The sequence below is a fragment of the Flavobacterium sp. LM5 genome (genome assembly GCF_002017945.1).
In the GTDB taxonomy this organism is placed as follows: Bacteria; Bacteroidota; Bacteroidia; order Flavobacteriales; family Flavobacteriaceae; genus Flavobacterium; species Flavobacterium succinicans.
The window spans coordinates 1,555,986-1,613,656 of sequence record NZ_MUFX01000001.1; the positions used below are offsets into that span (position 1 = coordinate 1,555,986).

Annotated in this window: 56 protein-coding genes and 4 tRNA genes (2 of these 60 cut by a window edge); 32 read left to right on the forward strand and 28 right to left on the reverse strand. The window is 35.3% G+C overall.

From position 1 onward, the window contains the following. The 13 genes from BXU11_RS06595 to BXU11_RS06650 form a co-directional block, all read left to right on the forward strand. On the forward strand, positions 1-991 hold the 3' portion of the coding sequence (locus BXU11_RS06595; RefSeq protein WP_078211446.1) for a glutamine synthetase III. Its footprint begins 1,199 nt before the window's first position; the window shows 991 of its 2,190 coding nt (coding positions 1,200-2,190); its start codon lies off the left edge, out of view; the stop codon is at positions 989-991. 345 nt (positions 992-1,336) lie between these two features. Continuing rightward, positions 1,337-2,563: a hypothetical protein gene (locus BXU11_RS06600; protein WP_189318511.1), complete on the forward strand. Its 1,227-nt coding sequence runs from the start codon at positions 1,337-1,339 to the stop codon at positions 2,561-2,563. A gap of 67 nt (positions 2,564-2,630) precedes the next feature. Next, the gene (locus BXU11_RS06605; protein WP_078211450.1) at positions 2,631-3,125 is read left to right on the forward strand and encodes a hypothetical protein; all 495 of its coding nucleotides are present in this window, start codon (positions 2,631-2,633) and stop codon (positions 3,123-3,125) included. Positions 3,126-3,129: 4 nt separating this feature from the next. Further along, positions 3,130-3,528: a hypothetical protein gene (locus BXU11_RS06610; protein ID WP_078211452.1), complete on the forward strand. Its 399-nt coding sequence runs from the start codon at positions 3,130-3,132 to the stop codon at positions 3,526-3,528. 35 nt (positions 3,529-3,563) lie between these two features. After that, the gene (locus BXU11_RS06615) at positions 3,564-3,851 is read left to right on the forward strand and encodes a curli production assembly/transport protein CsgE (RefSeq protein ID WP_223253682.1); all 288 of its coding nucleotides are present in this window, start codon (positions 3,564-3,566) and stop codon (positions 3,849-3,851) included. A gap of 15 nt (positions 3,852-3,866) precedes the next feature. Beyond that, positions 3,867-4,271, forward strand: a complete 405-nt coding sequence (locus BXU11_RS06620; RefSeq protein WP_024981141.1) for a curli production assembly/transport component CsgF — start codon at positions 3,867-3,869, stop codon at positions 4,269-4,271. A gap of 1 nt (position 4,272) precedes the next feature. Next, on the forward strand, positions 4,273-5,646 hold the full coding sequence (locus BXU11_RS06625) for a CsgG/HfaB family protein (protein WP_024981140.1): 1,374 nt from the start codon (positions 4,273-4,275) through the stop codon (positions 5,644-5,646). A gap of 41 nt (positions 5,647-5,687) precedes the next feature. Continuing rightward, entirely contained in the window at positions 5,688-6,806 is a 1,119-nt protein-coding gene (locus BXU11_RS06630; RefSeq protein ID WP_223253683.1) for a carboxypeptidase regulatory-like domain-containing protein, read from the forward strand. Positions 6,807-6,808: 2 nt separating this feature from the next. After that, positions 6,809-7,216: a hypothetical protein gene (locus BXU11_RS18040; RefSeq protein WP_223253684.1), complete on the forward strand. Its 408-nt coding sequence runs from the start codon at positions 6,809-6,811 to the stop codon at positions 7,214-7,216. Positions 7,217-7,309: 93 nt separating this feature from the next. Further along, positions 7,310-8,488 carry an AIR synthase related protein gene (locus tag BXU11_RS06635; RefSeq protein ID WP_078211454.1) on the forward strand — a complete coding sequence of 393 codons (1,179 nt, stop codon included), beginning with the start codon at positions 7,310-7,312 and terminating at the stop codon, positions 8,486-8,488. Between the two features lie 121 nt (positions 8,489-8,609). Beyond that, a complete protein-coding gene (locus tag BXU11_RS06640) occupies positions 8,610-8,966 on the forward strand; it encodes a hypothetical protein (protein ID WP_024981137.1) in 357 nt (118 codons plus the stop codon). A 467-nt stretch (positions 8,967-9,433) separates the two neighbouring features. Beyond that, a complete protein-coding gene (locus BXU11_RS06645) occupies positions 9,434-10,030 on the forward strand; it encodes a GNAT family N-acetyltransferase (protein ID WP_078211456.1) in 597 nt (198 codons plus the stop codon). Between the two features lie 429 nt (positions 10,031-10,459). Then, positions 10,460-10,900, forward strand: a complete 441-nt coding sequence (locus tag BXU11_RS06650; protein WP_024981135.1) for a hypothetical protein — start codon at positions 10,460-10,462, stop codon at positions 10,898-10,900. A gap of 202 nt (positions 10,901-11,102) precedes the next feature. On the opposite strand, the gene BXU11_RS06655 is transcribed toward BXU11_RS06650, so the two are convergent. From BXU11_RS06655 to BXU11_RS06705, 11 genes are all read right to left on the reverse strand, one after another. Next, the gene (locus tag BXU11_RS06655; RefSeq protein WP_078211458.1) at positions 11,103-12,317 is read right to left on the reverse strand and encodes a peptidylprolyl isomerase; all 1,215 of its coding nucleotides are present in this window, start codon (positions 12,315-12,317) and stop codon (positions 11,103-11,105) included. A gap of 198 nt (positions 12,318-12,515) precedes the next feature. Next, the gene (locus BXU11_RS06660) at positions 12,516-13,622 is read right to left on the reverse strand and encodes a peptidylprolyl isomerase (RefSeq protein WP_024981133.1); all 1,107 of its coding nucleotides are present in this window, start codon (positions 13,620-13,622) and stop codon (positions 12,516-12,518) included. A 16-nt stretch (positions 13,623-13,638) separates the two neighbouring features. Then, complete coding sequence (gene gldI, locus BXU11_RS06665; RefSeq protein WP_078212130.1) at positions 13,639-14,274, reverse strand: gliding motility-associated peptidyl-prolyl isomerase GldI; 636 nt, start codon at positions 14,272-14,274, stop codon at positions 13,639-13,641. A 4-nt stretch (positions 14,275-14,278) separates the two neighbouring features. Next, positions 14,279-15,283 carry a bifunctional oligoribonuclease/PAP phosphatase NrnA gene (locus tag BXU11_RS06670; protein ID WP_078211460.1) on the reverse strand — a complete coding sequence of 335 codons (1,005 nt, stop codon included), beginning with the start codon at positions 15,281-15,283 and terminating at the stop codon, positions 14,279-14,281. A 46-nt stretch (positions 15,284-15,329) separates the two neighbouring features. Continuing rightward, on the reverse strand, positions 15,330-16,595 hold the full coding sequence (locus BXU11_RS06675) for a chloride channel protein (protein WP_078211462.1): 1,266 nt from the start codon (positions 16,593-16,595) through the stop codon (positions 15,330-15,332). A 59-nt stretch (positions 16,596-16,654) separates the two neighbouring features. Beyond that, a complete protein-coding gene (locus BXU11_RS06680) occupies positions 16,655-17,041 on the reverse strand; it encodes a RidA family protein (protein ID WP_024981129.1) in 387 nt (128 codons plus the stop codon). 401 nt (positions 17,042-17,442) lie between these two features. Continuing rightward, positions 17,443-18,501 carry a nucleoid-associated protein gene (locus tag BXU11_RS06685; RefSeq protein ID WP_024981128.1) on the reverse strand — a complete coding sequence of 353 codons (1,059 nt, stop codon included), beginning with the start codon at positions 18,499-18,501 and terminating at the stop codon, positions 17,443-17,445. Positions 18,502-18,651: 150 nt separating this feature from the next. Next, a complete protein-coding gene (locus BXU11_RS06690; RefSeq protein ID WP_024981127.1) occupies positions 18,652-19,191 on the reverse strand; it encodes a hypothetical protein in 540 nt (179 codons plus the stop codon). Positions 19,192-19,346: 155 nt separating this feature from the next. Further along, on the reverse strand, positions 19,347-19,742 hold the full coding sequence (locus BXU11_RS06695; RefSeq protein WP_024981126.1) for a hypothetical protein: 396 nt from the start codon (positions 19,740-19,742) through the stop codon (positions 19,347-19,349). An 80-nt stretch (positions 19,743-19,822) separates the two neighbouring features. Beyond that, positions 19,823-20,587 carry a DUF2490 domain-containing protein gene (locus BXU11_RS06700; RefSeq protein WP_078211465.1) on the reverse strand — a complete coding sequence of 255 codons (765 nt, stop codon included), beginning with the start codon at positions 20,585-20,587 and terminating at the stop codon, positions 19,823-19,825. A 205-nt stretch (positions 20,588-20,792) separates the two neighbouring features. Next, positions 20,793-21,449, reverse strand: a complete 657-nt coding sequence (locus BXU11_RS06705) for a carbonic anhydrase (RefSeq protein ID WP_074917619.1) — start codon at positions 21,447-21,449, stop codon at positions 20,793-20,795. A 263-nt stretch (positions 21,450-21,712) separates the two neighbouring features. Here BXU11_RS06705 and BXU11_RS06710 point away from each other — a divergent pair, with 263 nt between their 5' ends. The 8 genes from BXU11_RS06710 to BXU11_RS06745 all read left to right on the forward strand — a co-directional run bounded on the left by BXU11_RS06710 (position 21,713) and on the right by BXU11_RS06745 (position 28,857). Beyond that, positions 21,713-23,902, forward strand: coding sequence for a TonB-dependent receptor (locus tag BXU11_RS06710; protein ID WP_078211467.1), 2,190 nt, complete (start codon positions 21,713-21,715; stop codon positions 23,900-23,902). 448 nt (positions 23,903-24,350) lie between these two features. Continuing rightward, positions 24,351-24,755 carry a DUF2141 domain-containing protein gene (locus BXU11_RS06715; protein WP_024981122.1) on the forward strand — a complete coding sequence of 135 codons (405 nt, stop codon included), beginning with the start codon at positions 24,351-24,353 and terminating at the stop codon, positions 24,753-24,755. 136 nt (positions 24,756-24,891) lie between these two features. Beyond that, entirely contained in the window at positions 24,892-25,515 is a 624-nt protein-coding gene (locus BXU11_RS06720) for a hypothetical protein (RefSeq protein ID WP_078211469.1), read from the forward strand. 77 nt (positions 25,516-25,592) lie between these two features. Then, on the forward strand, positions 25,593-26,948 hold the full coding sequence (locus tag BXU11_RS06725) for a histidine kinase (RefSeq protein WP_078211471.1): 1,356 nt from the start codon (positions 25,593-25,595) through the stop codon (positions 26,946-26,948). Between the two features lie 2 nt (positions 26,949-26,950). Then, the gene (locus tag BXU11_RS06730) at positions 26,951-27,277 is read left to right on the forward strand and encodes a 2TM domain-containing protein (protein ID WP_139363452.1); all 327 of its coding nucleotides are present in this window, start codon (positions 26,951-26,953) and stop codon (positions 27,275-27,277) included. 2 nt (positions 27,278-27,279) lie between these two features. Beyond that, complete coding sequence (locus tag BXU11_RS06735; protein WP_024981118.1) at positions 27,280-27,585, forward strand: 2TM domain-containing protein; 306 nt, start codon at positions 27,280-27,282, stop codon at positions 27,583-27,585. 18 nt (positions 27,586-27,603) lie between these two features. Further along, complete coding sequence (locus BXU11_RS06740; RefSeq protein WP_078211475.1) at positions 27,604-27,954, forward strand: 2TM domain-containing protein; 351 nt, start codon at positions 27,604-27,606, stop codon at positions 27,952-27,954. 135 nt (positions 27,955-28,089) lie between these two features. Then, a complete protein-coding gene (locus BXU11_RS06745; protein ID WP_078211477.1) occupies positions 28,090-28,857 on the forward strand; it encodes a LytTR family DNA-binding domain-containing protein in 768 nt (255 codons plus the stop codon). A gap of 94 nt (positions 28,858-28,951) precedes the next feature. Here BXU11_RS06745 and BXU11_RS06750 read toward each other — a convergent pair whose 3' ends face one another. Next, positions 28,952-29,725: a CDP-alcohol phosphatidyltransferase family protein gene (locus BXU11_RS06750; protein WP_078211479.1), complete on the reverse strand. Its 774-nt coding sequence runs from the start codon at positions 29,723-29,725 to the stop codon at positions 28,952-28,954. Positions 29,726-29,888: 163 nt separating this feature from the next. Between BXU11_RS06750 and BXU11_RS06755 the strand changes: the two genes are divergently transcribed. Beyond that, entirely contained in the window at positions 29,889-30,359 is a 471-nt protein-coding gene (locus tag BXU11_RS06755; protein ID WP_024981114.1) for a hypothetical protein, read from the forward strand. A 14-nt stretch (positions 30,360-30,373) separates the two neighbouring features. Here the strand turns inward: BXU11_RS06755 and BXU11_RS06760 are convergent, their stop codons facing one another. From BXU11_RS06760 to BXU11_RS06775, 4 genes are all read right to left on the reverse strand, one after another. Continuing rightward, a complete protein-coding gene (locus tag BXU11_RS06760; protein ID WP_078211481.1) occupies positions 30,374-31,393 on the reverse strand; it encodes a COX15/CtaA family protein in 1,020 nt (339 codons plus the stop codon). An 80-nt stretch (positions 31,394-31,473) separates the two neighbouring features. Beyond that, positions 31,474-32,889, reverse strand: coding sequence for a CCA tRNA nucleotidyltransferase (locus BXU11_RS06765; RefSeq protein WP_078211483.1), 1,416 nt, complete (start codon positions 32,887-32,889; stop codon positions 31,474-31,476). 67 nt (positions 32,890-32,956) lie between these two features. Next, complete coding sequence (locus BXU11_RS06770; RefSeq protein ID WP_078211485.1) at positions 32,957-33,340, reverse strand: GxxExxY protein; 384 nt, start codon at positions 33,338-33,340, stop codon at positions 32,957-32,959. A 61-nt stretch (positions 33,341-33,401) separates the two neighbouring features. Further along, positions 33,402-33,962 (reverse strand): L-threonylcarbamoyladenylate synthase, encoded by a 561-nt coding sequence (locus tag BXU11_RS06775; protein WP_078211487.1) that lies wholly within the window; start codon positions 33,960-33,962, stop codon positions 33,402-33,404. A 266-nt stretch (positions 33,963-34,228) separates the two neighbouring features. Here BXU11_RS06775 and BXU11_RS06780 point away from each other — a divergent pair, with 266 nt between their 5' ends. Next, on the forward strand, positions 34,229-34,924 hold the full coding sequence (locus BXU11_RS06780) for a hypothetical protein (protein ID WP_024981110.1): 696 nt from the start codon (positions 34,229-34,231) through the stop codon (positions 34,922-34,924). 45 nt (positions 34,925-34,969) lie between these two features. Here BXU11_RS06780 and BXU11_RS06785 read toward each other — a convergent pair whose 3' ends face one another. Then, a complete protein-coding gene (locus tag BXU11_RS06785) occupies positions 34,970-36,535 on the reverse strand; it encodes a YdiU family protein (protein WP_078211489.1) in 1,566 nt (521 codons plus the stop codon). A gap of 275 nt (positions 36,536-36,810) precedes the next feature. Here BXU11_RS06785 and BXU11_RS06790 point away from each other — a divergent pair, with 275 nt between their 5' ends. Both BXU11_RS06790 and BXU11_RS06795 read left to right on the forward strand, forming a co-directional pair. Beyond that, a complete protein-coding gene (locus tag BXU11_RS06790; RefSeq protein WP_078211491.1) occupies positions 36,811-39,339 on the forward strand; it encodes a mechanosensitive ion channel family protein in 2,529 nt (842 codons plus the stop codon). A gap of 84 nt (positions 39,340-39,423) precedes the next feature. Beyond that, positions 39,424-40,065 (forward strand): hypothetical protein, encoded by a 642-nt coding sequence (locus tag BXU11_RS06795; RefSeq protein ID WP_078211493.1) that lies wholly within the window; start codon positions 39,424-39,426, stop codon positions 40,063-40,065. A gap of 54 nt (positions 40,066-40,119) precedes the next feature. Here the strand turns inward: BXU11_RS06795 and BXU11_RS06800 are convergent, their stop codons facing one another. From BXU11_RS06800 to BXU11_RS06820, 5 genes are all read right to left on the reverse strand, one after another. Beyond that, positions 40,120-41,022 (reverse strand): N-acetylmuramoyl-L-alanine amidase, encoded by a 903-nt coding sequence (locus tag BXU11_RS06800; RefSeq protein ID WP_078212134.1) that lies wholly within the window; start codon positions 41,020-41,022, stop codon positions 40,120-40,122. Positions 41,023-41,055: 33 nt separating this feature from the next. Beyond that, a complete protein-coding gene (locus tag BXU11_RS06805) occupies positions 41,056-41,511 on the reverse strand; it encodes a hypothetical protein (RefSeq protein WP_078211495.1) in 456 nt (151 codons plus the stop codon). 29 nt (positions 41,512-41,540) lie between these two features. After that, positions 41,541-42,854, reverse strand: coding sequence for a 30S ribosomal protein S12 methylthiotransferase RimO (gene rimO / locus BXU11_RS06810; protein ID WP_078212136.1), 1,314 nt, complete (start codon positions 42,852-42,854; stop codon positions 41,541-41,543). Between the two features lie 342 nt (positions 42,855-43,196). Next, on the reverse strand, positions 43,197-44,699 hold the full coding sequence (locus tag BXU11_RS06815) for an OmpP1/FadL family transporter (RefSeq protein ID WP_078211497.1): 1,503 nt from the start codon (positions 44,697-44,699) through the stop codon (positions 43,197-43,199). Between the two features lie 50 nt (positions 44,700-44,749). Continuing rightward, a complete protein-coding gene (locus BXU11_RS06820) occupies positions 44,750-45,772 on the reverse strand; it encodes a hypothetical protein (RefSeq protein ID WP_078211499.1) in 1,023 nt (340 codons plus the stop codon). 102 nt (positions 45,773-45,874) lie between these two features. Between BXU11_RS06820 and proS the strand changes: the two genes are divergently transcribed. From proS to rpsT, 6 genes are all read left to right on the forward strand, one after another. Continuing rightward, complete coding sequence (gene proS / locus BXU11_RS06825; protein WP_078211501.1) at positions 45,875-47,353, forward strand: proline--tRNA ligase; 1,479 nt, start codon at positions 45,875-45,877, stop codon at positions 47,351-47,353. 76 nt (positions 47,354-47,429) lie between these two features. Then, positions 47,430-47,501: transfer RNA gene (locus BXU11_RS06830), tRNA-Glu, on the forward strand. Positions 47,502-47,547: 46 nt separating this feature from the next. Beyond that, positions 47,548-47,619: transfer RNA gene (locus tag BXU11_RS06835), tRNA-Glu, on the forward strand. A gap of 44 nt (positions 47,620-47,663) precedes the next feature. Further along, positions 47,664-47,735: transfer RNA gene (locus BXU11_RS06840), tRNA-Glu, on the forward strand. 42 nt (positions 47,736-47,777) lie between these two features. Further along, positions 47,778-47,849, forward strand: a tRNA-Glu gene (locus BXU11_RS06845). A 34-nt stretch (positions 47,850-47,883) separates the two neighbouring features. After that, positions 47,884-48,135 (forward strand): 30S ribosomal protein S20, encoded by a 252-nt coding sequence (rpsT, locus tag BXU11_RS06850; protein WP_024981100.1) that lies wholly within the window; start codon positions 47,884-47,886, stop codon positions 48,133-48,135. 58 nt (positions 48,136-48,193) lie between these two features. Here rpsT and BXU11_RS06855 read toward each other — a convergent pair whose 3' ends face one another. Together BXU11_RS06855 and BXU11_RS06860 are read right to left on the reverse strand one after the other, a co-directional pair. After that, positions 48,194-48,604 (reverse strand): response regulator, encoded by a 411-nt coding sequence (locus BXU11_RS06855; RefSeq protein WP_078211503.1) that lies wholly within the window; start codon positions 48,602-48,604, stop codon positions 48,194-48,196. 4 nt (positions 48,605-48,608) lie between these two features. Then, entirely contained in the window at positions 48,609-50,255 is a 1,647-nt protein-coding gene (locus BXU11_RS06860) for a PAS domain-containing protein (protein ID WP_223253685.1), read from the reverse strand. 225 nt (positions 50,256-50,480) lie between these two features. Between BXU11_RS06860 and typA the strand changes: the two genes are divergently transcribed. Next, entirely contained in the window at positions 50,481-52,277 is a 1,797-nt protein-coding gene (typA, locus tag BXU11_RS06865; RefSeq protein WP_024981098.1) for a translational GTPase TypA, read from the forward strand. 183 nt (positions 52,278-52,460) lie between these two features. Here typA and BXU11_RS06870 read toward each other — a convergent pair whose 3' ends face one another. The 4 genes from BXU11_RS06870 to BXU11_RS06885 form a co-directional block, all read right to left on the reverse strand. Further along, positions 52,461-52,874, reverse strand: coding sequence for a DUF2141 domain-containing protein (locus BXU11_RS06870; RefSeq protein ID WP_223253686.1), 414 nt, complete (start codon positions 52,872-52,874; stop codon positions 52,461-52,463). 11 nt (positions 52,875-52,885) lie between these two features. Continuing rightward, positions 52,886-53,803, reverse strand: a complete 918-nt coding sequence (locus BXU11_RS06875; protein WP_078211507.1) for an alpha/beta hydrolase — start codon at positions 53,801-53,803, stop codon at positions 52,886-52,888. A 7-nt stretch (positions 53,804-53,810) separates the two neighbouring features. Further along, positions 53,811-55,646, reverse strand: coding sequence for a glycoside hydrolase family 13 protein (locus BXU11_RS06880; RefSeq protein ID WP_078211509.1), 1,836 nt, complete (start codon positions 55,644-55,646; stop codon positions 53,811-53,813). A 204-nt stretch (positions 55,647-55,850) separates the two neighbouring features. After that, positions 55,851-57,671: the 3' portion of a T9SS type B sorting domain-containing protein gene (locus tag BXU11_RS06885; RefSeq protein ID WP_078211511.1), read on the reverse strand. Its footprint extends 3,123 nt past the window's final position; the window shows 1,821 of its 4,944 coding nt (coding positions 3,124-4,944); the start codon falls outside the window, past its right edge; it ends in the stop codon at positions 55,851-55,853.

Consider the following 57,671-nt stretch of genomic DNA (forward strand, 5'->3'; position numbering starts at 1 on the left):
AGCAAATGAGGCGCCACCAGCAATTATCTCAGTTTTTATTGGAGAGCAATTGACAAAAGTTTTGGCGGAATTAGAAGGCGTAACTGCTGGAAAATTATCTCCTGAAGAAAAAACTGACTTAAAATTGAACGTTGTTGGTAAAATTCCAGACGTACTTTTAGATAATACAGATAGAAACAGAACTTCTCCATTTGCCTTTACTGGAAATAAATTTGAGTTCAGAGCAGTTGGTTCTTCTGCTAACTGTTCTAACGCAATGACTACTTTGAATGCTATCGTAGCCAAACAGTTGAAAGACTTTAAAGTAGAAGTAGATGCTTTGATTGAAGCTAATGATATGAAAAAAGATGATGCTATCTTTAATGTATTGAGAGAATACATCAAACAATCTAAGAAAATCTTATTTGAAGGAGACGGATATAGCGAAGCATGGGCCAATGAAGCAGCAAAAAGAGGATTGAGTAACTTCAAAACTACTCCAGAAGCTTTAAAAGCTAGAGCCTCTAAAAAAGCTTTAGATTTGTTTAGCGAGTTAGCAATTATGAATCACGTGGAAGTTGAGGCTCGTTATGAAATCGAATTGGAAGAGTACACTAAGAAAATCCAAATTGAAGGACGTGTATTGGGAGATATTTCTAAAAATCACGTAATACCAACAGCTATTCGTTACCAAAATACTTTAATAGAGAATGTTAAAGGATTAAAAGATATTTTTGGTTCTGATTTTGAAAATGTAGCCAAGGAACAAATTATTTTGATCAAACAAATTTCTGGTCATATTGAAGGAATTAATTCTAAAGTGGCTTTGATGACCAACGAGAGAAAAGTAGCGAACAAGTTAGCAGATGCTCAAGAAATGGCTGAGGCTTACTGTAATAAAGTAAAACCTTATTTTGAAGAGATTCGTAACCACTGTGATAAACTAGAATTGTTAGTTGATAATGAGTTATGGACTTTAACTAAATACAGAGAATTATTGTTTACTAAGTAATATTAGAGTATTAAATACTTTTAAGGGAGCCTATTATTAGGTTCCCTTTTTTTGTTTTAAAGCATGAATAATTAACGCTATTTTTCCTATTTGTTTTATTTTGCAAAATGTAGTTTATCGGAGTAGTTTTGCACTTTGTCGAAAAGTTATGTAAATCCCTAAAATACTGTATTTTATATTTTTAAAATCCGTAAAAACCATATTATATTTGACACATCAAAATAAACAAGGTTTAAATTTTTAACAAATTAAAGCCGCTTTTTTAGAAAAGTAAAAGCCCAAATTACTTTTTTTTAAATGACCTACATAACAATTTGTATTAATAACCAATTAAATATATTTATCATGAAAAAAGTAATTTTAAGCGTCTCTGCGATGCTTGTTTCAGTTCTCGGATTTGCACAAGCAAACACTAGTGGAGTTAGTTCAGTAGGTACAGGTAATAATGTAGCAGTAACACAAACTGGAAGCGCAAATGATTCAAAAGTTAATCAATTAGGGTCTAATTTCGTTGATGGTGGACATGAAAATGATGCTCAGGTAGCGCAAACAGGTAAGAAAAACAAATCAGATGTTAAACAAGCAGGCGATCGTAATTTAGGGTCTGTTATGCAATTGGGTGACAAGAATAAGGCAAAAATCGATCAAGGAGTAGGTAATGCTGAGGATAATATTGCATCGACATCTCAAACAGGCGATATGAATACTTCTAGTCAAAAGCAACGATTTGATAATAATATGGCTACAGTGACACAAACTGGTGATGGAAATACAGCAACGCAAGATCAAAGCTCTGGACCTAATCAATCAGCTGGAAATACTGCAAAGGCCACTCAAACTGGTGATGACAATACTTCATGGCAAAAGCAAGTAGGCAATAGTAATACTGCCACTGTACAGCAGTTTGGTACAAATCATGATGCAGTTCAAGATCAAATGGGCTTGAGTAATGTTGCTTTATCTGTTCAAAGTGGTGATAGTAATACATCTAGTCAAATTCAACTTGGCGAAAATAATGATGCCTTTATCTCACAATCTAACCTTAATAATTTTGCAGCTCAATTGCAAGTAGGAGATGGGAACAAAGCAATAATTTGGCAAGACCAAGCTGGATCTTTAGGAAGTGATCAAGCTTTACAAGCACAAGATGGAAATAACAACTATGCAGCTGTAGACCAAGGTACTTTTGGGAATGATTTGCCTGCAGCCGCTGATTTTGGATCAATTAATATATCTGCAGTAGGTTCAGTTGCTGTACCTTTTGCACCACACGGATCAAATTTGGCAGCACAAATGCAAATTGGTGATGATAACAAAGCCTACACTAGTCAAGGTGGACAATTTAATGAATCTTTGAGTTGGCAAGAAGGTAATGGAAACGACACTAAAACGTATCAATATGGTAAAAGTAACTTAGCTGCTACAAGTCAATTTGGAGACGGTAATTTCTCAAGATCTTTGCAAATTGGAAACGGCAATATGTCTGGTACAGGCCAAACAGGTACAGGTCATATTAGCGCGACTTTCCAAAATGGAACAGGAAATATGGCTTTAGTGCTTCAATCTAATTAAGAATTATTTTAACTGGATGAATTGTGCATACTGCAATTCATCCAGTTTTTTTTAAAAATTTTCCAACATGAAAAATTTAATTTTATGTATCGCATTATTTTTTCTTTTTCAGTTTAAGTTTTATGCTCAAAACCAGTTTGGTTTAGAAGATAATTTTAGTAAAGCTGAGAAACAATTGATTTTGTCCAATCAATCAGAAAAAATCAAAGGGACTGTTGGCAATACTAATGGAATTTTTATACAACAAATTGGAAATTTTAATAGTTCAAATGTTGATGTTATAGCAAGGAGTACAGAAATAAGTTTAGATCAACAAGGGAATAACAATAGTATTATAGTTTCAAAGGAAGCCTTTACGGTACAACAGAAAATAATGCAAAAAGGAGATAATAACAACGTTTTTGATATCGGTGGTTATTCTCGACATTCAGTTTCTATGGAGTTTATGCAAACAGGAAACAATCAAAATATTCACTCTTTTGGGACCAATTCACTTTCCAAAGACATGAAAATATCACAAAGTGGAAATGGATCAACAGTTATAGTAGTCAATTTAAAATAGCGTCATGTTTAAAATTAAGTGTTTTTTACTTTTTTTATTCTTTATCAATCTAAGTTACGCACAAGTAACTCAAGATGAGGTTAAGGCTAAAATTGAAATTAAGAACATGGAAGGAAATACTATTCTTACAGGAACAGCAGAGAACAGTTCAGATATTTTAAAAAGTGCTAGCTATAAATTAACTGTTATTAAAAAAAATAGTAAAAGTAATAATCAAACTAATAATGCTCAAGAAGGTATGTTTACTTTGAACGCTGGGGAATTTAAAAAATTATCCAGTACTCAAATAAATATTGAAGATGGTGATGAAGTAATTGTAATGTTAGTTTTTTTTGATGAAAGCAAACAGATCATTAGCAAAGATAGAGTCGTCCTTGGTGAGCAAAAAAAAAAGTTGATATAAAAATACCGATCGATGGTTTTGAGTTGCGTGGGGTAGTGCTTAATGAAACAAAAACACGAATTGGACAAGATTTTTATGATCGTTATTATTACAAGTATAATGAGATAGGAATAAATGCTAAGAAAATTGTAAGCATAGGTGAAGAATTCACTTTTGCAAGAAATACAAAAATAATAATAAGTATAGATAATTCAATAGTTTATGAATTTATTGCTCGTCCAGATGACGAGTATTTAGAATCGGTAGCTCAAGAAGCCGTTGAGGGTACTTTTTATTTTTTTAAAGAACTAGAAAAACAAAGCAAATATTTCATTCAATACTAATTTATTATTTTAACCATGAAACCAATTTTAACCCTACTTTTTATTGGCTTAGTTAGTCCCGCTTTTTTTGCACAAAGCTTGGTGTATAAACCTCGAAATCCTGCTTTTGGTGGAGATACCTTCAACTATCAGTGGTTGATGAGTTCTGCAGAAAATCAAAACAAATTCAAAGATAAATCACTTGAAAGAGTTGAGAAAACTGAACTAGAAAAGTTTACAGAGAGTTTGAATTCTCAATTATTAAATCAAATTACTAGATCTCTGTTTACCCAACAATTTGGTACTTCGGGTCTTACAGAAGGATCGTATACGTTTGGAAGTTTATCTGTAGATATTTATCCTTCAGATGGAGGACTAAGTGTGACTATTTTGGATACCAATACAGGAGAACAAACTACTGTAATAATACCAAAAAAATAGTATGAAAAGCCAAAAGTATATACTAATGACTTTGGTCATTTTACTAACTAGTTGTGGGGCTTATTTTAATCAACCTACAGGAGTGCAAAAAGCCGTTATTGGCGAAAATACCCCAGCAACTTCATTATTAAAAAACCTACCTAAACCTCAAGAACCTGTGGTTGTTGGGATCTACAAGTTTAGAGATCAAACTGGACAATATAAAGAAGCAGAAACGGGAAGTACTTTTAGCACTGCAGTAACCCAAGGTGCGACTTCAATTTTAATCAAGGCGCTAGAGGATTCCAAATGGTTTGTTCCAATTGAAAGAGAGAATATTGGAAATTTATTGCAAGAACGTAATCTTATACGTTCCACACGTCAGGAATATTCCAAAAGTTCTAATCCAAATGAAGTTCAAATCACCCCTTTATTATATGCTGGCGTATTATTAGAAGGTGGAATAATTTCATATGATTCAAATATTTTAACAGGCGGTTTTGGTGCACGTTATTTTGGTGCAGGAGGGTCGGTTAAGTACAGACAAGATCGAGTAAGTATTTATTTGAGGATGATTTCTACCGCTAATGGTAAAATTTTAAAGTCTGTGTACGTTTCTAAGACTATTCTTTCTCAAGCCATTGATCAAAGCTTGTTTCGCTATGTGAATTTCAAGAGATTGTTGGAGGTTGAAACAGGTTTTACTACAAATGAGCCTGTTCATATGGCCGTTACGGAGGCCATTGAAAAAGGTGTTCAATCCTTGGTTTTGGAAGGTTTAAAAGCTGGAATTTGGAAATCTTCCGCACCAAAAAAGGAAGTGGATGATTACATAGCAAAGTATTCTGATGAAAAAGAAGAGGCTGAGGTGGCTTTACTTCATGGAAGAGATAGAGTAGAAAAAAGAGGGCGTTTCGGTATAGAAGCAACGGGAGGTGTAACGTATATGGATGGTGATTATACAAATCCAATTGCTAAGCCAATGGGAAGAGGCGCGTTTAAATTTTATTTCACGCCCAACTTTTGTTTTAGCGCTTCCACCAATGTATTTAAGCTAGGTAACAAAAACAAACTAGATGTTGGTTATGCGACTTTAGATGCTAATTTAGAATTTTTGCTATTGCCATATGATGCTTTAAGTCCTTATGTTTTCATTGGAACAGGCTCCGGATTTAACAAAAAATATGAAAATTTTCATTCAAAAGTTCAATATGGGGCTGGACTAGAATATTTAGTTTCAAACAATTTAGGGATAAAATTGTATGGAGAGTATAATATGACTTTTTCTGACAATATAGATTATATCAGTAATGGGATTCGTGACGATTATTATTGGCGATTTGGCTTAGGCATGACCTATTATTTCCCTAAAAAATTAAAAAATAAAAAAAACTAATGTATTCTAAACATCATTCAAACATTATATACTTATTCTACATGAAAAAATTATATCTATTACTTTTTGTGTGTTTTGGTTTATTTGTAGCTTGTAGCGAAGAACAAATAGATGAAGTAGGCAAGGGAATTGTAAAAGGAAGAGTGGTTGATAAAATTAGTTTCGAGCCGATTGCTAATGCCAAAATATCTTCTAGTCCAGTAACGAGTACTGTGTTTACCGATGCTGAAGGTTATTTCACCATAAATGATGTGCCTACAGGGGAATATTCTTTTCAGGCTCAAAAGGAAGGTTTCTTAGCTAAATTCGAACCAGCAAATGTTACTTTGAATGCTACTAGCCAAATTGTATTTGAATTATCAGTATCTTCTGCTAATAATAAAGCTCCAGAAGTACCTGTTTTGTCTGCTCCAATTGACAATGCAACCAATCAGCCCTTAAATGTAAAGCTAACTTGGACAGCTTCAGATATTGACAAAGATCCTTTGGTGTACACTGTTACATTAAAAAATGGAACTAATAACGATGTGATTACCTTTGCTGACCTAAAAACGGCTAGTCTTGATTTGTCAAATTTGAGTTATAACACTAAATATTTTTGGCAAGTATCAGTTTCAGACGGGATTAATAAGCCTGTAAATAGTATTACTTTTTCCTTCACAACACTTCCATTTCCTGATGGTAGGTATTTATCAGTTAAAAAAGTGAATGCGAACAATGTTATTTTTGCAGCGAATGATCAAGGGAACCAATTGCAACTTACCTCTTCGAATAGCAATTGTTACCGACCTAGGCGCAATGTAAACTCAAACAAAATTGCATACATAAGTTCCGATGGTTCGCAAAACCATATTTATACCATGAATGCTGATGGATCTTCCGTTAGAAAAGTAACCAATGCTATTCCTATTGCAGGTTTTAATATGGAGCATGTTGGATTTAGTTGGGATCATTCAGGGAATCAAATTATTTATCCCAATTTTGACAAGTTGTATCGAATTAATAGTGATGGTACAGGTCTTGTGTCCATTTTTCAAACACCGAATGGTAAATTTATTTCGGAGTGTGTTTGGAGTGCTGATGGCAGTTCTATCGTGTTAAAAGTAAATAATAATGTGGGCTATGATGTAGAGATTTATGTCATTTCTCCTTCGGGGTAGTCTTGTATACTGTAGCTTCTGGTTTAAGTGGTGCTTTTAGTGGGTTGGATATTAATGTAGATAATAGCCGTATCGTTTTTTCTAGAGATGTAAGCGGTTTTCAAAATATTGAATACAGAAGCTTAGATGCAAGGTTGTTTATTTTTAACACGCTTTCGAAAACCACACAAGAAATTTCATCTAAAAAAGTTGCTGGATTTAATGATTTTGATGTTCGATTTTCGCCAAATCAAGCTGAGGTTATTTTTGTAAATTCATCCAATGATGGAGTTTCCACACGTGAAATTCAAAAAGTTAATCTATCCGATGTGAATTCAAGAGCCACATTATTTTCAGGGCTTCTATGCCTGATTGGAGATAAATATTTTTTCATTTTTAGTTTTGTTTTTAAAACCGATATGATTTTCTAATCTGTCGGTTTTTTTTGTAATGCAACTTCTGGTTTAAACCGAGAATTTAAAAAAACTGGTTATCTTTGCACCACATCAACACAAACTAATTTCATGAGTTCAGATACTTCTAAAAGATATGCACAACGTGGTGTTTCGGCATCCAAAGAAGATGTGCATAATGCTATTAAAAACATCGATAAAGGTTTATTCCCACAAGCTTTTTGTAAAATTGTCCCTGATTACCTTACCCAAGATAAAGACTATTGCTTGATTATGCATGCCGATGGCGCAGGAACCAAATCCTCTCTAGCTTATATGTATTGGAAAGAAACTGGGGATATTTCTGTTTGGAAAGGCATTGCACAAGATGCATTAATCATGAATATTGATGATTTATTGTGCGTTGGTGCTACTGACAATATTTTGCTTTCATCCACTATCGGAAGAAACAAAAATCTAATTCCTGCTGAGGTGATTTCGGCTATTATTAATGGTACTGAAGAATTAATTCAGGAACTGGCTACTTTTGGGGTGACTATTCATTCTACAGGTGGTGAGACAGCTGATGTTGGAGATATTGTTCGCACCATCATTGTAGATTCTACGGTTACCGCACGTATGAAACGTTCCAAAGTGATTGACAATGCCAATATAAAAGCAGGCGATGTCATTGTAGGTTTGGAATCTTTTGGACAAGCTAGCTACGAAAAAGGATACAACGGAGGAATGGGAAGTAACGGATTAACTTCTGCCCGCCATGACGTTTTCGAGAAATACTTAGCGGCCAAATATCCCGAGAGTTTCGATGCCGCAGTGCCTTCAGAATTGATTTATTCTGGACAAGTAAAACTAACTGATGCTGTAGAAAATTCACCTATAGATGCAGGTAAATTGGTCTTATCGCCAACTAGAACTTATGCGCCGATTATAAAAGCTATTTTAGATAAATATTCTGCTAACGAAGTACACGGAATGGTACACTGTAGCGGAGGAGCACAAACTAAAATCTTGCATTTTGTCAATAATTTGCACATCATAAAAGACAATTTGTTCCCAGTACCGCCTTTGTTTCAACTGATTCAAGAACAGTCCAAAACCGATTGGAAAGAAATGTATCAAGTGTTCAATTGCGGACACCGAATGGAGTTATACGTGCCAGAAGCTATTGCACAAGATATTATTGCGATTTCAAAATCGTTTAATGTCGATGCGAAAATTGTAGGTAGAGTAGAAGCCTCAGATGCCAAGAAACTAACCATTAACAGCGAATACGGTACTTTCGAATACTAAATTGTTTAAAAGTTTAAAATGGTTTAAGCAACTGACGATTACATCTTTTAAACAACCTTAAACCTTAAACCTTAAACTTTAAACCATTTTAAATAATCTTCAACCCTAACCCCTTTTCCCTATGTACGAACTACTTTTTTGGCGTTATCAAGAAGGCATTTACCTCAATCATCATTTGGTTTACGAAGCCTTGGTCGAGCAAGAAATCGTTGAGGGTTTAGAAGATTTACCTGTCGAGGTTATTCTCAATCGGTTGAATAGTGTTTTTGCTACTTGGGAAAAAGTAGACGACAGCAGTTGGAAAAACACCAAAGGCAAAGGCGCTTTTCAAGTCAAAACCACACCACAAAGCATCCAAATTGACTGCTATGGCACCGATGGAAAAACGATGAATTTATTGGCCGACACGCTCGAAGAGTTCAAATGTCCAGTTTATGACCCTCAAGTTCCTGTTCGCTACGACGAGTTCAATGAATAATTTATAGGAGCTATTTCCAGCGCTCCGTTACAAGTCCTCACAAAAAAAATGATTTTTCTACATTCTAAAAGGAGCTTCTGTTAGTCGCTCTTTTAGAACAAGAAAAATCAATTTTTTTTGCTCCGGGCTTTCCACTACGGTCTGGGCTAAGTAGGTCGCTACATAGTTTTGATTATTTTTGATGGTTTTTAAGGTTGATACAACGCTTAAAGTTTTATCTTTAAACCTGATTCGATTAATATCCCTTAAACAAAATAATGATTGTTGATTGATTACACTAAACTCAATTGCATCTCGATTTAGCGGGATGACATAATGAATACTATTTATAGGCTTTAGCCGAAATTAGTGTAGATTTTGGCTAAAGCCCAATAAGAAATTCATTTTTAAGAATGGGCTAAAGCCCATTCCTATTGATTTTTCGCAAAAAAATAATCAACTAAGGATGTAAGACTTATTTAAATACTATGAACTTTAATTTATTTTCCAACGCTATTTTAGAAAATGACCGTGTGCAGTTACGCTCGCTAGAAATGGATGATGTTACTCATTTATTGCCCATTTCTCTAAACGAACCCGAAACTTGGGAATTCTCATTAGTAAAAGCCGATGGTCAAGCCAATCTCGAAAACTATATTCAATTAGCGTTGAAGGCGAAGGAAACGCAGAAAGAATTTCCTTATATCGTTTTTGATAAACAATTGGGGAAATATGCTGGAAGTACTCGTTTTTATGACATCAATTTTGATTTCAAAACGCTGCAATTGGGCTACACTTGGTATGGTAAAGATTTTAGAGGAACCGGACTCAACAAGCATTGCAAATATTTGTTGCTTCGTTTTGCTTTCGAGACTTTAGGAATGGAACGCGTAGAATTTAGAGCCGATGCCAATAACCAACGCAGTATTGCGGCGATGAAGCGCATTGGTTGTACGGTGGAAGGTATTTTGAGAAGTCATATGCCTACACATACTTCCGAAACACGAAGAGATAGTATTATTTTGAGTATTTTGAAGGATGAGTGGTTTGATAATGTGAAAATGAATTTGGAGCAACAATTGTAATCTCTTTCCAAAAAGGTACAATGTTTCTCTTTAGCCCCGATTGCAGTGAAAATCCTTATGGCCCGGGGTTCGGGACATAAGATTGTAACGGAAAGCGGGACGATGTAGCCAGATAAAGCCTTTTGTATCTGCTCCTGATAAAAAAAACAATCTAGATATCAGTTACTTGTGCCATTTTACAGAATAAATTTAATGTCGATTTATTCAAAAACTTTATCTTTTCTTTTTTCTGCGCCTCTGCGTCTTTGCGAGGTCAATTTCACGCAAAGGCGCAGAGGCGCAAAGTTTATAGTAAACGCTTTGATTTTTAGTGCGAGTCACGAACAGTCATTAAAATAATGTTTCGATATTATTTTTTGGAATTGGGTGGTTATCCCAAAAAATGGAAATACCTTTGCGCTTTAGTTATACAATTTAACACACTTTCATATGAAAATAAATTTAAAAAGCGGGATTGAGCAGCTTTTGTTCGGGATGAAACAAAATGATGTGACCGCCATTTATGGTAAGCCAGACCGCAATTACAAAGACGAAGATGATAACGTGATTTTGGTGTACAACAAATTGAAAATGCGTTTGACTTTTTATCAAGAAGAAGAGTTGAGATTGGGCTATATCGTGGCTTCGAGTCCAAAATTGGAATTGTTTGGTAATTTGATTATTGATAAACCCATTGCATCGGTTAAAAAAGACTTGGCTGCAAAAGGAATAACCAAATTTACACAAGAAGAATTTGATACGTTTGAAAATTACTTCAACGAAGAGAATTGGTTTATTCTTCAAACCGAATTTGAAGAAGTAGTAAAGTTTGAGATTGGTGCGATTATCAATCAAAAAGACGAATTTGACTGGAAATTTGGAAAGAAATAAGCCTTTCTAAGGCATAAAAAAAACCGATAACATTTGACTTGTTATCGGTTTTTTTTGTTTTGTCCCAAAAAGAATTTTACATCAAAAACAATTTCTATAAAGTCCAATCGTGTTTTGTCATATCGAGCGCAGTCGAGATGTAACGAGTGTTCTCGACTGCGCTCGAACTGACAAAATGGACTGTTTATAGAAATTATTAGAATTACTTCGTTTCTGGTTTTTTATCCATTATTTCTAATTCGAATACAAGATTAGCATTAGGAGGAATTACTCCACCAGCACCTCTTTCTCCATAGCACAAATTAGATGGCATAACGGCAATCATTTTTTCTCCTAAATTCAAAATACCTAAAGCTTCAATAAATCCAGGAATCATGCCTGTTTTTTTGCCAGCTTCGAAAGGGAAAGGTTGGTAGCCATTTTGAGCCGCACGGTTCGCGTCGAATTTTCCGTAAGCTTTGTTGACGTCCTCGTAGCTGCTGTCAAACAGGTTTCCATCTTCAAAATAACCTGCGTAGTGAAAATAAATCGGAGTTCCATCAGCTGGTTTTACATCGGTTCCTTTTTGGATGATTTGATAGATTAATCCGGAAGGCGTTTTTGTTCCTGATGCTCTAACTGAGGCAATGTAATCAGCTTTAGCTTTTATTACGGGACCGAATTTTGCTTCATAGGCTTTTTTGGCTTCGGCTTCTAAAGCGGCTTTTTTAGCTTTGTTTTCAGCATCAATAGCGGCTTGTTTTTTGGCATCCTCTGCTTTATTGGCATAATAGTCTGTGAAAACTTTGGCTGCATTGAATTTTTTAGCCAAAGCGCCTTTGCGTGTAATGGTAACCTTAGTAATTACATCGTTTTGTTCAATGGCATTTACTACATTCATTCCTTCGGTTACGTGACCAAACACGGTGTGCTTTCCATTTAACCAAGGCGTTTCTTTGTGTGTGATAAAGAATTGGCTTCCATTAGTAGCGGGACCAGAATTCGCCATAGATAAAATACCGCCTTTGTCGTGTTTCAAATCGGTGAATTCGTCTTTGAATTTGTAGCCAGGATCTCCTGAACCATTACCTTCTGGATCACCACCCTGAATCATAAAATCTTTAATTACACGGTGGAATTTTAATCCGTCATAAAATGGCTTTCCTTTTAGTTTTTCTTTGTTTACATAAGGATTAGTTCCTTCTGCTAAACTTACAAAATTAGCTACAGTAACCGGAGTTTTTTGAAACTCAAGCGCCAAAACAATGGTTCCTTTATTGGTTTCGATGGTAGCAAATAATCCTTCTCCAGGTGCAACTTTTGTTGGATTAACAGCGGTTTTCGCTGCTGGTTTTTTAGCAGGAGTGGCTACTTTTTTTACTTGTGCATTGATGCTTACTATTCCGAAGAATAACAAAAAAAGCAATTTTGATTTCATATTTAGATACTATTTGTTTTTTTAAAGGAATATGGTATCGCCATTCTTCATTAGTGTTTGTGATTTTGAATCATGGCGATTTCATTTGTATTGATGGTTTTTTAATTAGTCCTTAGTTTTTAGTCCTTAGTTGTTGTGAATAGTGCTTAGTAATAGCTAATAACTAATCACTATGGACTAATGACTATTCACTAAATACTACATTTTTTCTAATAACTCAATTTCGAAAATAATATTAGCATTTGGTGGAATTGGTCCTACACCTTGCGCACCATAACCTAAATTAGATGGAATGAAAATAGTAGCTTTTTCACCAAATTTTAATTTTTCAATTCCTTCGATAAATCCGGGAATCAAACCGTCTTTTTTACCATATTCAAAAGGTATTGGTAAGTATTGTTTGGCTGCGGCACGAGCGGCATCAAATTTTCCGAAAGTTTTTGAAACACTCTCGATGCTACTATCAAATAAAGTTCCGTTTTCTAAAAATCCTGCATAGTGAATGTACACATTGGCTCCAACAGCAGGTGTTTTACCATTGCTTTTTTGAGTGATAACGTATTCTAAACCTGTATTGGTTTTGGTAGCTTTTGCTTTCAAGGCTTTGAAATCGGCTACTTTTTGGTCTTGTACGGCTTTGAATTTTGCATTATAAGCGTCTAATTCGGCTTGTAATTTTTTCTGATTTTCAGCTTCAACAATATAATAATCGTGGAATGTTTTTACAGCGTTGAATTTTTTGGCTGCTTCTCCATTTCTGATAATGGTCACATTTTTCATGTGATCCCCTTGTTTGATTTGGTTGACTACTTCCATTCCGTTGCCTACAACTTGACCAAAAATAGTGTGTTTTCCGTCTAACCAAGGCGTTTCTAAATGCGTGATAAAAAATTGACTGCTATTGGTTGTTGGTCCATTATTGGCCATAGCCAAAACACCTGCTTTATCAAATCTAAATTCACAAAATTCATCTTTGAATTTGTAACCCGCATCACCAGAACCTGTTCCTAGAGGGTCTCCAGTTTGAATCATAAAATCTTCGATCACGCGGTGAAATTTTAACCCATCATAATACGGACGGTCTTTTAAATTAGGATTGGTAATGAATTCATTGGTTCCTTCAGCTAATGTTACAAAATTAGCTACCGTTACAGGAGCTTTATCATACGCTAGTTGTAAAATGATATCCCCTTTATTGGTTTCAATTTTGGCATATAATCCATCTGGCAAATCGTTTTTTTCTTCATTCTTACAAGAGAAGAATGCTGTTAAGGTCAGTAATCCAAGAATAATTCTTTTTTTCATTTCTAGTGTATTAATTTTATTGTTGTAGTGTGTCTTTTACAATAGTTTTTTGTGGCAAAAGGGCTTTGGTTTTTTGTGCTTCTTGTTTTTTGAATTCAAGTTCAGACATGAAATTATTTAAAGTAACCGTGCAAAGCAAGGGTACATTTGTGCCAATTTTTTTATTATCTCCGTGATAGCCATAACTCATGTGCGAAGGAAACATGAAAACAAACGTTTCTTTTTTATGCATCAATTTGATACCATCTCGAAGCCCCATCATGATGTTTTGCTTGTCTACATAATAGGTTTGCGGTTGGGTTTCTTCCTTAGTGTAAATGATGTTACCTTTTAAATCTTTCACTTCATAGTCGAAGAAAGCAATATCTCCTTTTTTGGGAGTAAGAGTATCTGTGATGTTTTTATTTGAAACATGATACCAATACCCTTTTTTGGAAGCTAAAAATTCGATCGCGGCATTTTTTTTGATGACCGCTTGTATTTGATCTTCTTCAGAAGCAACCAATTTTTTGTTTCGATCGATCGATTTTTTCATAAAACTACCCGAGGCTTGCGAAATGGGTCGTCTTGCTTCTTGTTGTTGTTGTTGTTGGCAGCTATAGATGCTAAGAGCAAGAAGAACTACTATTATATTGTTTTTTGTACGATTCATGGGGTTATACATTAAGTTGATGCACTAATTCTTCAAATTTTGCTACTGTATCACTAAGCGATTCCTCAGATTTTCCTCCTGCGGCATTGATGTGGCCTCCGCCATTAAAATGGTTTCTAGCAAATTCATTGACATCAAAGCTACCTTGAGAACGGAACGAGATTTTGATGATTTTTTCTTCTTGATTTTCAATAAAAATAGCCGAGAATACAATGCCTTTGATGCTTAATCCGTAATTGACAATGCCTTCGGTGTCGCCTTTTACAAAATGAAATTCATTCAATTCGGCTTGGGTAAGGGTAATGTAAGAAGTTTGTTTTTCAGCAATCACTTTCATGTTTTGCAAAGCTCTTCCTAGCAATTGCAATCGGTCGTAAGAACTGTTGTCGAAAAGTTGGGTTGGAATAACGGTATTTTCAACACCCAAATCAATCAATTCGGCTACAATGCGATGCGTGTTTCCTGTAGTTTTTGGAAAGCGAAACGAACCGGAATCGGTTAAAATACCTGTATAGATGCAAGTTGCAATAGTTTTATCAATACTTGATTTTTGACCTAAATAGGTAATGAAGTTGTAAATCATTTCGCAAGTAGAACCAAATTGCGTATCCGAATACATAATAGTGGCATAATCATCGGGTTTTTGATGATGATCAATCATGATAAAAGGAACGGTAAGTTGTTCTAAAACCGTTTCCATCTCACCGGTACGATGAAAAGCATTAAAGTCTAGGGTAAAAACAAGTTCGGCATCCTTTAAAATTGCGGTACAATTGTCCTTGTCCTTTTCGTATATTTTTACGGTTTCAGAACCTGGTAACCACGCCAGAAAATCCGGAAATTCATTGGGTGCAACCACAATAGGTTGATGATTCTGTTTTAGTAAAAAATGATATAAGGCCAAAGTAGAGCCCATGGCATCACCATCTGGTCCGCGATGTGGAATTATGGCAATCTTTTTAGGTGTAGCTAAAAGCGTTTGAACGGCTTGAATGTCTTGTAATTTCATAGATTGCGAAATTACATTTTTTTATCTAATGAAAAAAAAGTGTGTGTTAATTTGGGAATTTAAAAGGATGAAATTGATTTTTAATTTTTTGATATACGTGATATTTTGGTCCTTTTACAATTTGCGATTTATAAATTCCTACCGAACCAGAGCAGAAGTAGGCAACAGTGCAAGCCAAAGCAATGTATAGAGCACTTTCCCAACCAAAAAGCTCTAATCCCATGATCGTACAAGCAATAGGTGTGTGCGTGGCTCCAGAAAATACGGCTACAAAACCTAATCCAGCCAAAAGAGCAATAGGCATCGGAACAACAAGCGACAAAGCACTTCCTAAAGTAGCGCCCACAAAAAACAAAGGCGTAACTTCTCCTCCTTTAAAGCCAGCACCTAAGGTGAAACCAGTGAATAGAATTTTCAATAAAAAAGCATACCAAGGATTTGCAGTACTAAAAGCTTCAACAATCACTGGTACTCCTAATCCAATATAAGGTTGAACGGAAAAATTGAAAATTACCCAAGCCAAAATACAACCGCCTACGAAAGGTCGAAAAGGCGCATAAGCAATTGTTTTGCTAAATAAATTTCCCCAAAGGTGTGTGGAACGCGAAAACAGTAATGCTGCGAGTCCGAACAAGATACTGGCCAGAATTGTCCAAAAAAACAAGGAGATAGTCATTGCTGGTACTTCAGGAATACTGTAATGTGTATGAGTTACCGGCCACAATTCAACCGTGAAATAAGCGGTAAATGCCACGGCAAAGGAAAGGACGCAATTTTTGAAGTTGATTTTGCTAAAGTAAACCACTTCGATTGCAAAAATTGCTCCCGCAAATGGAGTACCAAATACAGAGGCAAAACCCGCACTAATTCCCATTATCAGTAAAGACTTTCGATCAATAGTTGCGGTTCCAAAAAAACGCTTCATACTGTCGGCAATCGCAGCACCCATTTGTACAGCCGTACCTTCTCGTCCCGCAGATCCACCAAATAAATGTGTTAGCAAAGTGGTTATCAAAACCAACGGAGCCATTCTAAAGGCTATAGGCTGTTGTGGCGCATCGTACTCTTCTAAAATTAAATTATTGCCCTTGACTACTGCTTGTCCGTAGTAATGGTATAGTAATCCGATGGCCAATCCGCCCAAAGGCAATAAACCAATGATCCAAAAATTATCCGTTCTAATTTGTGTTACTTTTTCTAAAGCTAGTAAAAATAGGGCAGAGGCTGACCCAGAAAAAAAGCCTACCAATAATACAACAGTAAGCCATTGTAGTAAGGTAAGCGTTTTGTTTTTAATAGTGTGAAAAGTCATAAATAATAGCAATCATTAGTTTTGTTACAAAACTAAACATTCCATAGTATATTGGGAGGTTATTCTGGTGCAATTGCTGTAAATTCAATTTCGACCAAATATTCTGGCGCTACCAATTGATTAATACCATAAAATCCAGTCGTAGGTTTGATGTCTTTAAAATAAGTCGAATGTGCTCTTGCTACTTCTTCAAAAGTGCTTACATCGGTAGTGAAAATGCGTGTTCGAATCACATCTTTCATCCCTACATTCAAATCTTCTAAAACTTTTTCTACTCTTTCGAGTATGTTCAGCGTTTGCGCATACGCATCATTTGCCTTCACTTTTTCTCCATCCACAATCGCTACAGTTCCCGACACCTCTATGATGTTTCCAATGCGAACCGCTCGGCAGTATCCCATTTTGTCTTCCCATGGCGAGCCTGTTAAAATGTTTTTTCTTGTCATAATTTTGGTTGTATTGTTGCCTTATTAAGGGCATTTTGATTAGTTTTTGATTAAAACAAAACTATGAAAACGAAGGGTAATAAAAAACTCATTTTCAAGAGTAAAAGTGATACTTTTATTTTAGTAGTGGTCGTATGAACGAAATTTAAGAATAGTAAAAAAAAGTTTCATAAAAAAATCCTCAACTGCAGGTTGCAATTGAGGATTGTGATTTGGTTTGGTAAAAGAGAAGCACTTAATTCTATAGTAAACCGTATTTTTTTAAGGTCACTATTTGGGCGTTACCACAAGGGTCGGGCTTTACGTTACAATCTTTTTGAGGCAGAAAAAGCCTCAAAAAGGATTTTCACTGCAATCCCTAACACAAAATGCTGAAATTAACAGCATTAAGCTCAGGAAATCTAGTTTTTCTCTTCTTTGTTGAAATACACTAGGTAGTAATACATTTGTTTTTCTTCGTCCCAGCCTTTTTCTACAAATTTTTCGGCACTTTCTGGATTGATAAAATCCATTTTGATTTGGATATGCGTATCGAGATTAATCACGTTTTTGATGGATTTTCTCGCGTCCGAAACGGCTGCATTGGCAATAGGGAAGGAGGTCACATCTTCGATGCTGTATTTCTCCCCTTTGTCTACTTTATAGTTTTTGAATTCAGGAATCAAATCGGGATTATCAATAACCTCGTTCAAGAAATTCGATTCTTCAAATTGGTCATTTTTAGCAAAATAATTCACCGAGCGGTTCATGAACATCACTTCTTCTTTTTTGTCTTCGGCAGGAAAAACAACGTCTTTGGCAAAGTTTTGACAAAATTTCAAGTACTTTTTGGTGATGAAGTTTTCGTCCTCAAAAGCATCTACAGACAAGAAATGCTCCAACCAGTAGCGCGCATCATAACGATTGCTGTCAACGGTCAATATTTTGTAACCTTCTTCTTTTTTGTGGTTAAAGATTAAACAACCTTTGTCGAGTTTGTTCAAGCTCACGCCGTGTTGCAGAATCATCTCCAAATGCGTTTCTTTTTCCTCAAATTGCAAAAAGTCGGATTGGATTTCGCTTTTAAAAACACCAATAGCATCTACTATATTATTGTCTATCGACACATTCGTTAAGTGCGCAACATACACCTCACCATTCTTGATGTGCGGATGATTGGATTGCTCGAACAAGTGTTGTGTAATTTGTTTTGAAACTTCGTGTAAACTGCCTGGATTATCAAAAATTTGAGTGGCAAATTTGAACATGTCGTTGTAATCCAAATCTACTTCGTGTGCAAATTGAAAGTAATTTTCTTCTTTTTCTCTAAAAGGTTTCAAGAAGAATTCTTTAATCAACGGAACAATTTCATCGTTGAGGTTAAAAGGTTGTTCTGATAAGAAGATCGCTTCATTACGACTCTTGTTTCCAACACGATGTATGGAAAGCGTTTCGATGTGGGTGTTGAATAAGTTGATCATTAAGGTAAGCCCCTCCCTTCCTCCCCAAAAGGGAGGAGTCAAGCACTGGACAGTTTATTTGATTAAATACATTTTTGAAATCTCGTTGTAGTTCCCCTATTGTAAAGCCCCTCCTTTGGAGGGGTTGGGGAGGATGGGGCTAGGGGGCTTCTAGTTCCAATTCTCCTCAAACCCGTAGTCTTCGAAGCTATCGTCACCACTAAACATATCTAGGTCGTCTTCGTCAAGATCGTCTTCGAATTCGCCGTAGATGTCGTCGTTCATATCGGCTTCAAAGTTTTTTTCACCGGCTTCTGCAGGCATGATGCCGTGAGAGAATAAGGTTTCTGGATAGGTACCACCCGCCACTGGTTCTTCGATAGCAGCCAATTCTACTAAGAACGTCCACATGTTGATGAAATCATACACATAGATAATTTTAGTATTGGCTTCGTTTAAAATATCTGACAAAGGGTAATCGCTCATGGTGCGTTGTTCGCCGGGTACATCTCCGGTGTCAAACAAAGGGATTTCATCCTCTTGGTTCCAAGTTTGGTCACAGGTATAAAAGGAAGCTACCTCCATACCATCGAAGCCAAATGCGTTAAAAATAGCATTGTGCAAATCTTCTAAAGTATCGTCAGCAAGTATTGCTATGTCTCTAAAAATGTCTTCTTCGGTATCAAGAATAACTCTGAATTTATAAACCATAATGTTTGTTTTTGTTGAAAGGTCAAAGGTAAAATTTAATTTTAGAAAACTGTTTTGCAATCTTATTTTGTTGAAAAAATTTTATTTTCAAAAGTTACGAAAACAAAAAAAGCTGTCCGTAACAGACAGCTTTTACTATGATTAATAGTGAAGTTTTAGTGTTTTTCTTCAGAACATAAACCTACGATTTCATGGAATACATCATGTAATGCAGTCAATGATTTTAGGGTAGCTTCATCTGAACCTTTTGCTTTTACTAGTTTGTCCAAACCTTTAGCACCTTCTTGCAATTTTTTGATAGAAGCTAAGATGGCTGGCGTTTTGAATTCGGCTGGAATTGCTTCTTTTGATAAGGCGTTCGCTTTTTGAATTATTTCTTCAGAACGCGTTTTAATAGGATTCAAATCGCCTTCTTCAGCAGGATGAAAAGTTTGTGACATTACCCCGTGAAAGGTTTTGATAGCAGGCCATTTTTCAAAAGTAGTTTGTGCAGACAAATTGGAAACCACCAAAAAGAAGAATAAAACAGGTAAGAATTTTAAGAATTTCATGGTTATTGTTTAAAAGTTATTGGTTCAAAGATATTAACTTTTTAGTTGTTGAAAAAAAGAACGAATTTAAATAACAACCATTATAAGTTAAAATTGGTAATGTAAGATACTCTCAAGGTAGGATTTTCTTCTTGAATGGTGTTTTTTAAATTCCAAATGTGTTGATGGATATAAGATAATTGAATTTGATGGTGCGTATTGATATTGTAGCCAAAACCACCGATGATACGGTTTTGATTTAAAAAGGTACTTCCTGCATTGCTGCCAATATTCATAAACACTTCATCGCCTACAAAGGTAAAAAGCTTTGTTTTGCCGTCTTTTTTAGTTAAGTTATAATTGACAAGTAGCATATAACGAAGGCGGTTGCGGTAATCATGGTGATCGATTTTGTAATCTGTTTGACCAGAAACAGGGTCTTTTTGCCCCACGGCTACCCCAACAAAACGATTTTCATCTCGTAATCTATTTACAAATTTAAAATCACCTGAAGCAATGGTATAAGTACCCTGAATCCATACATGATCTTCAGGAATATTGATTTTATTCATAGCAGGATCACCATAAGAATAGGTGTTGTAATGCGAGTAACCAAGGCTTCCTACGAAGTTTTTGGTAAACTGATAATCAACAGAAGGACGCACAAACCATTGTTGTTTTTCACTAAACCCATTGGCATAGCGCATAACGGCTTCAAAGGAAACAGAGGTTTTTGTACCAATCATGTTTTTGCCAAAATAATGAAACCAAATGTTATTGTTGTCTGATTGCACTTGAGCAAAAGCAGGGTTTATGGCTAGTATTATAAACAGTAGCAGCCCTGAAATAAGTGATGTTTTTTTCATTTTATTTTAAAATACAAATGCACTTTTTTTATATTTCTAGTTGTCGTTTTAAAAAAAAAAAATCAATACCATTTACAACTAATTACAATTAGTTGGATGAATTTAATGGGTTGTAATTTTTGCTATTTGCAGCCATTTTTTTTAAATAATATCTCTTTTAATCAGATTTCAAATCAATGAATTTTAAAAAAAAAGATTCTGTGAATTATTTAATCAAACTAACGCGTCCTGTATGAATGTCATATAGCATCGGAACCACTTGAATTTCTTTTTGATCGATGAAAGCATTGGCTAGGATTTGATGTGTCGAATGTTTGATATTGGCAATTACACATTCATTAAGATGTTCTTTGTGAGGTCTTGGAACGTTTTTTTCTTCATCCTCTTTTTTGATGGTTTCAATAATAGTTGAAATATGACCATGAGCTGGATGTTTTTCTGTGCTTTCTTCATCTTCTACGAAAGCCTTAATAGCACCACATTCGGTATGACCCAAAACTACCACCAACTTTGTGTTTAAATGTTCAACAGCATATTCTACGCTTCCCATCGCAAAATCAGACATCAAATTTCCGGCATTTCTAATCACGAATAAATCTCCGATTCCTTGGTCAAAAACAATTTCTGGACTTACTCTACTGTCAGCACAAGTGATGATTACGGCAAAAGGATGTTGTGCTTTTTCGTTAGCGATAACAGCAGCTTTGTCTTGGTGTAAATGAACCGATCGATTGTTTAAAAATCGCTCATTTCCTGAGGTAAGTTTGTCAATATTTGAAAGTGTAGGGGTTTGTTGTAGTGCATCGTTGCAGCTGGTTACTACCATAGAAAGTAGTAATAAGCCAATTGAATATATTTTCATTTTTAAAGTGTTAAATTGTACTGTAAATTTAATGATTTCAAGGGTTAGACATTTTTTTAGTCCCTTGTTTTTTTCCTTTTTTCCGATATTTAAAACGGGTCTCAATTGAATAAAATGCAGTGAATTTTGGTCGAAAACGATTAAGAAAACGGCTATTTTTTACGTTTTTACAATTCAGCCTTACTTTTCTACAATTCAGTCAAAACTTTTTAGAGAATCGATAATCTCGTAACATCTTTGTTGTGTTAAAAAAAACTATCAAAATGAAAACTTTTACTACACTAACCAGACGATTTCTTCAACTTTTTCTTGCTTTATTTTTTTTAATGAGCATGACTTCATGGGCTCAAAACACCATTTCAGGAAAAGTTATTGACCCAAAAGGTAAGCCCGTCGTTAGCGCCAATATTTATATCGAAGGCACTTATGATGGCGCCACAAGTGATGAGAAAGGACTTTTCTCATTCGAAACCACAGTCAAAGGAAATGCGACCTTAATCATAAGCTCTTTGATACACGAAACAGCTACCATTTCAATAGATGTTGCGAATTACAAAGACAAAACAATAACCCTCAAAGAGAATGTCAACACCTTAGATGCGGTGGTGATTACAGCTGGAACTTTAGAATCAGGAGACAAAGCTCGTGTTTCGGTGTTGAAACCTTTAGATATTGTAACCACAGCGGGTTCTGCTGGAAATATAATTGCAGCGCTACAAACTTTGCCGGGCACACAAAACGTGGGTGAGGACGGTCGTTTGTTCGTTCGTGGGGGCGAAGCCAATGAAACGCAAACTTTTGTCGATGGTATCCGAGTAGCACAGCCTTATGGCGCTAGCACGAATAATTTGCCTACTCGCGGACGCTTTTCTCCGTTTTTGTTTAGCGGCATCTCTTTTTCTACTGGAGGTTATTCTGCCGAGTATGGCGAGGCTTTATCGAGTGTATTATTATTGAATACCCAAGACGAACCCGACCAAAACAAAACCGAAATCGCCTTAATGACTGTAGGTTTGGGCGTTGGAAATACACAAAAATGGAAAAAAAGCTCGTTGAGCGTCAATGCTGCTTACATCAACTTGGCGCCGTATCAAAAAGTAGTGCCTCAAAATATCGAATGGAACAATCCTTTTCAATCCCTTTCTGGCGAAACGGTATACCGCTACAACTTCAATAACGGTATCCTAAAATTATACGCAGCTTTCGATTCCTCTAAATTCGATTTGAATCAAGAAAGCGTCAATTCGCCTAACAAAGTCAGAGTCAATTTGAACAATAACAACTTTTACTTAAATACTTCCTACAAAGGTGGTTTTGGAAACAATTGGCAAGTGACAACGGGATTGAGTTATGGCTATTCCAAAAACAAATTAGGCTTGGATTTGGATAAACTAAACAATGACGAAAACGCTTCACATCTTAAATTCAAACTCCGTAAAAGTATTTCACAACACGTTAAACTAGCTTTCGGAACAGATTATTTTATTACTCGTTTCAACGAAGATTTCACGCCAAATTCTGGATTTGGTGGTACTAGCGGATACAACTCTTCAATAGCAGCAGCTTTTGCCGAAGGCGATATTTTATTCACAAAAAACTTTGCTGCCAAAGTCGGGGTTCGTGCCTCATACAACGACTTGTTGGACGAAACTGCCGTTGCTCCTCGTGTTTCCTTGGCTTACAAACTGAATAAAACCAGTCAGTTTTCTTTCGCTTATGGCGATTTCACTCAGGCGCCAAGTGTCGATTTTATCAAGTATTCCAAAATGCACCAATTCGAAAGCGAAAAAGCATCGCATTACATCTTAAACTTTCAATACAACAACGACCGTCAAACGTTTAGAGCCGAGGCTTATTACAAAGACTACAGCAATTTGGTAAAATTTAATACAACAACGCCAATGTTTAATTCAGTGTACAACAACAACGGTTCTGGTTACGCCAAAGGACTCGATTTGTTCTGGAGAGATGGTAGCTCGATTAAGAATTTAGAATATTGGATTTCCTATTCTTACATCGATACCGAACGCGATTATCGCAACTTCCCTAAACAAGTCACTCCAAGTTTTGTGGCGGACCATACAGCGTCTTTGGTGACCAAATATTTCATCACCGACTGGAAATCACAAATCGGTTTCACCCATTCGTTTGCCACAGGTCGTCCGTACAACAATCCAAACGAGACCCAATTTATGAATGGAAAAACCAAAGCTTTCAATAATTTGAGTTTCAATTGGGCGTACTTGGTGTCGCAACAAAAAATCCTGTATTTCTCCGTATCCAATATTTTACAAACTCAAAATGTCTTTGGCTACGAGTACGCCAATACTCCAGATGCAGCGGGCGTGTACAACCGCAGAGCCATTATACCAACAGCCGATAGTTTCTTTTTCGTAGGTTTCTTTTGGACCATCAGCGACAACAAAAACGACAATCAGTTAAAGAATTTATAAGTTAATTAGGAGCAGTAAGCATAGGGCATTTCCAGCAGGCATTGTCCCGTGATACGCTATATCTTTGCTGCCGAACCCCGTCAGCAAAGGATGCCGCTCCTCCCGGGGCTAAGAGGCAAGATAAGGTGTTTTTGGAAAGAAAAGTGTTTTTACAATTCATCCAAGGCATTTGCTTTTAAAAACATCCACCACGAATTCACTAATGAATTACGAATAAAAATGTGTTTTAATGATACGAATTATTACTATTGATGGAATTCGCGACATTCAATTTCAGTTTCGATGACAATTAGTGACAAGTCGTGTAATTAGTGGCTAACTTTTTTTAAAAGCGAATGCCTACAATTCATCCTCCAAAAACAACAGTTCAGTTGCAATCAATTTTAGTTTCGATTGGTCCAAACTACTTTTACATCAGCATAATAAAACAACCTTAAAAAAATAAATTATGAAAACATCAGTTCTTATCCTGTTCTTAGCCATAAGTGCAATGGCAACCGCTCAAGTCGCTATCAAAGTAGACATCGTTGGTCTAAAGAACAACAAAGGGCAAGTCCTAATCGGATTGTACAATTCCGAAAATCATTTTCTAAAAAAAGTCTACAAAGGCAATGTCGCTTTAATCAAAAATGCAAAAGCAACGGTCACTTTTGAAAACCTTCCTGCTGGCGAGTATGCGATTAGCGTTTTTCACGATGAAAATAGCAACGGAAAATTAGATACCAATTTTATGGGAATTCCAAAAGAAGCTTATGCCGCTTCAAACGATGCCAAAGGGTTTATGGGGCCTCCAAAATACAAAGACGCTAAATTCCAAGCCACCCAAAACAAGCACATAGTGTTGAAAGTATAATCAGTTTACAATTCATCCTCAAAAAACGACAGTTCAGTCAGAATCAATTTTACAGCAGTTACATCAGTAGTACTTTTACATCATCAAAATAACAACAACCATCTAAAAGAAATTAACAACTAAAAAGATAGAAATTATGATTAAAGTTTTAACCGCCACCGCTTTATTTATTTGCAGTTTATTAGCTGCCCAAGGACAATATGAACAAGGAATGGGGAAAGCGTTCCAATTGTGGGGAGAAGGCAAAAACACCGAAGCTGCCGCTTTATTCGAAAGAATTGCAGCAGTCGAAAAAAACAACTGGTTGCCTAACTATTATGTGGCTTTGGTAAATACTACAACCGCTTTTAGAACCAAAGGCAAAGACGAAGTAACCGCTTTGTTGACAAAAGCACAAAACGCTTTGGATGTAGAACTAATCAAAAACGAAAACAATCCTGAGTTATTAGTAATGCAAGCTATGATTCACACCGCTTGGATTGCTTATGACCCAATGACCAACGGACAAAAGTTGTCTGGAAAAGTAATGGGACTCTACGGTAAAGCACAGGCCATTGCTCCAGAAAACCCAAGAGTGGTATTCTGTAAAGCCGAATTCGAAATTGGTGGAGCCAAGTTCTGGGGAACGGATACTACGCCTATGTGTGCACAAATTGATAAAGCTATCGGACTTTTTGCTACTTTTAAACCAGAAACAGCTTTCTCACCAAAATGGGGATTAGATCGCGCTCAAGAAGCTCAAAAAAATTGTAAAAAATAGCATTAACCCTTTCAGAGTTTTAACCCTTTCAGAGTTTTGAACTCTGAAAGGGTTGAAAAACTCAAAACCTAAATAAAATGGAAAAACAAAAAAACAGCACGCTAGAAGTAATCAAAAAAGGTTTTATCGATTGCTTAAAGATTACACTGGTATTTACGCTTGTTTTTTCGTTGTTGCAAGGGGATTTCAGTCCTCAAAGTCTACTCACCACTTTTTTAGTTAGTGCTCTATATTCTTACGGAATTGGTTTTGGAAACGGACTCATCAATGATATTTTGGACCGCAGATGGAATTGGTTAGAGCAAACCAATTTGAGAGTGTATTTTGGGATTTTTTGCACCATTTTGTATACCGTTCCTGTAGTTTTAGGGATTGACTATTTGACTTTCGTAGTGTTTCAAAAACTAGAAATTTCGGAGTTTTTCAACAACAGAATGGTTTGGGTGCATATGTTTTATATCATTCTTTCTTTGGGAGTTTCGACCTTTATGCACGCACGAAGTTTTATGCTCAACTGGAAACAAGCTTCTAAAAAAGAAGTATTCGAACAAAAGATTATTGCAGGAACAGCTTCGGCTAAATTTGAAACCTTAAAAAATCAAATCGACCCACATTTTCTTTTCAATAGTTTGAATGTGTTAAGCTCGCTGATTGAGGAAAATCCAGATAATGCCCAACGTTTCACTACTTCTTTGTCTAAAATTTACCGCTATGTGTTGGAACAAAAAGATAAAGAATTGGTATCGGTAGCCGAGGAATTGAGTTTTGCAACTACGTATATGAAATTGCTAAAGATGCGCTTTGAGAACAGTTTGTTTTATGAGGTGACTGCCGAAGTTCAAAATCCAGATGCCAAAGTAGTGCCGCTTTCACTGCAATTGTTATTAGAAAACACCGTAAAACACAATGTGGTAAGCGAGCAAAGACCTCTACACATCCGAATATATATTGAAAATGATTATTTGGTGATTCAGAATGATTTTCAAAAGAAAGAAGTATTGCAAGACCGACAAGGCGTTGGATTACAAAACATCATCAATCGATACGCAATCATTACCAAACGAAAAGTACTGATTGAACAAAACGAACAAACTTTTACCGTTAAAATACCCATTTTAACCCAACAAATAACTGTTATGGAGACGACATTAAATTACAGAGAAAACAATGCGTACTACCGCGCAAAAAAGAGAGTAGAGGAATTAAAAGGATTTTATGGCAACCTGATTTCGTATTGTGTAGTGATTCCCATTTTAATTTATGTGAATCTTACTTTTGTCCCACAATTTCATTGGTTTTGGTTCTCCGCTGGAGGCTGGGGATTCGGTTTGATTATGCACGGTTTCAAAGTTTTTGGTTACAGCTCTAGCTGGGAAGAACGAAAAATTCAAGAGATTTTAAGAAAAGAAGACGAACAACAAAAATGGAAATAAAGATGGAACGAATAGATACTAATCAAGAACAAGAAGCTTTGGTTCAAATGGCCAAAGAGAGAGTTAAAAAACTGAAAGATTTTTATTTTCACATGATATTTTTTATGTTAGGCGTAGTAATCTATGTTTTGAAAACGTATTATGGTGCACCTTTGAACTTTTTTCCCATTCGTTACATCAACGGTTTTGTGATGGCGATTTGGACGACCTTTTTTGCTATTCAAGCGGTTCAATTGTTTTTTACCGAAGTTATTTTGGGTAAATCTTGGGAAGAAAAGCAAATTAAAAAAATGATTGAAAAGAACAACGAAAAACAAATTTGGAAATAATTATGGAAACGAATTTTCAAGAAGAAGACAGATATTATCAAGCCAAGAAAAGAGTAGAGGATTTAAAAGGGTTTTATGGAAATTTGACCTCTTACATTGTAGTGAATATATTTTTAGCAGTAATTAATTTGTTGACCTCGCCAGGATATTTATGGTTTTTTTGGCCTTTACTAGGTTGGGGTGTAGGCGTGTTCTTTCACGCGATGAAAGTGTTCAATTGGATGCCTTTTTTTGGCAAAGAATGGGAAGAGCAAAAAATCAAAGAGTTTATGGAAAAAGAAAAACAATCCAGAAACGATTGGAAATAAATTAAAATAAAAAACATCATGGAAAATAATCAAAACAAATACGATTCATTTTTAGACAGAACTCAAGAAGAGCGTTACGATAGCGCTTTTAAAAGAGTGCAAAAAATAAAAGGATTTTATGTGCATCTAATAGTGTATGTTTTAGTCAATATCGGATTAATCGCTATGAGAGCAAGACATTTGGATTCATTAGATACCAATTTTTGGAGTTGGCAAACACTCAATACCGCTTTCTTTTGGGGCATTGGATTGGTAGCACACGGAGCTTCTGTTTTTGGGAAAGATTTGTTTTTAGGCAAAGATTGGGAGAAAAGAAAAATGGAGGAATTTTTAAAGGAAGAAGATGAAAAACAACAACAGTGGAAGTGATTTCAGTTTTAGGCTCTCAGTTTTCAGTACTGAGTTCTCAGTTTTCTGCCTTCTGCCTTCTGCCTTCTGCAATCTGCTTTCTGCAATCTGCCTTCTAATTTCTGCCTTCTAACCTCTAACTTCTAACCTCAAATAATGACTACTATAATAATCGAAGACGAAAAACCAGCAGCGCGTTTGTTGCAACGTAAACTCGAAAAACTACAAATCAATGTAACCGTGTTGTTGCACTCGGTAGAAGAGGCTATCGAATGGTTTTCGAGCCATCCCCATCCCGACCTTATTTTTTTGGACATTCAATTATCGGATGGCTTGTCTTTTGCCATTTTTGAAGCAGTCGAAATTAAGAGTGCTATCATTTTTACCACCGCTTATGACGAATATGCTTTGCGTGCTTTTAAACTCAACAGTATTGATTATTTACTCAAACCCATCGATGAAGATGACTTGGAAATTGCAGTGAATAAATACAAATCTCGAGTGCCAGAAAAGGCACCTGAAAATCCTTCTCTTGCGTTAGATTTTGAAGCTATCAAAAAGATGCTGACCAACCCATTTGAGAAAAATTATAAAAAGCGATTTACACTAAAAATTGGGCAACATTTGAAAGTGATTTCAGTGGATGAAATTGAATGTTTTTACAGCGAAAATAAAGGAACCTATTTGCATACTTTCGATAACAGAGATTATCTTTTGGAGACCACTTTAGAGGTTTTGGAGCAAGAATTAGACCCTGCTGCTTTTTACAGAATCAGCCGAAAATTTATCATTCCACTAAAAGCTATAAAGGAGATTGTGGTGTACAGCAACTCCCGTTTGAAAATTATTTTGCCTACTTATAAAGCAGAAGAGGTGATAGTAAGCCGAGAAAAAGTAGCCGATTTCAAAAATTGGATTGGTTAAGAATTGACTTTATTTTTTAGTTTAGATAAAAACAGTTAAAAATACTGGTTATTAGTTATTTAGATATTTGTTATAGGATTTATCTATGAGGCTTTTATTCGCAAATAAATCGTTTTCTGATAGATATAAGAACAAAAACCATAAGTGTATAAGCAATAAAAAACGGAGCTATATATTCAATAAGATGCAACGGTAACATCACGGCAATAATTAGCAATTGAAACCCTAAACCATAAATAGATAACAAGCTCATAAACCAATTTGGAAACGTTTTTACTTTGTAAGCTTCTTTATCTAGAGCGTGAATTATTTTGTCAAAAAGGCCATAAACGATTGTATAAATTCGGAACAAACGAGTCACCGATTTTTGTGTTTCTCCAGGTAAAGCTTTGGGTGTTTTGTATTCAAAAATTTTACTAGTGCTGTCTCCTCCAACCGATTTATGTCTCAAAATTACGTAGTAATAATTGTACAGAGTTCCTTGTAATTGGATGCCCAAAAAAGCGGCAAACGCATACCAAAATGTCGTTTTTGAAACCCAACAAATGGCCATAATAATCATAAAATTTAAGATGATATCAAAGACACTATCGAGGTATCTACCAACGAATGAAGGTTTGTTTTTTAGTCTCGCTAATTCACCATCTGCAGCATCAATTCCTGATTTTAATACAATGAAAAAGGCAGCCAAAAAGTAATGATTGGTGAGTATGCAAAAAATGGCAATTAACCCAGAAAGGCCAAAAAGTAGGGTTACGTGAATAGCTGTGAATCGGGTTTCTTTTAATTGTTGTGCAAGGAATTTACCAAAAGGGCGACCATAATCGGAGAGGTCGAAGAACTTATCTTGTGCAGCAAGTTTAGACATTAATAGTGAATAAAAAGGGAAGGACAATATAGTCGAGGTGCAAAAGTAGCTCTATTTAAGCGGAATAGTAGCCTAAACAATAGTTTACTTTGTGTTAAAGTAAAAAAAGCGCGTTTCGAGTTTTAGTACTTTTATGGTATTAAAAAACCAAATTTATTGTATTATGGCGGCACCAAATTTAAAAGTAATTCAAGCCCTTAGAGAAACAGCGAAACAAATTGCAAGTAGCGGTCGTTATGAATGGGGTCATATGGGAAGTTGTAATTGTGGGCATTTGGCACAAAATATAACTTCGTTTACCAGAGCAGAAATTCAACAATTTGCCTTGCAAAAACGCGGTGATTGGTCGGAACAAGTTATAGATTATTGCCCAACGAGTGGTTATCCTATGGATTTAATCATTGGCAGAATGATTGAGTTTGGATTTACAGCTTCTGACTTGAGACAACTCGAAAACTTGTCCAATCCTGAGATTTTAGCGAAAGCTGGTGTGACTTCTTTCAATAGAAATGTGATGTCAGATACGGTAAAATATATGAATGCTTGGGCAGATTTGTTAGAGAGCCAATGGATGGAGCAAAACATAAATCACATCGTTTTACCTACTTTTGAAAGAGAAGAGATGGTGTATTAAGCCATCTCTTTTTCTTATTTAGTGAAACGGTGTAGCGTGTAAGTCATGGCTGTCAATAAAAAGAAAGCCGTGATTTGGTGCGCCAATCCTAACCAAAGGGGTACGCTATACAACAAAGTCAAAACGCCTAGTGCAAATTGCACAAAAACAAGTATGACAAGCGCGTTGAGTCCATTTTGTTGCGCAATTGACAAACTGTATTTTTTGCTTTTGAAATACAGCAAAACCATCAAAGCCACCACCAGATAAGCGGTAGTACGATGCACGAATTGCACGCCGCTTTTTCCTTCAATCAAGTTCATAATAAAACTGTTTTTCTCGATAAATACACTATCGTGAATGAATTGCCCATCGCTCATTAATGGCCAATGGTTGTGAATTAATCCAGCGTTGAGTCCTGCAACAAAACCTCCGTAAATGATTTGAATAATCAAAAACACAAAGGCAAATCGAGCAATAGTTCTCAACTGAGGATAAAAGTTGTCTTTGTTAGGATAAATTAAATCCAAAGCCACCCAAAGGGTATAAGCAAAGGTGATGAAAGCAAAAGTAAGGTGTAACGCCAGTCTAAAATGGCTCACATCTGGATTGTCGATTAATCCGCTTTTTACCATAAACCAACCCAAAAAGCCTTGGAATCCTCCCATACACAAAAGAACAATGCATTTTTTGATAGTAGATTTGTCTAATCTTTTTTTGGCTAAAAAATAAAAGAAAGGAATTAAAAACACCATCCCGATGATTCGACCAATAAAACGGTGAAACCATTCCCAGAAGTAAATGAACTTATAGTCCGACAATTGGAAATCATTATGAATATTAATTTTTTGATACTCTGGAAATTTCTTGTATTCATTGAAGGCTTCTTGCCATTTTTCTTCACTCATCGGAGGAAAGGTATCTGTTACCAAATGCCAGTCAGTCATGGATAATCCGGAGTTGGTTAAACGTGTGATGCCACCCACAGTGACCATAATAAACAAAAGAAAGCAACCTGAAAGGAGCCAATAGATTACGGATTTATTTGAATTCATTTTCGTAGTAAATTTGATGCAAAATTAGGGGTTAACTTTTGATTCAAACACAGAACAAAAGTTAATGTTTCAAGTTATACTTAATTTTTTGTCAGTCCCATTTTTGAGGCGCGTTGCAGGATAAAATCGTAAGCTGCTTGGTATTCGTTCGGGATTTCTCCTTCGAGTATGGCTTCTTTTACAGCTTCTTTCAAAACACCAATTTCTCTTGATGGTTTTAAATTGAAGAGCTCCATTATTTCCTCACCACTGATTGGAGGTTGAAAATTCCGAACATGATCACGATTCTCAACTTCTACAATTTTTTTGCGTACAATTTCAAAATTACTGTGGTATTTTTTGAACTTGTTTGGATTTTTAGTGGTGATATCGGCTTCACAAAGTGTCATTAAGTTTTCTACATCTTCTCCTGCATCAAAAACCAAACGACGTACTGCTGAATCGGTAACAGTGTCCTGCGCCAAGACAATTGGTCTAGAACTCATCACTACCATTTTTTGTACAAATTTCATTTTGTGATTCAAGGGCATATGCAATCTTTCGAAGATTTTCTTAACCATTTTACCACCCAAAAACTCGTGACCGTGAAACGTCCATCCTTGTTTTTTGTTGAAGCGTTTCGTTGGAGCTTTTCCGATATCGTGCAATAAAGCAGCCCATCGCAACCAAACATCATCTGTGTTCGGGCAAATGTTATCGACTACTTCAAGTGTGTGATAAAAGTTGTTTTTGTGCGTGTGTCCTTCTATCTCTTCTACTTGATTCAAGGCGGTTAATTCAGGTAGAATCAGTTCTAATAATCCCGTTTTGTAAAGCAATAAAAAACCCAAAGAAGGTTTTTCAGTCAGAAGAATTTTGTTTAACTCTTCAACAATGCGTTCTCCTGAAATTATTTTTATTCTTTCTGCATTTTTGGTAATAGAAGCTAAGGATTCTGGATGTATTTCAAAACCTAATTGCGTCGCAAAACGTATGCCTCTCAACATTCTTAGCGGGTCATCCGAAAAGGTGATGTCTGGGTCAAGCGGAGTTTTTATTGTTTTAGATTCTAAATCAGAAATACCAGCAAAGGGATCTAAGAGTTCTCCGAAGTTAGATGGATTCAAAGACAAAGCCAAGGCGTTTATGGTAAAGTCACGGCGGTTTTGATCATCTTGTAAGGTTCCATTTTCTACGATAGGATTTCTGCTATCGTGGGTATAGGATTCTTTTCTGGCACCTACAAATTCAATATCGGTATCTTCAAAACGGAGCATAGCAGTTCCGTAAGTTTTGAACACTTGTACCTTTGGTTTTTTAGGTAAAAGTTCTGAAACTTTGAGCGCCAATTCGATGCCACTGCCTACAGCCACCACATCGATGTCTTTTTTAGTGCCTCTTTTTAAAAGTAAATCCCTAACGAACCCACCAATTACATAACTATCTATGTTTAGTTCTTGGGAAGCTTTCGATATTACTTCGAATATTGTATTGTTAAGTGCTGATTTATAATTCATATCTTGTTTTTACCACGATTTTTTACCGCAGATTCGCTGATTTTGTATTAAAAATTATGATTTTCAGCTAATTTTTTGACATTACTATTCGTTTGTGTTCTAAAGATGTTTTATTGAAATTTACTAAAAGTGCTAATTTAGTTTTAGACACTTTTAAATAATTTAAACATTGAGAAATATGATTGTTATTAAAAGACTCACAGGATTTTATTTCAAGAATAATACTATCGAAAACTACAAAATCAGCATAGAATTTGTGTTTTAAAATGGTGTTTTTATAATTGACGACATATTCCTTTTCTCTTTCAAATGGAATGTTAGCTATATTAAATTCAAATTCTAAAGCATCTTTGTAAACAATTTCAGAAAATCCTTTTCCTAGATTTTTATGTACTTCAAATAGAATTCCTATTATTTTATAGGTTTCTTTTTCAAATAAATATTGAGCCATAAATTATAAAATCATATTAATTTCTTCTATTTCTAAAATCTGCGAATCTGTGGCAAAAAAATTACTTTCGAATCACTTTAACTTGAGAATCGTTCGTCAATTTAATAATCGTAGAAGGTTTTCCTGCAATTTTTTCGTGATGCAAATTTACAACATAGTCTACGCCTTTTATAATTTCTGGGCTAATTTCTTTGAAAGATAATGGAGTGGGTTGACCAGAAATATTGGCAGAAGTAGAAACTAACGGTTTCTTCATTCGCTCCAATAGCTTAAAGCAAAAAGGCTCTTTTACCAATCGAATTCCTAAGGATTGGTCTTCGGCAATAAGATTTGGAGCTACATTTCTTGGGTTATCTAGTATTAAAGTTGTTGGTTTTTCGGATAAATCTAGAATTTGCCAAGCTACTTCGGGAATTTCCTTGAATACGTTGTACATCATTTTTTCCCCATTCATAAGGCAAATCATACTTTTGCTTTCGGTTCTTTGTTTGAGTTGGTATATTTTGGCCACGGCTTCAGGATTCGTCGCATCGCAACCAATGCCCCAAACCGTATCCGTTGGATAAAGAATGATACCGCCATTTTTTATAACCTCAAAAGCATTGATAATCTCTTGATTCATCTTTATTTTATTTTAAGGATTTTGATTTTGTTCTATAAAATGCAAAACTATCCATTTGATTTTTGATAGCGTATAAAAAAGAGTTTTTTTTGACACCGCTTCATAATTATAATTTGATTTCAGGTTGTTAATAGTAGTAAATGATTTTGAAATCATATGCTGGCTATGTTTTATGAGGTAATCGTGCTGTAAATATTTCTATTTTTTCAACTTTTTTTCTTTTTAAAAAGTTATATTTGCTTGTGTATCAACTTAAAAGAAATAATATGAAACGAAAAGTATTGCATCAATTTGGTTTTTTAGTACTGGTTTTATTATACTCAACTACTTTGGTATTTGGACAAAAACCGTGTGACGGATATTTTGCTGCCCACAAAGGAGCTAAATATGAAATTACTGCCTATGATAAAAAAAATGAGGTAGAGGCAGTTTCTAGTTTTTTGGTAAAAGATGCTTCATCAGGCAAAGTTGTCATTCATCTTGTGACCAATTCCAAAGGAAAGGAAACCTTGAATACCGAGTACGATATCACTTGTGATGGTAAGGTAGCTATCATGGATCAGAAAAAGATTGTAAGCAATCAATTAAAATCTAATATGAAAGACCCCAACATTACAGTAGATGTTTCTGGTAAAGATGTTGAGTCACCGCTAGATTTAAGTGTTGGTCAGACATTACCAGATAGTGAAATTGATATTGCTGTAAAATCCTCAGCAATGAATATGAATATGTATTTTAAAACCTTGGATAGAAAGGTAGTTGGGCAAGAGAAAATAACCGTTCCTGCAGGTACTTTTGACTGTATGATTATTACGGCCACAACAGATACTAAATTGCTTTTTGCCAAAAAAGGTACTACTAAGCAATGGGTTGCTAAAGGAGTAGGTATGGTGAAGCAAGAAACCTATGCTAAGAATGGCAAGATTGAGAAAACGGAGTTGTTGACCTCTTTCTCAAAGTAAAAAATGATTTTTAAATGAAAAAGGAAGCCGTAATGCTTCCTTTTTTTATGAACTGCAACTAAGCATAGAGCAACCTATCTTTACTCTTGCCCAATCGGGTCGTTTAGCGTACCACTTTTCATATTCGGGTTGTTCTTCGTAAGGTTTTTGTAAAAGTTCAAACAATTCTTTTAGTATAGAATAGTCTTCTTTTTCAGCGGCATCAATAGACAATTGCGCCATATAATTGCGAAGGACATATTTTGGGTTAACTTGATTCATAGCGGAACTTCTTTCTGCATCAGAGAATGTTTCTAGTTGAAGTCTGTTGCTATATTTAGTGAACCAATTGTGCCATTTCAGAGCAATACTTTCATTACAATCATTAGCATTATAAAAGGCAAATTCAATTTTTGTTAAAGCAGTTTCTGGAGTATCATTTTTAAGTACTAAACTCAAGTTTCTAAAGAAAATAGTCATATCTGTTTCTATGGCTTGAAGTACGTCAATAAGTTCTTGAATTAAGTCGCGATCTTCTTTATCGTTTATTTGTAATCCCAATTTTGATTGCATCATTTGGAGGTATTTTAAATCATACGCTTTGGTGTAAGCATCCAAAATAGCTTCCAGCGGTTGAGTTTCTTCAATTAAAGGATATAAGGCATTGGCCAATTGATACAAATTCCATAAACCAATTTGGGGTTGATTTTCAAAACGATATCTTTTGTTTTGATTGTCAGTGGTGTTAGGTGTCCAGGTGGGATTATAGTCTTCCAGCCATCCATAAGGACCATAGTCAATGGTAATTCCGTGAATTGACATATTATCTGTATTCATAACTCCGTGAACAAAACCTACTCTTTGCCAGTGAAGAATCATCTCCAATGTGCTTTTAGAAACCGCTTCAAAAAATTGGATGTATTTTTCTTTTCCTGTTACTTTTATCGATGGGAAATAATGCAGTATTGTAAAATCAGCCAATAGTTTAAGATTCGTATGATCTTGTCTAGCGGCAAAAATTTCAAAATTTCCAAAGCGAATAAAACTAGGAGCAACTCGGCATACGATGGCTCCTTTTTCATAAGCGGGGTTCCCATTGTACATAATGTCTCTAAGCACTTCGTCTCCAGTTAAAACCAATGAAAGTGATCGAGTGGTAGGTACTCCAAGATGATGCATAGCTTCTGCGCATAAGTATTCCCGAATGGAGGAGCGTAAAACTGCCAATCCGTCTGCTGTTCTGGAATAGGGGGTTGGTCCAGCACCTTTTAATTGTAAGGTAAAGTTTTTTTCTTTATGGTTGATTTCCATTAAATTTATGGCCCTTCCATCACCTAATTGACCTGCCCAATTCCCAAATTGATGACCTGCATAGCATAAGGCAAACGGTTGAGTGTTTGGGTAAATTTTTGCTCCTGAAAAAAAAGCTACAAAATCCTCATCTTCAATATCATTTTTATTCAAACCTATTTCTTCAGCCATTTGATGCACAACGTGAATTATCGATGGATTTGAAGGGATTTTGGGTGATACATACGAAAAGCAAGCATTGTACACCTGTCTAGGAACATTGTTGGTGTCAGTGTCGGCAGGTAATTCTTTGGTAAATAGTTTGTTGAGATTTAAGACCATTTTTTGAATGCGATAATAGTATTTCTCTAAATTGGATACAATTTTGAAATACTGAATTAGCTAGTAAAATTAAATCAATCTACTGTAATCTCTTTTGTTTTTTGATTTTTATTAACGATTGTAATCATTAGATTCTTTATATTTTATTCATTATGAAATAGTTGTGGTTTTGTTTTTTTAACTATTTTTATGATAAATTTTGTAATTTATATCTCAAAAGATACTATGAGAGGTGTTTTTTTGATACTACTTATGTTTTTATTTAATCTTATACTATGATGCAATTTTTTATGAAAAACAGCAAAAAAAGGCCCTTTACCGATTTTTTCTATTTCAATTCAAAAAGTACCTATGTTGTATTCTTTTTTATTTTGAATTCAATTGCTTTTGGTCAAACAAAAGAAGCTGTCAATAAGGATACTTTAGCCAAAGAGAACAAACAATTGGATGCACTTATGCAACAATTAAATGCAGAGAGTTTAAATGAGAATAAAACAAACTACGAGTTTAATGTGTTGACCAATAAGCAAAATAGTAGTTTTAATTTGCTTAATGAGGAAATTCAGAAAGCAAATACCATACTGAAAGAAGGTATCGATTATAAGGGCTTTACCAAAGAACTTGAATTATTAGTAGAATGGAAAGAAAAATCAGTAAAAGGCATCGTGCAGAATGTAAGTAAGATGCAGACAGCTAGGGATTTAACAACAACTTCTCTATTGTTGAAAGAATTGCTTAAAAGAACTGATTATCAATTAGATAGAATTTCATCAAATAATAAATCTTTGAGTGAAATTCAAAGAAGAATGGATTCCTTAGCTACAGATAAGATTTTTTATCAAATCCCTGCTCAAGAAGCTGCAAAAAAAAATTATTATCAGCGAATGGTATTAATGGCTAAAGATTTAAATATTGCGAATACTAATTTAAAAAATGCTATTGATAGCATCCAAAAGTTAGAGGTTAACGGAAAAATGTTCAAATTTAGTTTGGAGTCAGATTTAGCTGTTGTAAATAACGCTAGAAAGAAACTAAGTGAAAAGGTTAACTCAATTTCGCCAGATATTGTTGATGCAAAAGAGAAAAGTTTGTCATTTGTTGAGAATTTTGTGCATTCCTTTACAAAAGGATATTTATTATTTATATTTTATTTTGCCAATCAAACAGGGATTTTGTCCTTGTTACTTCTCTTTATTATTGGGCTCACACTTTATTTAAGAGTCATTAGAAGCAAATATAAGAGGGCAAACTTATATGAGAATTTAAAATACCCAGGGAACGTTTTGAATTATCCTTTGGCAGCTTCTATATTGATTATGATTTCTATTTTTCAGTTTTTCTTGCCTTCACCACCGTTTGTATTTAGTGCCTTTTTATGGATTATCGCTGGATTAGCACTAACGCTTATTTTATACAAGTCGGTTAGTAAATATTTGTTTTTAATTTGGATAGCATTTTTTGTGCTCAATAATTTGGCTTTTCAAGATAATTTATTGTTGCTCTATACTGTATCAGAGTCTCGATTCGTATTGTTTTTAAGTGTTATAGGACTTGCTTTAGGACTTTATGTGTTTTTGAACAGAAAGAAAAAGGATAAAGAAATACAAGAAAAAAGTTTTGTAATTGCATTATTGGTATTTATGGTTTTTGAATTCAGTGCTATGGTCTTATCATTTGCAAATTGTTATAATTTATCCAAAATTTTAATGACCTATGGTTATTTTACAATTTTAATCGCTTACCAATTAATTTGGTCATTTGGTTTAAGTTTAGATATTTTAAACTTTTCAAAATATTTATCACAATCTGAAGAAGATGCGCTTTTAGCAGAAGAAAAAGAAGGGGAGAGTTTTAAAGTACCAAGTTTTATTTATGTTTTATTTGCTATAGCTTGGTATGTTTTAATAAGTAGAAATTCCTATAGTTTTCAAAGTTTTATAGAGCCTATTTCCGAGGCTTTTTATGAAGAAAAACAATTTGGCGAATTCAAGTTTTCATTTAACGCGATATTCTTATTTTTCTTCATTTTATTCATGTCAGGGTTAAGTGCCAAAATTGTTTCGTTTTTAACCACCGATAATAAAGGAGCAAACAATGGAACACCAAAATCAGGTTTAGGCAGTTGGTTATTGCTGATACGTATTGCTATAATCACCATTGGTGTTTTAATCGCTTTCATATCAGTGGGAATACCTATGGATAAAATAGCATTGATGATTAGTGCATTGAGTGTGGGTATTGGTTTTGGTTTACAAAATGTAATTAACAACTTAGTTAGCGGATTAATCATTGCTTTTGAAAAACCCATCAATTTGGATGATATTGTTGAAGTAGGTGGGCAGACTGGAAAAATGAAATCAATTGGAATTCGAAGTAGTGTTATTACTACTTGGGATGGAGCCGATGTGATAATTCCAAATGGAGATTTGTTGAGTCAACATTTGGTAAATTGGACTATGGGTAGTAATCGCCGAAGATTTGAGATTGATCTTGGTGTAGCTTATGGTTCAGATCTGAATGAAGTAAAAACTATTTTGATAGAGATATTAATGCAACATGAATTGGTATTAAAAAATCCAGCTCCGATGGTTTGGGTGACTAAATTCAATGATAGTTCTATAGATTTTGCTGTAAAATATTGGGTGCCTCATTTTAATTTTGGGAATGATGTTCGCAATGATCTCATTATAGCTATTGATGTAGCTTTTAAATCCAACGGCATAGAAATTCCTTTTCCACAGCAAGATTTGCATATTCGGCCCAATGTTTCTAATAACAATGATGAAAATTTAGATAAAGAATAATTTTTATAAAGTGGAATGATTTTTGTGCTCACACGATTAAAACTATACAATTGAAAACTAATTTTTATATAAAAAAACACACCTATGAAAAAAGCAATAATAACTCTAGCCATTGTGGCCTTTTTTGGAATAACTTCCTGTAAAAAAGAAGCAAAACCAGAGGAATCAATTACTGATACTACAACAGTTGCGGTAGATTCTTCAAAAACAGAAGCTTTGGTAGATCCAGACCCAACCGATACCATTCCAGCTGGTAGTTATGGAATTAATTCTTCTAATTTGAAAACAGCAGATTTAATCCGATTAACTATTAAGGATTTGTACAAAGATGATTTGGCAAAGAATATTGTCTCTGATTTGAGTCAAAAGTTTATTTTCTTCGAATATGATTTAAATGAAGACGGTAAAAAAGAAATTTTAGTAGGTTTAACAGGTTCGTACTTTTGTGGCTCAGGCGGCTGTACGCAGTTATTGTTAGATAATCAAGGCAATGTGATTACCAAATTTACCGTATCGGATTATCCTGTGGTTATTGATAGTAACATGACCAACGGCTGGAATGATCTTTTTATTTTTAGTGGAGGAAAATATCGAATAGTACAGTTCAATGGAAAGAGCTATCCTTCCAATCCTTCTATTCTCCCAGCTTTAAAAATAACACCTGGTGATGGTTTACCAAGAGCATTAGATTTTGAGCATGAACCTTATGCTTGGTTTAAATTTTAGTATAAAAAAAAGAGGCTTTTGAATTGTTCTAAAGCCTCTTTTATTGTAATGAATTTAGAACTGTTTCTTATAAACAGCGTAAAGTACGTTTAATGTTTTTTGATCGATAACAGCGTCTACCTCCGTTTTTATGTAGTGAAGTTTGAAGGCTTTAATGGCAGCATTCAAGTTTTTGGTATCGTATCCTATTATTCTTAAGGCCATTTCTGCATTAAAATCAGTAGGTGCATTTTCTACAACGGCGTCAGGCCAAACGCCAAATCCTTTTTCGGCTAATAATTGCCACGGAAATAAAGCACTTGGATCTACTTTTCGAGTAGGAGCAATGTCCGAATGACCAATAAAATTTTGGGTCGGAATATTATAGTCTTTTTTTAATTTGTTTAATAATGCCAACAAACTATTGATTTGTGCTTGTGAAAAGGGTTCAACTCCATTGTTGTCTAGCTCAATCCCAATGGAAGAAGAGTTGATGTCGCTATTTTTTCCCCAGATCCCATTACCAGCATGCCATGCTCTTAAGTAATCGTTTAACATTTGAATTACTCTTCCATCGTCTGAAATTACATAGTGTGCACTCACGTTGGTACGAGCCAATGTAAATGTTTTAATAGTTTGCTGCAAGGAGTCTTGTGCAGTGTGATGAATAATCACAAAGTTGGGTTTTCTTAGGTTGAAATTTACAGTTCCCACCCATTCTGTAAGCGTGTTTTCTAAAGCCGCTGGATTTGTTTTGGAAATAGAATCCTTTATAGCATTAATTTGCTTGGTAAAAAGGGTATCTAATGTACTGGTAGTTTCTATTTTTTTTAAAGTAATAGCTTCTTTTTCTGCCAGTTTTTGTTGTAAAATTTTCAGTTGCTCTTCATAAGCTTTATTACTCTCTTTATACGGATTGGTTCCGCAAGAATAAAGCATAAATCCAACCGTAAAAAGTACTATAATTTTTTTAAGCATCATTTTTTTGGGTTTGGTTAGTCAATAATTGCTTTATTTTTTCTTTTTCTTTTTGAAACCTTCAGATGAGATTTTTTTGTAGATCTCTTTTTGGTCCGGATTTAGTAATTCTAGAATTTTACGATCGGTATTTTCTGAAATTACTTTTAAATCTTCTCCTTTACTTTCGTTAGAGGTTTCTTTTTTTATGATAACACCTTGGGCGTTTAGACTTTCAATCAGAATATTCTTTACCGCAATTTCTTGCAAGGCATCAAGCGATAATTCTGGTTTGAGGCGCTCCATAACTTTTGAAGCGGTCTCGTCATTAGAAGGTGGTTTTGGTGCACTTTGCTGTGAAGGGAGTTGACTCATTTGGTTCATTTGTCCCATTCTTCCATTGTTGCCATAACCATTATTACCATAGCCATTGTTGTAATATTGTGACCAACTGTTTTGCGTAAAAAACAGACCTAATCCTAAACAAACTAAAAATAATCCCTTTTGCATACTGTGTTTTTTAAAATCAAATATAACAATTATACTGGTTCTCCGTATAAATCAAATTCGGTAGCTTCGGTGATTTTTACCAAAACAAATTCTCCAGTTTTAACATAATGTTTTGATGCATCAATTAAAACTTCGTTGTCAACATCAGGACTGTCAAATTCTGTTCTTCCAATAAAATGAGCACCTTCTTTGCGGTCAATAATACAACGGAACGTTTTGCCTATTTTTTCTTGGTTCAAATCCCAAGATATTTGCGATTGTAATTCCATAATTTCGTTTACACGATCTTGTTTTACATCGTCCTGAACGTCGTCTTCTAGCAAGTAAGCATGCGTGTTTTCTTCGTGTGAATAAGCAAAACAACCCATTCTGTCAAATTTCATTTCTTGAACAAAATCTTTCAAAGTGTCAAAATCCTCTTGAGTTTCACCAGGATAACCTACAATTAATGTAGTACGAATTGTAATTCCAGGTACAGCCGCTCTAAAATCTTTTAACAATTGAGTAGTTTTTGCTTGAGTAGTTCCTCGACGCATTGATTTCAGAATGCTATCCGAAATATGTTGCAAAGGAATATCAATATAGTTACAAATTTTTGGCTCTCGTTTCATGATTTCCAATACATCCATCGGGAATCCAGTAGGGAAAGCATAATGCAAACGTATCCATTCAATGCCTTCTACCTTTACCAAAGCTTCTAATAAATCACCAAGTGCACGTTTTTTATACAAATCAAGTCCGTAATACGTCAAGTCTTGCGCAATCAAAATTAATTCTTTTACACCATCTTTGGCTAAACCTTCGGCTTCTTTAACTAATTTTTCAATAGTTTGCGAAACGTTTTTACCTCGCATTAACGGAATGGCACAAAAACTACAAGGTCTGTCACATCCTTCCGAAATTTTTAAATAGGCATAATTTTTTGGTGTTGTAGTCAAACGCTCACCCAATAACTCGTGTTTGTAATCGGCTCCAAGTGCTTTCAATAATCCAGGCAATTCAGTAGTGCCAAAAAACTGATCCACATTTGGGATTTCTTTTTCTAAGTCAGGGCGATATCTTTCAGACAAACAACCGGTTACAAAAACTTTGTCTACCAGTCCTCTTTCTTTTTTATCAGCATATTCCAAAATCATGTTTACCGACTCAGCTTTGGCATTGTCAATAAATCCGCACGTATTGATTACAATAATATTACCCTCATCGGCCGCTTTCGCCTCATGCGTTACCTCTTTTCCACTGGCGCGAAGCTGTCCCATAAGGACCTCACTATCATATACGTTTTTAGAACAACCTAAAGTAATGACATTAATTTTGTTCTTTTTTGATGACTTTGTTCTCATAATTTTACTCTTTCTTCTTCGAAACGGCAAAATTACATTTTTTTCTACTTCAATTGCTATGATCTTCAAAAAAGCCTGCTTTTGGACCAATTATTTATAGCTTTAGTTTTTATTTAATAGTAAAAAACGTCGCACAAAATCTTTAGGTTGGTTTTTGAAGCAGCATCAATAGGCTTCTTTATTCTCAAAGTCCCGTTATCCGCTATATCTTTGCTTTGAAAAAAAAAGCAAAGGATGCTGCTCCTACCGGGGCTAAAGACCGGCATGGTTGCTTCTTTACCAGCAAAAAAAAAGCGAAGCCTACCATTTTAGACTTCGCTTTTTATTATCATACAGTTTGTTTTATAATTCAAACAATAAAGTTAAGGATACATTATTATTGATCACATCAATACTTGCCGCATCAGTCAAGCCAGTATTGAAGAGTCCTTGTTGGTAGTTTCTTTTGGCATAAGAGTAAGAAATGTCTACTCGTGTGGAGCCAAAATTATAACCCAATCCGCCGGAATAACTAGATAAATCACCTATGGTTGTATTGTTCTTATATGGACTTTCTTCCATACGGTATCCAGCTCTCAGGCTCAAAGCCTTAATTTTATACTCGGCACCTATTCTTAGTTCGGCCGCATTGCTCAAATCAGCCTGCATGGATCTATTTAAATCGCTGAAATAGCTGTTGTTTGAAGGTTTGAATTTGGTGTTGCTATAATCTTTAAGGCTGTAATCTACACTAATCAATCCTTTTCTTCCAAATACATACGCCGCACTTCCTGTAAATTTACTTGGTGTTTGTATGCGATACGGTTCGTAAAAATTAGTCACCCTTGGATCTACAAGAGTTGGTGCTAATTCACCCGAAAGACTGCTTCGAACCGAGCTAAGGCTTTGTGAATATTCGTCACTCAAGTTCATCCATGTGGGAGATTCATACGCCAAGCCCAATCGTAATCCATCAGTAACTTTCGCAATGGCGCCCAGTTGAAACGAAAATCCTGTTCCCGAAGTCAGTAAGTCATTCGAAAAGCGCATTCTTTTAATACGTTCTACATTGGTCAATGTATTGTTGTTGTCCTCATAAAAGCGTTGTGATTGCGTATAATTTGAAAAATGTGAATTCAAATTAACGCCAATATAAATACGATCTTTATACGAGGAAGCAAAGTTAAAAGACAGTTTTCCATTGTATCCTGTACTATAAACGCTATTTTCTTGGAAATAATTTCCGCCTTCGCGTACGTTCGAAGTATAACTAGTATTGTTGAGATCCTCACTTACGGGATTGATGATGTATCCTTGATAGCCTAAAAAAGCTTGCTGCTCAGCATTGTTTAATTGCGAATAGTATCCGTTCTTTATAACGTTTAGCGGAATTCCATTGGCGTAGTTTAAGAAATAGTTTGCAATCGAATTCCTTTGATTGGTGCCTGCAGAAAACTGTTCGTTGTCAAAATTATTGGTGTTTTCATAATTAACAGCAAAAGCAATTTTTGTCCAATTGGCATTTTTTGCTTGATTTTTAAAAATGAAAACGCCACCTGCCTGATTTATATCAAATGTGTTTTCAGATGCGCTTGTTGCGGTTCCAAAATAATTAGAATTGTTCTCAGTGCTATAATTCGTAAGGGTGATTCCAATTTGGTTGTTAGCAAATACCGCGCTACCCGCAGGATTCGAATTAATAGCTGATAGATCTCCGCCAAGCGCTCCAAAAGCTCCTCCCATCGCTCTATAACGAGCGGTTCCATTCAAATTATCTACCGAGTAACGTAAAGCGTCTTTAATTTCTTGCGCATGTACTGATGAAACCATGAGTGCTAAGGCAATTACAATAAAATTATTCTTCATTTTCTAGTTTAGTTTTTCTATCAAAAATTCAACATTTAACTCGTGTATTTTTAACCTCGGCCACCACGACCACCTCCGCCAGAGCTTCTCATACCGCCGCCGTTGCCACCACCAGATGATCTCATGCTTCCGCTTGAAGAACTTGGAGAATAGGAGCGGGTAGGAGTGTAGTTACTGCCTCTGTTTCCTGAAGTATTATTTGAACTGTTGTTGTTGTAAGTTCGGCTTTCGCTTCTGGTATTGTTTCTTGTGTAAGTAGAATTGTTTTGTTGATTTACTCTATTGGTAGAATATCCGGGATTAGCAGTGCTACTGCTATTTCTTCTGTTGGAAAAGTTACTAGATGTGTAGGTTGTATTATTATTTCTGTTAAAAGTCGTACTGCCTCTTCTGTTTCTTGCACCATTACTAGTATAATTGCTAGAACTTATTCTGTTACCACTTCTATTTAAAGTATTGTATCCATTAGTGTATCCTGAGCTTCTTCTGCTAGAATTATAGTTGTAATTGGTATAACGATTTTGGTTTGCCCAATGTCCGTTATTCCATCCGTTGTTCCATCCGTTGTTCCATCCCCAGTTTGGACCATACCAGTTGTTCCATCCCCAACCCATATTCCATCCCCAGTTAGGGCTGTACCAGTTGTTCCATCCCCAGCCACCATGCCAGCCGTTCATGCCCCATCCCCAACCAGTGCCATACCAGTTATTCCAACCGTTGTCGTTTATGTATATGGTTGTAGATTGTGGACTGCTTCCCCAACTTGCGTATCCTGTAGAAGGCGCTTGTATGCTGTCATTACTATCGTTGTAACTATTGTAATTTTCTACATTAGTAAAAATATCATCAGAGTTTTCATTGTTTTGTAATGAATTAAAATATTCTTGATATTGAGTTCCAGAATTGTTTTGGGGTGCATTATAAACTACCCTGGGCGAACTTGTGCCATACACACCATCAGATTCGTAATAGGAGCTGTTTTGATAAGACCCACATGAGGTAATTAGTAAGGTTAAAAATCCAATAAGAGTCAATTGGCTTGTATTTCTTCGGGAAAAAAGGGTTGTTTTCATATCTATGGGATTTTTTATTGTTGAACAATACAAAAATAGTTAGTTTTGCGTTACTTATTAGTTAAATAGTATTAAAACAAAATTTGTGCCAAACAATTCAATATGAGCAAGAACCTTACTACAAGAGAAGAAGATTATTCAAAATGGTATAATGAGCTAGTGGTTAAAGCAGATTTAGCCGAGAATTCAGGAGTTAGAGGCTGTATGGTTATTAAGCCTTATGGATATGCAATCTGGGAAAAAATGCAAGCCGAATTAGATCGTAAGTTTAAAGAGACAGGGCATCAGAATGCTTATTTTCCTTTGTTTGTGCCAAAAAGCATGTTTGAGGCAGAAGAGAAAAACGCAGAGGGTTTTGCGAAGGAATGTGCTATAGTTACGCATTATAGATTAAAAAATGACCCTGATAAACCAGGTAAACTAATAGTGGATCCTAATGCTAAATTAGAAGAGGAGCTTATTGTTCGTCCAACTAGTGAGGCAATCATTTGGTCTACCTACAAAGGTTGGGTACAATCGTATCGTGATTTGCCTTTATTGATTAATCAATGGGCTAATGTGGTGCGATGGGAAATGAGAACGCGTTTGTTTTTAAGAACAGCTGAATTTTTATGGCAAGAGGGGCATACAGCACATGCTACAAAACAAGAAGCTATAGAAGAGTCTGAAAAAATGATGAATGTATATGCTGATTTTGTACAAGATTTTATGGCTATTCCGGTGGTAAAAGGATTTAAAACGGAAACCGAAAGATTTGCTGGTGCCGAGGAAACGTATTGCATCGAAGCTTTGATGCAAGACGGAAAAGCATTGCAAGCGGGAACATCACATTTCTTGGGGCAAAATTTCGCCAAAGCTTTTGATGTTAAGTTTGCCAATGCTGAAGGGAAACAAGAATATGTTTGGGGGACTTCTTGGGGAGTTTCAACCCGATTAATGGGGGCTTTAGTTATGACGCACTCTGATGACAAAGGATTGGTGTTGCCTCCTAATTTGGCGCCAATACAAGTCGTGATTGTGCCTATTTATAAGTCAGAAGAGCAATTGCAAGCTATTTCGGCTACTGTTGCTACTATTTCAGCTGCGTTACGCAAACTTAATATTAGTGTTAAGTATGATGACAGAACCACGCAGAAACCTGGATTTAAATTCGCTGAATGGGAATTAAAAGGAGTTCCTGTTCGAATTGCGGTTGGACCAAAAGATCTTGAAAACGGAACTTTTGAGGTAGCAAGGCGAGATAATTTGACTAAAGAAGTGGTTTCTGGCGATGGAATTGAAAATTACATTCAGAATCTTTTAGCGCAAATTCAAATCGATTTATTTGATAAAGCTTTAGCCTATAGAGAATCTCATATTACGGAAGTAAATAGTTTTGAGGAGTTTAAGTCTGTTTTGGATCAAAAAGGTGGATTTGTAGCGGCACATTGGGACGGTACTGCTGAAACAGAAGAGAAGATTAAGGAATTGACCAAAGCGACTATTAGATGTATTCCTTTGGATAGAGTCGAAGAGTCCGGAAGCTGTGTGTTTACTGGGAATTCTTCTGTTGGAAGAGTGTTTTTTGCGAAAGCATATTAAAAAAAATATTTTTTTTAGCCTCTACTATTGTACGTTTAAAAAATAGTTGTATTTTTGCATCCGCATTAGAGAAGCAGGCCCGTTCGTCTATCGGTTAGGACGCATGGTTTTCATCCATGTAAGAGCGGTTCGATTCCGCTACGGGCTACAATTTCTTTGCAGATTAAAGTCATCCTGAACTTAAGAAGGATAATGGCCCGTTCGTCTATCGGTTAGGACGCATGGTTTTCATCCATGTAAGAGCGGTTCGATTCCGCTACGGGCTACATATTAAAGGTTAAAAAGTCATCCTGAACTTAAGAAGGATAATGGCCCGTTCGTCTATCGGTTAGGACGCATGGTTTTCATCCATGTAAGAGCGGTTCGATTCCGCTACGGGCTACTAATTCATTTTGAAAGATTGAAAAACAACTTAGGAGAACAAGGTCCGTTCGTCTAGGGGTTAGGACGCCAAGATTTCGTCTTGGTAACAGAGGTTCGATTCCTTTACGGACTACAAAAAAAATAGTAAAAGATAAAAAAGCAATAAAATGGCAAATCATAAATCAGCTCTAAAAAGAATTAGAAGCAACGAAAAAAGAAGAGTATTAAACAGATACCAACATAAAACTACTCGTAATGCTATTAAAGCATTAAGAATAGCTACTGATAAAGTTGATGCTACATCTAAATTATCTGCTGTTATTTCTATGATTGACAAGTTAGCTAAGAAGAATATCATCCATGATAACAAAGCTTCAAACTTAAAATCTAAGTTAACTAAGCACGTTGCTAAATTGTAAAACAATTTATTTGACAATATATTAAAAAACCCTTTTTTAAGGGTTTTTTTTTGTTCTTTTATTTTAGCTTCTCCATTAAATATTCTAACATTTCCACGGTTATTGGTTTGGGGAGAAAATCCACGACAATGGGAAAGTTTTTTGCCCTTGCTAAGTCTTGAGGGTCAATTGTAGATGAAATGATGATTACCTTGGTGGTTTTGTTGAATCTAGAGTATTCCTTGTTTGTGAAAGTTTCTAGAAACTTCCATCCATTCATAACGGGCATGTTTAGGTCTAGAAAAATTAAGTCAATTTGTTTTATGGCTATTTCAGATTTGTCTTCTGATAATTTTTGATAAAGCTCTAGTGCATCTTGACCATTTTTTGCGGTTATTACTTCTTTGCAAAAAGCAATTTTGGTATTTACTTTTTTACAAATCAGTAATGCGATTGGGTCATCATCTATGTATAACAGTGTGTTGAACATAAATTTAAAATAGTAAGGTGAATTCGGTTCCTTTGTTTACTTCGCTTTCTATAGCTATACTTCCTCCGAGTGATTCAATTTGAGATTTTACAAGGTAAAGTCCTAATCCTTTACTATCGGGGTGGTCGTGAAATCTTTGGTATAGTCCAAAAACAAGATCTGAATGTTGTTTTAGATCGATACCGATTCCATTGTCTTTGTATTTTAGTTGTATTTTATTTTTTACTAATGCAGTGGATATGGATATTTTTAATTTTCTGTCTTCTGATTTGTATTTTATTGAATTGGTTAATAAATTCATTATAATACTTTCTAGATACGCTTTGTTGGTGTATATGCTATTGGCTGAATGTAGTTCATATTCAACTTCGGGTTCTATGTTTTTGATTTGAAATTTAAGCTGATTAAAAAGGTGTTCTAGGGTTTTGTTTATTGATACATTTTCCATGTGTATGGATACTTTGTCTTTAATTACAATAATATTTACAAGATCATTTATGGTTTCGTTTAATTGGTAGGTTGATTTTTTGAATCCATAAAGTATTTCTGATAGTTCGTGATTGTAAATAGGAATTTCTTCTAACAAATTAAGCAGACCTATTAAATTGGATAATGGTGCGCGTAAATTATGAGAGGTTATGTATGAAAATTGTTTTAAATCTTTGTTGTTTTGAGTAAGCTCTCGAATAAGTTGTTCTTTTTCTTTTTGTTGTTTGCGTTCTTCGGTAACATCTTTTTGGATAGATATCCAATGTGATAGTTCTTGTTCTGCGTTGTATACTGGTATCATGGAGAAGCGAACCCAGTATTCTTCTTTGTTTTTTTTGCAGGTTAAGGTTTCAATTTGGCATTCTCTTTTTTCCTTAATTGCTGTTTTAAATTTTTCAAACTCATTTAAATCATAAATTTCAGTATTAAATGGATTGAAGGGCTTGTGTAGTACCTTTTTGGAATGGTAGCCAGTCATTAGGCTGAATGAGTTGTTTACGTATATGATATTGGGTAATGTAGTGGAGTTTGGTGCTGATTTTGTGATGACCACAGCGTCTTTAGTTTGTGTGACTACTGTTTCTAATAATTTTAAATTTTGTTCTTCTTCTTTTTGTTTTGTAATGTCCTGAATGGCACCAATCATTCTGAGTGCTCTTCCTTCTTGGTCTTTAATAAGGTAGCCTCTGTCGAGAACATATTTATAGGTTTGGTCTGCGCATCTAAAACGATATTGATCTTGCCAATTTTCTGATTTTTGTTCAAGGAATGAATACAGTTTTATAGACATTTTTATGCTGTCCTCTGGATGAATTTTGTCAAACCACCAAGACGAACTTGTTCCTACTTGATCTTCTGTGTAACCAAAAAGGGTTTCTATTCCTTTGTTCCAGATGATGTTGTCTTCTTGGATTTTCCAATCCCAAATGGCATCACTTGTTGCTTTTGATACAATATTATATCTTTTGTTGGATGCTTTAATCTCATTGTTGATCGATTTTAAACGGTCAAGTATTTTGAGGTTTCTTTTTTCATTTTTAGATAAAATGTATCTGAATAAAAAACTTACAAATAAGATGTAAAAGACATCCTTTGCTAAGTTAAAATAGAGAAGGTTGGTGAAAAAGTATTTAGCAGATAATTTATGCCAAAATATTGCCATAAATAGCGAAAAAAGAATGAAAACGCTGATTATTTTATTCGTTTTATTTTTCATTACCCAAATATAAATAATTTTTTTGTTATAAAATTAAATATTATTTAACAAATGGATTTACTTTATTAAGAATTTACCGAATTGATTGTTATTCAAACTTTTAGTAAACAATGAGTGAAAGGTTTTTTATATGAAAATAAAGTGTACATTTGCACCCACAAAAAATCTCAGATGGAATCTATTAGAAACATTGCAATTATTGCCCACGTCGATCACGGTAAAACCACTTTGGTTGATAAAATTATGTATCACTGTCAATTATTTCGTGACAACGAAAACACAGGTGATTTAATTCTTGATAACAACGACTTAGAGCGTGAAAGAGGAATTACTATTACATCAAAAAACGTTTCGGTACAGTACAAAGGAACAAAAATCAATATTATTGATACTCCTGGTCACGCCGATTTTGGTGGAGAAGTAGAACGTGTTTTGAACATGGCTGATGGTGTTTGTTTGCTTGTAGATGCCTTTGAAGGACCAATGCCACAAACTCGTTTCGTATTGCAAAAAGCAATTGATTTAGGGTTGAAACCATGTGTAGTAATCAATAAAGTTGATAAAGAAAACTGTACTCCTGAAGAAGTTCACGAAAAAGTTTTTGACTTAATGTTCGAATTGGGTGCACAAGAATGGCAATTAGACTTTCCAACCGTTTACGGTTCTGCCAAGAACAACTGGATGTCTGATGATTGGAAAAATCAAACCGAAAACATCGAGCCATTATTGGATATGGTAATCGAAAATGTTCCAGCTCCAAAAGTATCTGAAGGGACGCCACAAATGTTGATTACCTCTCTTGATTTTTCCGCTTTTACAGGTCGTATCGCTATTGGTCGTTTGGAAAGAGGTGTTTTGAAAGAAGGTATGCCAATTTCTTTAGTAAAAAGAGATGGTTCTATCTCTAAATCTAAAATTAAAGAATTACATACTTTTGAAGGTCTTGGACGTAAAAAAGTAGAACAAGTAATTGCTGGAGATATTTGTGCCATTGTTGGAGTTGAAGGTTTTGAAATTGGTGATACTATTTCTGATTTTGAAAATCCTGAAGGATTGGCGTCTATTGCCATCGATGAACCAACCATGAGTATGTTGTTTACCATTAACGACTCTCCATTCTTTGGAAAAGAAGGTAAATTTGTAACTTCTCGTCATATTAGAGAGCGTTTAACCAAAGAATTAGAGAAAAACTTAGCTATGAAATTGGGTGAAACTGATTCAGCGGATAAGTTTATGGTTTTTGGTCGTGGTGTATTGCACTTGTCTGTTCTTATCGAAACCATGAGAAGAGAAGGATACGAGTTACAAATTGGTCAACCACAAGTAATCATCAAAGAAATTGATGGTAAAAAATGTGAGCCAATTGAAGAGTTAACTATCGACTTACCCGAAAATCTTTCTGGAAGAGCTGTAGAGTTTGTTACTTTGCGTAAAGGTGAAATGCTCTCTATGGAAACTAAAGGAGAGCGTATGATTATTAAATTTAATATTCCATCTCGTGGAATTATCGGATTGCGTAATCAATTGCTTACTGCTACTGCAGGTGAGGCTATTATGTCACACCGTTTTATCGGTTATGAGCCTTACAAAGGTGAAATTGCTGGACGTAACAAAGGTTCATTGATCTCTATGGAGAAAGGGAAAGCTATTCCTTATTCTATCGATAAATTGCAAGATCGTGGTAAGTTTTTCGTGGAGCCAAATGCTGAAATCTACGAAGGACAAGTTATTGGAGAAAACTCTCGTGGAGATGATATGTGTGTAAACGTAACGAAAGAGAAAAAACAATCTAACGTACGTTCTTCTGGAAATGATGAAAAAGCTAGAATTATTCCTCCAATTATCTTTTCATTGGAAGAAGCTTTAGAATACATTCAAAAAGATGAATATGTAGAGTGTACACCAAAATCTATTCGTTTGAGAAAAATCTATTTAACTGAAACAGATAGAAAAAGATTTAAAGTTTAAATTTTTCTAAATATCAAAATAGTAAATCCCAAATTCCAAAGTAATGGAGTTTGGGATTTTTTTATGGTGTTTCCCGCCAGAAAAAGGCGGGCCGGGCTATCCGCTATATCTTTTTGGGGCTAGAAAAAAGCCCCAAAAAGGATGCCGCTGCTATCCCTAACACAATATTACTACCATTAGAAATTATAATTTATCATTCATTTTGATCGTAATTTTTGAATCAGTGACAAGCGAAAACTTCGCATCCTCATATTTTGGAGGTCCCATAAAACCTTTAGCATTGTTTGAACACGCTACGGGTTCTTTGGGCATTCCGATGAAGTTTTTATCTAGTTTTCCATTACCATTTTGATCATGATATACCATCACAGTATAGTCGGATTTGGGTAAATCGCTAAAAATAACAGTTGCTGTATTTGCTTTTATGCTTGTTGAGGTTGTTTTATAAGCGGATTTCAAAAACTTTCCTTTCGAGTTGTAGACTTCAGCCATAAGCTTTCCAGAGTTGTTTTGAATGCCAGTGATAGTCACCGTTAAAGCGTTATTTTGAGCAAAACCTATTGCGCTAATTAGTAAAAGTAAAGAGGGTAGTTTCAATTTTATTTTTTTTAATTTTTTAATAAAAACAATAAAGGAAGATCCAATCGTTTGGCCCAGGCTGTCTCGGAATGGTTTTCTCCAGGGAAAAATTTGGTTTCCCAGTTATTCGAAGTAAATCCCTTGTTCATCATCACTTGATCTACTTTTTGTTGCAAGGCTGGATATAAAGCATCCAAGGTTTGATCGCCATAATCAAAGTAGATTTTATGATTTTTAGGATCAGGAAGTTTCTTTTGAAGGTACGCTACAAAGGCATCAGGAATAGGATTATTACTTATTGCGAATGTTCCGGGCCAGTGTGTAGACAAACATGCGGCACCTCCAAAAACTTTTGGATATTCACAAATAGCATACATCGAAATCAAGCCACCCATACTAGATCCTGCTACAAAAGTGTTTTGTTGATCCTTTTTGGTAGAGAAAGTCTTGTCGATAAAGGGTTTTAGCTCGGTAACCAAAAATTTCAAATACAAATCAGAGTAGGGTTTAAAGATGTCTTTGGTTCTACCTGCTTTTTGTAATTGAGCTGTTACTGTGTCTTTTTGTATTGGAGTCAAGCTCTCAAAAGGTTTTTGAGGAAAATATTCAGGGTGGCGTTTTGGGCCGTTGTTGTAAATGCCTACCACAATAAATTTTTTAGTTTTTCCTGCGGCTATCAATTTTCCTGCTACTTCGTCTACTTCCCACGCTTGTTGGTTCCAAGTACTTTCAGTGTCATACAAGGCTTGGCCGTCATGCATATACAAGACGGCATATTTTTCTTTATTGGAATAACCTTCTGGGAGCCAGACATCGATTGTTCGAGCATCAATTAATTTTGATTTGAAATTTTCAAAGCGCTGTATTTTGCCTGAGGTGACCTTTACTTGTGCTTTTGTGAATGTAATCAAAAACAGCGTTAGGAGAAGGATACAATACTTTTTCATCGAACTGTTATTTAATTTCTAGAATTAAGGCTGATTTTGGGGCGATTTCTAGTGTTCCATTTACATTTATTTCTTTTCCTGTTAAAGCTTCTTTCGCATTGAAGCTGGCAGGAATCATGTCATGATACGTTTTCATATCTAAGGCGACTTTTTTATCGTTTTTATTCAAAATTACCATGATTTTTTGCGTATTGGTAGATCTGAAATAAACGTATGCTTCATTTTTCTCAGGCACATAATGGGTGAATTTTCCATCGTGAATAGCTGTAGCTGTTTTTCTCCATTGAAAGAGATTTTTGAAGAATTTTTGGGCTTCTAATTCATCGGCAGTCATTCCTTTGCCTGTAAGTGCATTTTTGGTATCACCTTCCCATCCTCCATAGAAATCGGCTCTGCGTTGCCCGTCATTACCCATTTTTTCATGTGTAAATAATAATTCGGTTCCGTAATAGATTTGCGGAATACCTCGCATGGTGGCATACAACGTCATGGCTAATTTCCAATTGTCTAAATTTTTATTCAATCTAGAGTAAATACGATCCATATCGTGATTATCTGGAAAAATCAATAGATTATTGGGGTTAGGAAAAATATGGTCTTCTCCCATACCTTTGTATACTTCTTTCCAAGTCGATTCCCATTCATTTTTGGTATTCAACGCTTTTACCAAATTATCCGTTAAGGCAAAGTCCATTAACGAGGGTAGATAGCATTGGTAACCGTCTACATTTTTTTTGTCTTTTTGCCAATAGGCTGCAATTTCTTTTACATTGGTCATTTCCTCGCCAACAACATTAAAGTTGGGATATTCCTCTAAAATAGTTTTGGTCCAATACGTCAAAAAGTCTTTATCGGCATACGAAAAAGTATCTTCTCTAAATCCTGAAAGCCCTGCATATTCGATCCACCAAATGGTGTTTTGGGTCAAATAACTGGCCATGAATGGGTTTCTTTGGTTTAAATCTGGCATAGTGGTATCAAACCAGCCATCGGTGTACCCTTTTTTATCTTCAGCGGTTGCGTAAGGATCCAAAAGTGTCGATTTAAGGTGATTGGTTCTTGTCTTGGTATCTGGAACATTTACCCAATCCTTCATCGGCATGTCTTTGATAAAGTAATATTCTAAACCACAGTGATTCAATACTACATCCCAAATCAAGCCAATGTTTCTTTTTTTAGCTTCGGTCACTAGTTTTTTGAAATCTTCATTGGTTCCAAAACGAGGATCTATTTTGTAAAAATCGGTAGCCGCATAACCATGATAGGAATATTTTGGCATGTTGTTTTCGAGTAGTGGTGTATTCCAGATTTGAGTATAACCAAGGGATTGGATATAGTCTAAGTTGTTGATGATCCCTTGAATATCGCCACCGTGTCGTCCGTTTTCGTCTGTGCGATTGGCTTTTTCAAGACTGTCAGGCATGTTGTCGTTTTTGGGATTGCCATTGGCAAAACGATCGGGCATGATTAACAGTATGGCATCTTTGTTAGAAAAACTGGCTCTAGTTGCACTGTTTTTTTCTCTTGCCAATAGCGGAAAGTCTTTGGAAATAATCGTTTTTCCTTTTTTGTTGAAGTTAATTTTGGCTGTTCCTGCAACGGTTTCCGGGCTGATATTGACTGTAACAAAAAGATAATTGGGATTTTCAACTTTTTCAGTTTTTACTATACTTAACCCCTTGTATTTTGTGTTGGGTTCTAAATCTTGAATATTGTTGCCGTAAACCAAAAGGGTAATTTGGTTTAATTTCATACCTACCCACCAATTAGCGGGCTCAATGCGATTGATTTGTGCTTGAAGGGTAGTAGTGATAAGAAGTAAGAGTAGGGTTGCTTTTTTCATTTTAAAACAGATTTATTAAAGAATGATTATAAAACACTTCTCTTTTTTATTTTTTTTATGAAAAAGAGAAGTATTTCATTTCTAAATTTACCGATAAAACAAATAAGCAAATTTGTTCTTAACTTTTTTTTTAGATACTAAAGTTACGCAAACGATGGTAGTTGATAATTTTTTGTGCTAAATGATTCTTTATTTACCGTAAATCTAGCGTTTCAGGGCAAAATGACCTTTGATTTCGCGACCATCTTCGAGTGTTGCGATGTACCAATAATCATCAGCGGGTAGAGGTTGGCCGTTAAAGGTTCCGTCCCAGCCATTGCTGTTCGGGAATATTTGCTTGAGCAATTTGCCATAACGATCAAAGATTCTTATCGTCGATTTGGAATTTGCTGTAGTATTGGTTCCTTTTACATTCCAATAGTCGTTGAAACCGTCACCGTTTGGGGTGAAGAATTTAGGAGCTCCCACCACTGCGATTTCTTTGCTCACTATTCCACAGCCATTTTTATCATTGACATAAAGGGTGTGAATGCCAGAAGGAATGTTTTCAAACACATTCGAGGATAAAAAAGGACCAGTGGCATCATTTAAACTGTATTCATAATCACCAGGACCTGAAACATTAATAGTTATTTTATTTATATCGTTCAAATCCACCACTTCTACCGATTCAATTTTGGCAATATCTGAGGCCGTTACTTTGATATATCTAGTGCTACTACAGCCTTGGAGATTGATGACTTCAACAGTATACAATCCGGCACTATTAACTGTTAAGGTATAATTTGTTTGCCCTGATAGTATCGCTCCGTCTTTTGTCCAAACATAAGTATAGTTTGTACTCGGACTTCCATCGTTGATGCCTCCATCAAGTTGTACACTGAAGGTTGGCAAATTGGTACATACCAGTTCATCTTCAGATCCATCCGTATTCAAGTTGATATTAGGCAGGGGGTTAACAATAAAAGGTATACTATAAGTTGCTTTACAATTTGGATTGCTTGGGTTTTCAATTGTGACGGTAATATTTTGTGTTGCAGTGAGAAATGGATTGGGTAGCGGACTTGGTAATGCCGCACCATTTTGGTCAACATAAGAAACTACCAAACCTGTTTGGCCTCCAAGTAAAGTGGCTTGAATGGTTGATGTGTCAAATGCAAATTTTCCGTCTTGTGTTATTGGGTCCGCCTCATCATCGCAGGTAGTGGTTAACGATGCAGGTAATGGAAAAACTTCTGGTAAATCGTCAACAATAAACTCAATTAACGTTTCATCAAAACATTGCAGCGTGGTGTTATTGGTAACCACTGCTTTTATGATCTGTGAAGTGGAAGCAAATGTTGTTGGAAATGGGCTATTAATCAAAACTCCATTGGCATCTTTCAAAGGATTATTTGAAGCATCAAAATACCTTACTGTTACTGGAAAGGATTGATTGGTTCCGATCAAGGAACTTTCTAATGTAGAGGTGTCAAAATTAAAAACCCCGTCTTGATTATCATCACATTGTCTAGCAATGCTAACTGGATTTGCAACTGGCAATTTTTCTACTGTAATCGAGACAAAAGGACCTAGTCCAAAACAAGCATTATCAACATCGCTATCCACGCGCACCCAAATATCTTGTGTGTCAGGATAACCTATATTTCTATAATTGGCGATATCGGTGATGGCATTGAGTTCGGATAAAGCATCGGCCTGATTTCTATAATAAACAACGTTATACGTCACGCCAGCTGTTGTGGGTAAAAGGTCTTGAATTGTTGCTTTTGTTGCCGTTAAATCAAATGAAGCGATCCCATCTCGCTTGTTATTATTCGCATTATTGACTCCATTACTATCCAAAAAATCATCGCAAACAGTTGGGACTATAATTTTATAGTTTGAAGGAATACTTGTGGCGACAACTTGCAGGTTTATTTTAGCCACACTAAAGCAACCGTTACTGTTTACCACTCTTGTCCAAACATCCATAGTGCCTGGAATGGTATTAGTAAAAGCAAATGGTGCAGTAATTAATTGCAG

What these genes read in the sequence shown, in the direction of transcription:
- BXU11_RS06875 (WP_078211507.1), bottom strand. Translation starts at nt 53,803, where the DNA reads ATGAAAAAGTATTGTATCCTTCTCCTAACGCTGTTTTTGATTACATTC.
- BXU11_RS06700 (WP_078211465.1), bottom strand. Translation starts at nt 20,587, where the DNA reads ATGAAAAAAACATCACTTATTTCAGGGCTGCTACTGTTTATAATACTA.
- BXU11_RS06860 (WP_223253685.1), bottom strand. Translation starts at nt 50,255, where the DNA reads ATGGCAATATTTTGGCATAAATTATCTGCTAAATACTTTTTCACCAAC.
- BXU11_RS06780 (WP_024981110.1), top strand. Translation starts at nt 34,229, where the DNA reads ATGAAACGAAAAGTATTGCATCAATTTGGTTTTTTAGTACTGGTTTTA.
- rpsT (WP_024981100.1), top strand. Translation starts at nt 47,884, where the DNA reads ATGGCAAATCATAAATCAGCTCTAAAAAGAATTAGAAGCAACGAAAAA.
- BXU11_RS06855 (WP_078211503.1), bottom strand. Translation starts at nt 48,604, where the DNA reads ATGTTCAACACACTGTTATACATAGATGATGACCCAATCGCATTACTG.
- BXU11_RS06705 (WP_074917619.1), bottom strand. Translation starts at nt 21,449, where the DNA reads ATGAAAATATATTCAATTGGCTTATTACTACTTTCTATGGTAGTAACC.
- BXU11_RS06790 (WP_078211491.1), top strand. Translation starts at nt 36,811, where the DNA reads ATGATGCAATTTTTTATGAAAAACAGCAAAAAAAGGCCCTTTACCGAT.
- BXU11_RS06645 (WP_078211456.1), top strand. Translation starts at nt 9,434, where the DNA reads ATGAACTTTAATTTATTTTCCAACGCTATTTTAGAAAATGACCGTGTG.
- BXU11_RS06755 (WP_024981114.1), top strand. Translation starts at nt 29,889, where the DNA reads ATGGCGGCACCAAATTTAAAAGTAATTCAAGCCCTTAGAGAAACAGCG.
- BXU11_RS06805 (WP_078211495.1), bottom strand. Translation starts at nt 41,511, where the DNA reads ATGCAAAAGGGATTATTTTTAGTTTGTTTAGGATTAGGTCTGTTTTTT.
- BXU11_RS06750 (WP_078211479.1), bottom strand. Translation starts at nt 29,725, where the DNA reads ATGTCTAAACTTGCTGCACAAGATAAGTTCTTCGACCTCTCCGATTAT.
- BXU11_RS06685 (WP_024981128.1), bottom strand. Translation starts at nt 18,501, where the DNA reads ATGATCAACTTATTCAACACCCACATCGAAACGCTTTCCATACATCGT.
- BXU11_RS06605 (WP_078211450.1), top strand. Translation starts at nt 2,631, where the DNA reads ATGAAAAATTTAATTTTATGTATCGCATTATTTTTTCTTTTTCAGTTT.
- BXU11_RS06635 (WP_078211454.1), top strand. Translation starts at nt 7,310, where the DNA reads ATGAGTTCAGATACTTCTAAAAGATATGCACAACGTGGTGTTTCGGCA.
- BXU11_RS06620 (WP_024981141.1), top strand. Translation starts at nt 3,867, where the DNA reads ATGAAACCAATTTTAACCCTACTTTTTATTGGCTTAGTTAGTCCCGCT.
- BXU11_RS06680 (WP_024981129.1), bottom strand. Translation starts at nt 17,041, where the DNA reads ATGACAAGAAAAAACATTTTAACAGGCTCGCCATGGGAAGACAAAATG.
- BXU11_RS06770 (WP_078211485.1), bottom strand. Translation starts at nt 33,340, where the DNA reads ATGGCTCAATATTTATTTGAAAAAGAAACCTATAAAATAATAGGAATT.
- BXU11_RS06690 (WP_024981127.1), bottom strand. Translation starts at nt 19,191, where the DNA reads ATGGTTTATAAATTCAGAGTTATTCTTGATACCGAAGAAGACATTTTT.
- typA (WP_024981098.1), top strand. Translation starts at nt 50,481, where the DNA reads ATGGAATCTATTAGAAACATTGCAATTATTGCCCACGTCGATCACGGT.
- BXU11_RS06640 (WP_024981137.1), top strand. Translation starts at nt 8,610, where the DNA reads ATGTACGAACTACTTTTTTGGCGTTATCAAGAAGGCATTTACCTCAAT.
- rimO (WP_078212136.1), bottom strand. Translation starts at nt 42,854, where the DNA reads ATGAGAACAAAGTCATCAAAAAAGAACAAAATTAATGTCATTACTTTA.
- BXU11_RS06735 (WP_024981118.1), top strand. Translation starts at nt 27,280, where the DNA reads ATGGAAACGAATTTTCAAGAAGAAGACAGATATTATCAAGCCAAGAAA.
- BXU11_RS06655 (WP_078211458.1), bottom strand. Translation starts at nt 12,317, where the DNA reads ATGAAATCAAAATTGCTTTTTTTGTTATTCTTCGGAATAGTAAGCATC.
- BXU11_RS06760 (WP_078211481.1), bottom strand. Translation starts at nt 31,393, where the DNA reads ATGAATTCAAATAAATCCGTAATCTATTGGCTCCTTTCAGGTTGCTTT.
- BXU11_RS06730 (WP_139363452.1), top strand. Translation starts at nt 26,951, where the DNA reads ATGGAACGAATAGATACTAATCAAGAACAAGAAGCTTTGGTTCAAATG.
- BXU11_RS06650 (WP_024981135.1), top strand. Translation starts at nt 10,460, where the DNA reads ATGAAAATAAATTTAAAAAGCGGGATTGAGCAGCTTTTGTTCGGGATG.
- BXU11_RS06820 (WP_078211499.1), bottom strand. Translation starts at nt 45,772, where the DNA reads ATGAAAACAACCCTTTTTTCCCGAAGAAATACAAGCCAATTGACTCTT.
- BXU11_RS06775 (WP_078211487.1), bottom strand. Translation starts at nt 33,962, where the DNA reads ATGAATCAAGAGATTATCAATGCTTTTGAGGTTATAAAAAATGGCGGT.
- BXU11_RS06695 (WP_024981126.1), bottom strand. Translation starts at nt 19,742, where the DNA reads ATGAAATTCTTAAAATTCTTACCTGTTTTATTCTTCTTTTTGGTGGTT.
- BXU11_RS06725 (WP_078211471.1), top strand. Translation starts at nt 25,593, where the DNA reads ATGGAAAAACAAAAAAACAGCACGCTAGAAGTAATCAAAAAAGGTTTT.
- BXU11_RS06670 (WP_078211460.1), bottom strand. Translation starts at nt 15,283, where the DNA reads ATGAAATTACAAGACATTCAAGCCGTTCAAACGCTTTTAGCTACACCT.
- BXU11_RS06710 (WP_078211467.1), top strand. Translation starts at nt 21,713, where the DNA reads ATGAAAACTTTTACTACACTAACCAGACGATTTCTTCAACTTTTTCTT.
- BXU11_RS06785 (WP_078211489.1), bottom strand. Translation starts at nt 36,535, where the DNA reads ATGGTCTTAAATCTCAACAAACTATTTACCAAAGAATTACCTGCCGAC.
- BXU11_RS06660 (WP_024981133.1), bottom strand. Translation starts at nt 13,622, where the DNA reads ATGAAAAAAAGAATTATTCTTGGATTACTGACCTTAACAGCATTCTTC.
- BXU11_RS06880 (WP_078211509.1), bottom strand. Translation starts at nt 55,646, where the DNA reads ATGAAAAAAGCAACCCTACTCTTACTTCTTATCACTACTACCCTTCAA.
- BXU11_RS06745 (WP_078211477.1), top strand. Translation starts at nt 28,090, where the DNA reads ATGACTACTATAATAATCGAAGACGAAAAACCAGCAGCGCGTTTGTTG.
- BXU11_RS06800 (WP_078212134.1), bottom strand. Translation starts at nt 41,022, where the DNA reads ATGCTTAAAAAAATTATAGTACTTTTTACGGTTGGATTTATGCTTTAT.
- proS (WP_078211501.1), top strand. Translation starts at nt 45,875, where the DNA reads ATGAGCAAGAACCTTACTACAAGAGAAGAAGATTATTCAAAATGGTAT.
- BXU11_RS06625 (WP_024981140.1), top strand. Translation starts at nt 4,273, where the DNA reads ATGAAAAGCCAAAAGTATATACTAATGACTTTGGTCATTTTACTAACT.
- BXU11_RS06675 (WP_078211462.1), bottom strand. Translation starts at nt 16,595, where the DNA reads ATGACTTTTCACACTATTAAAAACAAAACGCTTACCTTACTACAATGG.
- BXU11_RS06795 (WP_078211493.1), top strand. Translation starts at nt 39,424, where the DNA reads ATGAAAAAAGCAATAATAACTCTAGCCATTGTGGCCTTTTTTGGAATA.
- BXU11_RS06720 (WP_078211469.1), top strand. Translation starts at nt 24,892, where the DNA reads ATGATTAAAGTTTTAACCGCCACCGCTTTATTTATTTGCAGTTTATTA.
- BXU11_RS06715 (WP_024981122.1), top strand. Translation starts at nt 24,351, where the DNA reads ATGAAAACATCAGTTCTTATCCTGTTCTTAGCCATAAGTGCAATGGCA.
- gldI (WP_078212130.1), bottom strand. Translation starts at nt 14,274, where the DNA reads ATGAATCGTACAAAAAACAATATAATAGTAGTTCTTCTTGCTCTTAGC.
- BXU11_RS06765 (WP_078211483.1), bottom strand. Translation starts at nt 32,889, where the DNA reads ATGAATTATAAATCAGCACTTAACAATACAATATTCGAAGTAATATCG.
- BXU11_RS06815 (WP_078211497.1), bottom strand. Translation starts at nt 44,699, where the DNA reads ATGAAGAATAATTTTATTGTAATTGCCTTAGCACTCATGGTTTCATCA.
- BXU11_RS06610 (WP_078211452.1), top strand. Translation starts at nt 3,130, where the DNA reads ATGTTTAAAATTAAGTGTTTTTTACTTTTTTTATTCTTTATCAATCTA.
- BXU11_RS06600 (WP_189318511.1), top strand. Translation starts at nt 1,337, where the DNA reads ATGAAAAAAGTAATTTTAAGCGTCTCTGCGATGCTTGTTTCAGTTCTC.
- BXU11_RS06630 (WP_223253683.1), top strand. Translation starts at nt 5,688, where the DNA reads ATGAAAAAATTATATCTATTACTTTTTGTGTGTTTTGGTTTATTTGTA.
- BXU11_RS06740 (WP_078211475.1), top strand. Translation starts at nt 27,604, where the DNA reads ATGGAAAATAATCAAAACAAATACGATTCATTTTTAGACAGAACTCAA.